The sequence below is a fragment of the Lactonifactor sp. BIOML-A5 genome (assembly GCF_009677585.1).
Classification (GTDB): domain Bacteria; phylum Bacillota; class Clostridia; order Lachnospirales; family Lachnospiraceae; genus Lactonifactor.
In genome coordinates this window covers 62672-120342 of record NZ_WKYV01000001.1, presented here as the reverse complement: position 1 = coordinate 120342, position 57671 = coordinate 62672, and the positions used below count along the sequence as shown (strand labels likewise).

The following is a 57671-nucleotide window of genomic DNA, read 5'->3' as shown; positions in this document are numbered from 1 at the left end:
GGTTTTGCCTAAGACTCTCTAGTCACTCCTGCGGAATCGTCCCCGGAACTTAAGCCTCCCTCCCGCCCGAACCAGCCAGCCCACCGCCGCAGAATTCCTCTCACCTGGGTATGGAGAAGTTCCAGGGGGAGCTATTTATCCAAAACATCAAGCGGACAATAGTGAGAAATAAGAGGAAAAGTGTACAACTCTCGACCTTTCCCCCCGTTTTCCGTGAATGTGAAGTGAGTCTCTGCCAGGTCGAGGGAGGAGGTCTTGGGGCCAGGGGTACTGTGTGGAACTGCGCAGACTACGGAGTGCGTCCGAAGATCCACTGCCGGCGGTCACTTAGGAGCGAAGGCTTTCCTGAGCTTCTTAGTGAACGGCCAGGCAGTTAGCTGAGGAGAAACGCAGCAGCAAGCAGATCCACACAGTACCCCTGGCCCCAAGACCTCCTCCCTTGACCGTCCGTCTGCGACACTCCGCTCGCCGACTATTTCACCTCGAGCTTCATATACACAAAACTATAATTTAATGAAACTCCCCATACGCCTTCCCATTCTCTAAAGGAATCCCCTTTGCTGCCGCTAATTCGCTTACTGTTACAAGCTGATATCCCATTTCCCTGAGGGCAGGTATCAAAGTTTCTGCAGCTTTTGCGGAAGGTTCATGGATATCGTGCATGAGAACAATGTCGCCGTCTTTGACATTGTTGAGCACCGTGTCTATGGTGGTCTGGGTATCCCTGGTTTTCCAGTCCAGGGTGTCGATGGACCAGAGGATTAAAGGTGCTCCTGCCGCGCTGCGGACAGTGGGATTGAAGGCGCCGTAGGGCGGGCGTACGCAGGAAGCGCCTTCTCCCACCAGATCTACAAGTGCCTGGTTTGTAGTATTGATCTGGGAGGATACCCCGGCGGCATCCATTTTACTCAGATCGGAGTGATCGTAGGAATGATTGCCCAGTTCACAGCCCAGAGCTTTCATCCGCTTTACTGTCTCAGGGTATTTTGGGATCAGTTTGCCAAGCATAAAAAAGGTGGCTTTGGCGTTGTTTTGCTGCAGAACAGTAAGAATACCGTCTGTATATTTGCCTGGACCATCGTCAAAAGTAAGGGCGACCATAGGGCCGCCTCCAGCAGATGGTGTCTCTTTTTTAGCATTAGGGTCCCAGACACCGTTATCTTTCATAAAGTAAGCTTTGCCGTTCTCATCTGTGATCCATCCGGTAGCCATAGAACCGTCATTTTTCAGATAGTACCATTGCTTTCCAAGCTGAAGCCATCCTGTGGCCGCAGAACCGTCCTCCTGTATGTAATACCATGTGTTATTAGTTTCCAGCCAACCGGAGGGTTTCAGAGAACCATTTTCGTCAAAGTAATACCGCTTGCCTTCACTTTCAATCCAGGTGCTGACTGCCTTGGATCCATCGGCATTCATAAAATACTTCTGATCTCCTTCTGTGATCCAGCCGATGGTCATGACACCGTCGTCTCTTAGAAAGTAGGTTTTATCATCAACGGTAATCCATCCGGTAGCCATAGCACCGCTGTCATCAAAGTAATAGTTGTTCCCATTCAGCTCCAGCCATCCGGTGGCCATGGCTCCGTTTTCTGAGAGGTAATAGTGTTTTCCGTTGTCTTCGATCCACCCGGTAGCCATAGTGCCATCATCTTTTAGGAAGTAATAGGTATCCTGATCCAGAATCCATCCAGAGGCCATTGTTCCATCCCCGTTAAAATAGTACCAGGAGTTCTGGTCATTCAGCCAGCCTGTCTGTATGGTGCCGTCGGGCTTCAAATAATACCGGGTTCCCTTATCCTGAAGCCATCCGGTATCCATATAACCATCCGAATTAAAGTGATAATTCACTTGATCCACTGCAAGCCATTTATTTCTGGGGGAAGTTCCGTCGGCGTACACGTAACGCCTTCCCTTTTCACTGTATACCCAATGGTCTTCTTTTAACGCAGCTTCCTGAAGTTTCATGGTTTTCTGATATGATTTTACAGCGGCTGTTACGTATCTCGGTACGATCAAAATCGCGAGAACAATTGCTATGATGAGAAATACCGAGAAGACGACTTCCACCTGCCGCCGTCTTTTAGATTTGCGTTTTACACTCATATTTATAATCCCCTTCTTTACGTTCATCCTTATTATACACTCTGGACGGGAAAAAACAAGAAAGAAGGGGCTTTTTGGGGCAAAAGAAGAATTAAGAATTTATGAAGAGGGCCCGTAATCTCCTCAGGTTATTCCTTGAATTGTCAACCTGAAACAGTTATAATAAAGGATATGCTATAGCGGATAGGAGCGGAATGACAGATGAAACAGGAGAAAAAGATATCTACAAAGGATAAGATTGTGGAAGCTGCCTGGGAATTGTTTTATCAGAGTGGGTATGATAATACTACGGTAGATGACATCATTGCCAGCTCGGGAACCTCCAAAGGGACGTTTTACCATTATTTTAGTGGAAAGGACGCTCTGCTGACCACATTATCGGATTTGTTTGATAATAAGTATGAGCATCTGGAGCAGGAGATGGATCCTGAGATGAACAGCTTCGATAAATTGTTATATTTAAACCGGGAGTTATTTAAAATGATTGACGAACATGTAAACCGGGAGATCCTTGCGTCCATGTATTCTTCCCAGCTGGTTACCAAGGGTGACAGGCACCTTATGGATCAGAACAGAATATATTTCCGCATGTTGAACCGGATCGTGGACGAGGGTCAAAAAAGAGGCCAGATCAGTACCATGATGTCAGCCTATGAAATAACGAATGTTTATGCCCTGTGCGAGAGAGCATTTATCTATGACTGGTGCATATCCCAGGGAAGACTCTCTCTTTCGGATTATAGTAAAACCCTTATGCCAATGTTCCTGGATAAGTTCCGGGTGTCAGAAGAGGATGTGAATAATGCAGGAACCCATACGTCTGAATAAGTATTTGAGCGAGGCGGGTGTATGCTCCAGAAGAGAGGCAGATCGTCTGGCGGAGGAAGGAAAGATTACTGTGGACGGCAGGCGGGCCGCTGTGGGGATGAAGATCCTGCCCTCTCAGAAGATACTCGTGGAAGGAAAGCCCGTAAAACGGGAGGAAGAAAAGGTGCTTTTGGCTGTACATAAGCCCAGAGGAATTGAGTGTACCTCCCAGGAAAAGGTAAAGAATAATATTGTCCGCTTTGTCAATTATCATACCCGTATCTATCCTGTAGGAAGGCTGGATAAGGATTCGGAAGGCCTGATTCTTATGACGAATCAGGGGGAGCTTGTGAACAAGATGATGCGGGCCGGCAATTACCATGAAAAAGAATATATTGTGACTGTAGATAAGCCTGTAACAAAAGAATTTGTGAGACAGATGGCCGGTGGTATTCCAATCCTGGACACTGTTACAAGAAAGTGCCGGGTAGAGAGAATCGACGCCAGGCGCTTTCGTATTGTCCTGACACAGGGACTGAACCGTCAGATTCGAAGGATGTGCGAATATTTAGGCTATAGGGTGATAAGACTAAAGAGAGTCAGGATTATGAATATTGAATTGGGAGATCTGCCGGCAGGCCAATACCGTCCGGTGACCCAAAAAGAATGGCGGGAGCTTATGAAGCAGATTAAAGACTCCTCCAATACAACAGTAGTCAGAAAGGATGATATGTGACGCAATGGATGCGATGGCAAGAATGAAAGAACTGGTGGGTCTCTTAACCAGGGCCGGCAAGGCTTATTACCAGGAAGACAGGGAAATAATGAGTAACTTGGAGTATGATAAATTGTACGACGAGCTTCAGAAGCTGGAGAAGGAGACAGGAGTTACTCTGGCCGGAAGTCCAACGGTATCTGTGGGATATGAGTCCCTGGATGAGCTGCCCAAAGAGGCGCATGGGAGCCCTATGCTTTCTCTGGATAAGACAAAGGATGTAGAAGCGCTCAGAGACTTTGTGGGAGAGCACAGAACCCTTCTCTCCTGGAAGCTGGACGGTCTTACCATTGTACTGACTTATGAGGGAGGGACACTCATAAAGGCGGTTACCCGGGGAAATGGGGTGGTGGGGGAAGTAATTACCAATAATGCAAAGGTATTTAAAAATATTCCCCTTCAGATTGCTCACAAGGGGCAGCTTATTCTTAGGGGGGAAGCTGTGATAACCTATTCTGATTTTAAAAAAATCAACGAAGAAATAGAGGATGTGGATGCCAGATATAAGAATCCGAGAAATCTGTGCAGCGGTTCTGTGCGGCAGCTGAATAACGAGATTACGGCGAAGAGAAATGTCAGATTTTATGCCTTTTCTCTGGTGACTGCACAGGATGTGGAGTTTCACAATTCCAGAAAGGAACAGATGGAATGGCTGCGGGGGCAGGGGTTTGATGTGGTGGAATATCGCATGGTTACGGCGGAAACTTTGGATGAAGCCATGGAATATTTTTCTGAACAGGTAGTGAAAAATGATTTTCCTTCAGATGGTCTGGTGGCCCTGTACGATGACATCGCCTACGGAGAGTCGCTGGGAAGTACTTCCAAATTTCCAAGAAATGCCTATGCATTTAAATGGGCAGATGAGATCCGGGAGACGACATTAAAAGAGATAGAATGGAGTCCTTCCAGAACCGGTTTGATCAATCCAGTGGCCATCTTTGAGCCGGTAGAGCTGGAGGGGACCACAGTGAGCCGTGCCAGTGTACACAACATCAGTATACTAAAAGAACTGGAACTGGGAATCGGTGATCGTATCCAGGTATATAAGGCCAATATGATCATTCCTCAGATTGCAGAAAACTTAACAAGAAGCAACCATCTTACGATCCCGGATACCTGCCCGGTATGCGGACAGGAAGCAAAGGTGATCAAGACCAATGAAGTAGAATCTCTGTATTGTATGAACCGGGAGTGTCAGGCAAAACGGATCAAATCCTTTACGCTGTTTGTGAGCAGAGATGCCATGAATATTGACGGGCTGTCAGAAGCCACCCTGGAGAAATTCGTGGCAAGAGGCTTTATCCGGGATTTTGGGGATATCTATGAGCTGGCGCAGTATGAGGACGAGATTGTTGAGATGGAGGGGTTTGGAAGGAAGTCTTATGATAATCTGATAACCAGCATTGAAAAGTCCAAAAACACCACTTTGCCAAGGGTGATCTATAGTCTGGGAATTGCAAACATAGGACTAGCTAATGCCAAAGTGATTTGCAGAGAATTCGGCTACGATCTGGAGAAAATGACAGAGGCTGACGAGGAAGCTATCAGCAGCATTGAAGGGATTGGTCCGGTAATCGCAAGGACGTTCCGGGAGTATTTTGACAAAGAGGAGAACCGAAGAGCTCTGGACCACCTGATGTCTCATCTGCAGCTGGAGGAGGTTGCAAGGGATGAAGAGCAGACATTCAAGGGGTTGAATTTTGTAATAACGGGAAGTGTGGAGCGCTTTGCCAACCGGGGAGAGATAAAGGAGCTGATCGAGTCCAAAGGCGGTAAAGTGACCGGAAGCGTTACCTCAAAGACGAATTACCTGATCAACAACGATTCAGCTTCTGCTTCCTCAAAGAATAAAAAGGCAAAAGAGCTGGGCGTTCCCATCATTACAGAAGAAGAGTTTTTAAATATGTTAGGATAGAGGCCTGTTAAGCAATGGAAGAGAGCAAAAAAGGAATTAAAGGAATTATATTTGGGAGAACGATCGTAGTCATACTTGCCATTCTCCTGCAGCTTTTCGCGCTGTTTGCCGCCTTTTTGTGGCTGAGAGATGACGTGTTCTATGTCTATGGGGGATTTACTGTCATAGGCTTTGCCGTGCTGCTGCACATTGTAAATAAACGGGGAAATCCCGATTTTAAGCTGGTATGGATGATACCTGTTCTTATAGTTCCCGTCTTCGGGGCACTGTTTTATATTTATATGGAGCTGCAGCCAGGCACAAAGCTGATGTACAGGAGACTTCGATTACTTTCCGCAAGTACCAGAGAATACGTTGTCCAGGACAGGGACGTACAGGAGGAACTGGAGGGGATTAGCCCGGAGATGGGCCACCTTGCCTCCTATCTGTATCAGTATGATAATTGTCCGGTTTATAAAAATACAGATGTTACTTATTTTCCTCTGGGTGAAGATAAATACGAGGCTATGCTCCGGGAACTTAAAAGGGCAGAGAAATTTATATTTATGGAATATTTTATTGTAGAAGAGGGCATAATGTGGAATTCGATTCTGGAGATCCTGAAAGAGAAGGTTCGGGAGGGGGTGGAGGTTCGCTTTCTGTATGACGGAATGTGCAGCCTGGCACTGATGCCTTATCATTACCCGGACCATTTGAAGGCAATGGGTATCCAATGTAAAATGTTCGCGCCTATTAAAGCCTTTTTCTCCTCCCACTATAACAATAGGGACCACAGAAAGATTCTTGTAATTGACGGAAAAACAGCCTTTACCGGCGGTGTAAATCTGGCGGATGAATATATTAATCAGAAAGTGCGGTTCGGACACTGGAAGGACACTGCGGTTATGCTTCGGGGGGATGCAGCAAAGAGTTTTACCTTCATGTTCCTGGAAATGTGGAATGTGGATACGCTTCGTGAAGAAAATTATAAGGCATACATAGTGCCTGCTCATAAGGGGCCTGCTAATGACGGCTTTGTAATTCCCTACGGGGTGGTGCCATTTGGCAGTGAGAGGGTAGGCAAAAGAGTATATCTGGATATTTTGAATACAGCCAAAACGTATGTGCATATCATGACACCTTATCTCATCCTGGATCAGGAAATGATTATGGCCCTTACATACGCCGCCAAAAGGGGAATTGAGGTGAAAATTATAATGCCCCACATTCCGGATAAAAAGACAGCGTTTGCCCTGGCTAAGACCTACTACAATGAATTGATTGAGGCGGGGGTAGAGATTTATGAGTATACACCGGGTTTTGTACACGCTAAAGTCTTTACATCAGACAATGAAAAAGCTGTGGTGGGAACTATAAATATGGATTACAGAAGTCTGTATCTTCATTTTGAATGTGCAGCCTTCCTGTACCGCCATAAAGAGATCTGCCAGGTAGAGCAGGACTTTCAGGATACTCTAAAGAAATGCAGACAGATAGCGCTTGAAGACTATAAAAAGCTGGGCGTTTTCGTGCGGCTGGAAGGCAAAATTCTGCGGCTTTTTGCTCCGTTAATGTAAAACAGGCCATGTGTGGTTCCTGTCATATGCCACAGACTAGCAAATTGTGTTACTGTGTGCGGAGCAGACCGTGATAGTGTCCGTGTAGAAACAACAAATGTACAGAAAATAATTCTTTTCCACATTTCCTGTTCTATGCTATAATGAGTTATTAAATAAAAAAGGTAGGTGGAATACGGTATGCCGATTAAAGTACAGGGAGATTTGCCTGCAAAGGAGATACTGGAGAAAGAGAATATATTTGTGATGGACGAAAACCGTGCCATCCATCAGGACATACGTCCCATTCAGATATTAATTCTGAACCTTATGCCTTTAAAAGAGGAGACGGAACTGCAGCTGCTGCGTTCCCTTTCTAATACGCCCCTTCAGGTAGATGTCTCATTTATGACCATGAGCAGTCACGAGTCTAAAAACACATCTACCAGCCATCTGAACAAATTCTATCTTCACTTTGAGGACCTGAAAAATAATAAGTTTGACGGTATGATCATAACAGGTGCACCTGTGGAATTAATAGAGTTTGAAGAAGTGGATTACTGGGAAGAGCTGACAGAAATTATGGACTGGACAGAAAAGCATGTAACGTCTACCATTTATCTCTGCTGGGCGGCGCAGGCTGGTTTGTACTATCACTATGGGCTGAAGAAAAAGGTACTCTCTGAGAAGATGTTCGGACTCTTCTGGCATAAGGTGATGAACCGGAAAATCCCTCTGGTGAGAGGCTTTGACGATGCTTTTTTAGCTCCCCATTCCCGTCATACAGAGGTACCGTTAGAGGATATCAAGGCTTGTAAGGATATTACTATACTGGCAGAATCCGAGGAGGCCGGCTTTTTCCTGGGAATGGCTAAAGAAGGAAGACAGATATACGTAATGGGACACCCGGAATATGACAGGGTGACCCTGGATGGTGAGTATAAAAGAGATCTGAATAAAGGACTGGATATTCAGATTCCTAAGAATTACTACAGCAATGACAATTCGGAGGATCGGCCCCTTCTTATGTGGAGGGCGCATGCCAATAATCTTTATACGAACTGGTTGAATTATTACGTGTATCAGACGACGCCGTATGACTTGGATGGGACGCCGTTTTAGGGTGCAAAAGGGGACGTGTTCTTTCTAAAAAGAACACGTCCCCTTTTGAGATCGGGGTGTCCCAAAATGGTTCTGCCCTGTCCCCAATGAATAAAACTTAATTATCTTCTTCCGTCATGGTATATACCTGACGTTTTCTGGCCATTTCATCACTGGCAAGATATTCATCGTAGGTTGTAATCTTATCAATTAAGGCGCCGCCGGGAACGATTTCCATAATACGGTTTGCAGTTGTTTCTACAAACTGATGATCGTGGGACGCGAAGAGGAGTACTCCGGGGAATTTGATCAGGCCATTGTTTAATGCCGTGATAGATTCCATGTCTAAATGATTGGTGGGCTCATCCAGAAGTAATACGTTAGCACCTGAGATCATCATTTTAGATAGGAGGCATCGTACTTTCTCCCCTCCGGAAAGTACTTTTACCTTTTTTATGCCGTCTTCCCCTGGAAATAGCATACGCCCCAGGAAGCCGCGGACATAGGTCGCATCTTTGATTTCTGAATACTGGGTCAGCCAGTCTGTTATGGTTAAATCGTTATCAAATTCTAAAGTACTGTCTTTTGGAAAATATGCCTGGGATGTGGTAACACCCCATTTATAGGTTCCCTCGTCGGGCTCCGTCTCACCCATAAGAATCTGAAACAGGGTGGTCTTCGCCAGTTCATTACTGCCTACAAAGGCAACCTTATCATTATGTCCAAGGGTGAAGGTCAGATTATCCAGCACCTTTACTCCGTCTATGGTCTTGCTCAATCCTTCAACCATAAGCACTTCATTGCCAATTTCGCGGTTGGGGCGGAAGTCGATATACGGATATTTCCTGCTGGACGGCCGTATATCGTCCAACTGGATCTTTTCCAGTGCTCTTTTTCTGGAGGTTGCCTGCTTGGATTTTGAAGCGTTGGCGCTGAACCGGGAGATAAACTCCTGGAGTTCCTTGATCTTTTCCTCTTTCTTTTTGTTCGCCTCTTTCATCTGCTTCACCAGCAGCTGGCTGGATTCATACCAGAAGTCATAGTTGCCTGCGTAGAGCTGAATCTTACCATAGTCGATATCCGCAGTGTGAGTGCAAACTTTGTTCAGAAAATAACGGTCATGGGATACCACAATTACAGTATTCTCAAAGTTAATCAAAAATTCTTCCAGCCAGCTGATAGCATCCAAATCCAGATGGTTGGTAGGCTCGTCCAGAAGAAGAATATCCGGATTCCCGAATAATGCCTGGGCTAACAGTACTTTTACCTTTTCACTTCCGTTCAGATCTTTCATTATAGAATAGTGGAGTGAAGTATCAATGCCAAGACCATTCAGCAGCATAGCGGCATCTGACTCAGCCTCCCATCCGTTCATCTCTGCAAATTCACCCTCAAGTTCACTGGCACGGATTCCGTCTTCGTCTGTAAACTCCTCTTTTGCGTAAATGGCTTCTTTTTCCTTCATAATCTGGTACAGACGGGCATTACCCATAATAACCGTGTCCAGAACAGGATACGCATCATATTTGAAGTGATCCTGCTGCAAAAAGGAAAGACGCTGACCGGGTGTGATATTGATTTCACCCTTTGTTGTTTCCAACTGTCCGGACAAAATTTTCAAAAATGTTGACTTTCCGGCACCGTTGGCTCCGATTAAGCCATAACAGTTACCCTCAGTAAATTTAATATTTACGTCCTCAAACAGGGCTTTTTTGCCGATACGCAATGTGACATTGTTTGCTGCAATCATGTTAAAACCTCGCTTTTATTAATATATGGATATATTTGGTTACACTCCTATTTTTATACATAGTCTTTATCTATTGTACAGTAAAATTATGATTTTGCAAGACCTATTGGAAAATTTGTTTACTTGGGATTTAATGTACTAAGTTTGAGTCTTTCCAGTCGAAAGGTATAAGGTGGCGGAGGGACGGTGAGATAAATCCCGCGTCGTCGGCCTGGCCCTGTCTCCCCGGTGCTCCCTCCTATATCCGTCCGTCTGCGACACTCCGCTCGCCGACTATTTCACCCGAACTTCACATACACAAAACCATAATTTATACTTCAATCCAGCTAATTTTCAAAATGTTATTGATTAATTCCAGTAACATGTCTATAATAGATACGTTACAAATGCTTAAAAAATAAGAAAGTGTAAAAACCATGGAAAACTTTATATTCAGTCTGAATGCCACGGTTCCGGTCTTTTTGGTGATGGTTCTGGGGTACCTATTATATAGGAAGAAAATGCTGACAGCAGAATTTGTAAAGGTCTGTAACAGTCTGAACTTTAAAGTAACTCTCCCGGTATTGCTTTTTAAAGATATCTCCAGAGCTTCTATTCAGGAGGAATGGGATACCAAAATGGTCTTATTCTGTGCTGGGGTCACTGTAGTAAGTATTGTCCTGATATGGGTTTTGGCAAAGAAACTGGTTAAGGACAGAACAATTACAGGTGCACTGGTACAGGCTTCGTTCAGGAGCAGTGCTGCGGTCTTGGGAGTGGCCTTTATTCAAAATATTTATGGTGATGCAGGGATGGCTCCCATAATGATTATTGGCTGCGTCCCTCTGTATAATATTTTTTCGGTTATTATTCTCACATTTGAGGGCAATGGTGACTCCTCCAGTCAAAACAGCAAAATAAAAGATTCCTTAACAGAAATCCTGAAAAATCCCATTATACTGGCAATTGTCATTGGGCTGATAGTTTCACTGACTAAGCTGAAGTTCCCGGCCATAGTGGATAAAACGGTGGACAGCGTTGCAGCTATTGCCACGCCTCTTGCGCTCCTGGCCATGGGGGCAGGATTTGAGGGAAAGAAGGCTATGGCAAAAATTAAGCCAACCATAGCAGGAGCCTTTATAAAGCTCATTGCTCTGCCTATGGTATTTGTACCCCTGGCGGCTGCTATGGGATTCCGATACGAGAAAATGATGGCTATATTGATTATGTTGGCAGGCCCTACCACAGTGAGCAGTTACATAATGGCTCAGAATATGGATAATGACGGAGTGCTGACATCCAGCATAGTGGCTGCTACAACGCTGCTAAGTTCGGTTACGCTGACAGGATGGATTTTCCTGAGCAAAAGCCTGGGATGGATATAGGAGGCAATAAATTGGAAAAACTGGAAATACTACAGGAAGACGGTTCAAAAACCGGAGTTGTAATGGAACGGTATGAGGCGCATATGGCGGGGGCTCTTCACGGAGTGATAAGAGTTTATGTGACACGTATCAGAGAGGGGCATCTGGAATTTCTGATTCAGAAGAGAAGCAGGTCAAAAGCGTCTTACCCGGGATATTACGATACTGCTTGTGCAGGGCATATTGATGCGGGGGACTGCGCCGTGCAGACAGCTGTGAGAGAAATGAAAGAGGAGCTGGGAATTACAGCACAGCCGGGTGATCTGACATATTTGTTCTGCCAGAGTAATGACTGGCTGGAAACCTCGGGAGAGAAAGCTTTTACAGACTATGAAAGAGATACTATTTTCTGGTATCAGAAACCGGTGATTACAGAGAAATTAGTGCTGCAGAAAGAAGAGGTAGAATCGGTAGCCTGGTATGACGCCGGGGAACTTGAGATATGGGCAAAAAGAAAAGACAGCCATATCAGTTTTACCTCAAGGGAGTTTGCCAGGGTATTAAGCAAAATTAATAATCTGCTGAGACAGGCAGAGAAAAAGGAAAGTTGAGAAAAATCCTATATGGAAAATATTTTATTTAATGATTTAGAGATATCAAAAGAATTGAAACGGGCAATCAGACACATGGGCTTCGAGGAGGCAACCCCCATTCAGAGTCAGAGTATTGTGCCAATTCTGGAAGGAAAAGATGTCATCGCCCAAGCACCTACAGGTACGGGAAAGACCTGCGCCTTCGGGATTCCTCTCATTGAGACCATCGATATGGAGGCGAAAGAGGTACGGGGGCTTATCCTCTGCCCTACCAGAGAGTTGGTGATTCAGACAACAGAAGAACTGTATAAGCTTACGAAATATAAAAATTCCATCAGAATTGTACCTATTTACGGAGGACAGAATATAGAGCGGCAGATTACCGCACTGAAAAAGAAACCCCAGATTATAGTTGCAACGCCAGGAAGGCTGATGGATCATATGCGGCGGCATACCATAAAACTGGAGCACCTGACGAACCTGGTTCTGGATGAGGCCGACGAGATGCTGAACATGGGATTCAGGGAAGATATTGATGAGATCCTAAAGAAAGTCCCCAAAGAACGTCAGACCGTACTCTTTTCAGCAACCCTGTCCCCGGCAATATTGAGTATTGCGAAGACATATTTAAACCATCCGGAAAAAATACAGGTGACCAAAAAGGAAATAACCGTTCCTTCCATACAGCAATATTATCTGGAAGTGAGCAAAGAAAACAAGATTGAGGTACTGGCCCGTTTGATTGATCTCAATAATTATAAACTGTCTATTATTTTCTGCAATACAAAGCGGATGGTAGATCAGTTGAGCGAAGAATTAGTGGCCAGAGGCTACGGCGCAGAAGGTCTTCACGGGGATATGCGCCAGGCCCAGCGTGACAGAGTTATGAAAAAGTTTAAGAGCCAGGAAGCCGAGATACTCATCGCCACAGATGTTGCTGCCAGAGGAATTGATGTGGATAATGTAGAAGCTGTGTTTAATTATGATATACCAGAGGATCTGGAGTACTATGTCCACAGAATCGGTCGGACCGGCCGGGCGAACAAGACGGGAACTTCCTATACGTTTGTGGGACCGAGAGATATGTATAAGCTAAGGGAAATTATGCGTTATACAAAAGCTAAGATCAAATACATGAAGATTCCAAAACTTTCAGAGATTGAAGATGTTAAGACAGATCGGGTATTTAGGGAGATCAATAAGATATTAAAAAGTGAACAACATTTGAAATATACAGATACTATTGAAAAATATCTCTCTGAACTGCAGACAGAAGATATTACTTCACTTGATATTGCGGCAGCTTTTCTCTCCAGAGAGGTCAGGGAAGAAAAGGGCAGAGAACTGAAAGAGGCGGTTCCTGACAAGAGAAAGAATAAATTCCGTAAAACAGGATTCGGTCGCATGGCGGGGAATTCCAGGCAGAGGAAGCCATATGATCGGAAAGTAGGCATAAAAGTACAATAAATATACCATTTTTTACCATATACTACGAATTTTCCTATATTTTAGTTGTCTTTTTTGAAAAAATTAGTGGTATATTTTCTCCAGAATTGTTATGATATCTGTAGAGCGAATGATGATAAATCAGTAAAATAGAAATAATATGCAAAAGAAAGGAATGGTGGGAAAATAATGTTAATAACCAGAGAATGCGATTATGCAGTTCGCATTGTACGGGCGTTATCTTCTGGAGGGCGTTCCTGCGTGAACGATATTTGCGGAAAGGAGGAGCTGACCCCTGCCTTTGTATATAAGATACTTAAGAAACTGGAAAAGGCGGGGATCGTACAAAGCTTCAGAGGCAGCAACGGAGGCTACGCCCTGTCTAAATCTCCGGCAGAAATTACACTTCTGGATCTCTATTTGGCTGTAGATGACGCATTCTATATGATTGAATGCCTGGATCCCAATAAACCCTGTCCCCGTGACACCGTGCATGCGCATTGCCAGGTCCACAAAGAATTATGCAGGATTCAGCAGCTGATGATGGACGAACTTAGCTCCAAATCTATGGCCGAAATCCTGGAAAGCTAGATTGTTTTTTTCAAAAAACATTGATGTTTCCAGTATTGAGGGGTTGGACATTCCTATGGGAACGTGCTATAATGTGGATTAGACTTCGGGTAGAAGTATGCAAACGGGAAACCTGCATCTGCAGGTCCAAAAGAACATTGTTCAGAACAATTTTCAAGGAGGAAAAGAACAAATGGCAAGAAAGATGAAAACTATGGATGGTAACCATGCTGCTGCACATGCATCCTATGCATTTACAGACGTGGCCGCTATCTATCCTATCACACCATCATCTGTGATGGCAGAAGCTACAGATGAATGGGCTACACAGGGAAGAAAGAACATTTTCGGACAGGAAGTACAGGTAACAGAGATGCAGTCTGAAGCAGGTGCGGCAGGTACTGTACACGGCTCTCTGGCAGCAGGTGCTCTCACAACTACTTATACAGCATCTCAGGGTCTGCTACTTATGATTCCTAACTTATATAAAATCGCCGGCGAGCAGCTTCCGGGTGTATTCAACGTATCTGCCCGTGCTTTAGCAAGCCATGCGTTATCCATCTTCGGAGATCATTCCGACGTATATGCGTGCCGTCAGACGGGCTGCGCGATGCTTTGTGAATCCAGCGTACAGGAAGTTATGGACTTGACGCCGGTTGCGCACTGTGCTGCAATCAAAGGAAAAGTTCCGTTCATCAACTTCTTCGACGGATTCCGTACTTCTCATGAGATCCAGAAGATCGAGACATGGGATTACGAAGATTTAAAAGAATTGGTAGATATGGATGCAGTAGACGCGTTCAGAACTCATGCGCTGAATCCAAATCACCCATGCCAGAGAGGTTCCGCTCAGAACCCAGATATCTTCTTCCAGGCAAGGGAAGCATGTAACCCATATTACAATGCATTACCTGCAATTGTACAGGAATACATGGACAAAGTGAATGCCAAAATCGGCACAGACTATAAATTATTTAACTATTACGGTGCAGAGGACGCAGAGCACGTAATCATTGCTATGGGTTCCGCCTGTGATGCAATCGAAGAAACTATTGACTACTTAACAGCGGCAGGCGAAAAAGTTGGTGTTGTAAAAGTTCGTCTTTACAGACCATTCTGTGCAGAGGCATTAATCAATGCAATTCCTGACACTGTAAAACAGATTTCCGTATTAGACAGAACAAAAGAGCCAGGTTCTCTTGGCGAGCCATTGTACTTAGATGTAGTTGCAGCTTTAAAGAATACCAAATTCGATGCAGTGCCTATTTTCTCAGGACGTTACGGCTTAGGATCCAAAGACACAACACCTGCTCAGATCGTAGCTGTATATAAAAATACAGAAAAGAAGAAATTTACTATCGGTATCGTTGATGATGTTACGAATCTGTCTCTTGAGACAGGCGCTCCCCTTGTTACAACTCCGGAAGGAACCATTAACTGTAAGTTCTGGGGTCTGGGCGCAGATGGTACGGTAGGTGCCAACAAGAACTCCATCAAGATTATCGGTGATAACACAGATATGTATGCACAGGCATACTTTGATTACGATTCCAAAAAATCCGGCGGTGTGACAATGTCTCACTTACGTTTTGGTAAAAAAGCAATCAAATCTACTTATTTGATCCACAAAGCAAACTTTGTTGCCTGCCACAATCCTTCTTATGTGAATAAATACAACATGGTTCAGGAATTAGTAGACGGTGGTACCTTCTTATTAAACTGCCCATGGGATATGGAAGGCCTTGAGAAACATCTGCCAGGACAGGTAAAGAGCTTTATCGCAAATCACGGAATTAAGTTCTATATCATCGATGGTATTAAGATTGGTAAAGAAATCGGACTTGGCGGACGTATCAATACGGTTCTTCAGTCTGCATTCTTCAAATTGGCCAATATCATTCCTGAGGATCAGGCTATTGATCTGATGAAAGCAGCCGCTAAGGCTACTTACGGAAGAAAAGGCGATAAGATTGTTCAGATGAACTATGACGCCATTGACGCCGGTGCAAAACAGGTCGTAGAGATTCAGGTGCCGGAATCCTGGAAGAGCGCTGCTGACGAAGGTCTGGCAATGACACATGCAGAAGGCGGCAGAAAAGACGTTGTAGATTTCGTTAATAATATTCAGAGCAAGGTTAACGCTCAGGAAGGTAACTCCCTGCCGGTATCTGCATTTACCGATTATGTAGACGGCAGTACACCATCCGGCTCATCTGCTTACGAGAAACGTGGTATCGCAGTAGATATTCCTGTATGGAACCCAGACAACTGTATTCAGTGTAACCGCTGTGCTTATGTATGTCCTCACGCTGTTATCCGTCCAATCGCTTTAACAGAAGAAGAGGCTGCTAACGCACCGGAGGGAATGAAGACATTGCCAATGACAGGTATGGCTGATTACAAATTCGCCATCTCAATTTCAGCCTATGACTGTACCGGATGTGGATCCTGTGCAAATGTTTGCCCGGGCAAGAAGGGTGCAAAAGCGCTTGCTATGGAAAACATGGAAGCCAACGCAGGAGAGCAGGTATACTTCGATTACACCAGAACACTTCCTGTAAAAGAAGATGTTGTCGCTAAATTTAAAGAAAATACAGTAAAGGGAAGTCAGTTCAAACAGCCATTGCTTGAGTTCTCAGGCGCCTGTGCAGGCTGTGGGGAGACTCCTTATGCCAAACTGATCACACAATTATTCGGTGACAGAATGTATATTGCGAATGCAACCGGATGCTCCTCCATCTGGGGTAACTCTTCACCATCCACACCATATACTGTAAATGCTAAGGGCCAGGGTCCTGCATGGTGCAACTCTTTGTTTGAAGACAACGCAGAGTTTGGATACGGTATGTTATTGGCTCAGAAGGCTGTGAGAAACGGTCTGAAAGCAAAAGTGGAAGATGTGGTTGCCAACGGAACAAACGAAGAAGTAAAAGCAGCAGGACAGGCTTGGTTAGACAGCTACAATTGCGGTGCTACCAACGGAACTGCTACGGACAAACTGATTGCCGCACTGGAAGCATGCGGATGCGAAAAAGGCCAGGAGATCTTAAAACAGAAAGATTTCTTAGCTAAAAAATCCCAGTGGATTTTCGGTGGAGACGGATGGGCTTATGACATTGGATTTGGCGGTGTTGACCATGTACTGGCAAGCGGACAGGATATCAACATTATGGTATTCGACACAGAAGTTTACTCCAATACCGGTGGACAGTCTTCAAAATCCACACCGACAGGAGCTGTGGCACAGTTTGCAGCAGGCGGTAAAGAGGTGAAGAAGAAAGATCTCGCTAGTATTGCCATGAGTTACGGCTATGTATATGTTGCTCAGATTGCTATGGGTGCTGATTATAATCAGACAGTAAAAGCGATTGCAGAGGCTGAGGCATATCCCGGACCATCTTTGATCATTGCTTATGCTCCATGTATCAACCATGGTATTAAGAAGGGCATGAGCAAAGCTCAGACAGAAGAAGAACTGGCTGTTAAGTCAGGATACTGGCATTGCTTCCGCTTCAATCCTGAATTAAAGGCAGAAGGAAAACCTGCATTCTCCTTAGACAGTAAAGCACCTACAGAAAGCTATCAGGAATTCCTGGATGGTGAGGTTCGCTACAATTCTCTGAAGCGTTCTAATCCTGAAAAGGCTGCAGTACTGTTTGAACAGTCTGAGAAGTTCGCGAAAGAAAGATATGAATACCTGAATAAGTTAATCACATTGTACGGTGGGGAGAACTAATTATCAGGAATAGATAACAAAAGCGTCGCTCTTGGGAGTGGCGCTTTTTTCTTTTTGTCGGGTGATATTTCAGATGACATTTGACGTCAGTTGTGTTACGCTTGTAAAATGAAAAAGACAGAAATGGAGAAGGAAAGCAGGAGATGTTACATAATATAAGTGCAGATGCCAGCTTGATAAGATACAGGATTTATTGCAGAAGTATAGAGCATACTAAGATAGCTGTGGGCCTCAGTGCAATAATTTTTATTTTCATACTTTTACTGTCAATGACTATATCCAAAACTGCAACTTTGGACTATGTGGACAACAAAACTGCACAGGAGGACAACACGATAGGGGATGAAGTTCACGATCCGGAAATCCCCGCATTGTCCGTCTGCGGATATGCAGGACTTGGAATGCTCGGCCTACTGTCCACTGAAAAACCTGGAGGGGTAACTGAACCAGCCTCTTATTTGGAGACAGATAAGAATAATTTTATTAGTAAATCAGAAACAATTACAGAAGAGAGTATCTCTGTCTCTATATCCGAAATATCTGCGGGTACACCGGCATTTCCAGATTTATCAGGTTCGGAGGCTGAAACTGAAAATTCAGAGATTCTGCCTGCTGATACGAATGAGTCCAATACAAAGACGGATCCTTCAAGTTCCTTTATCTTCGATACGAGTATTCGAGATGGTATTTCTGTATATGATACCAAATATTCATTTCAGATTTCTTATCCCAAAGGTATCGTGGTTACAGAATGTAAGGTTTACGTAAACGGAAGAGAGACAGGTGTGTGCGAAGATTCTCTGTGGACAGTTGATCTTCTGCCTAACCAGTCAAATGATATATTGATAAAGGTGAGTTATAAATCCTCGGACGGAGAGATACTATCTGTAAGTAAAACCTACAATGTTCCCACAATTATCTCTCCTATGGAGCTGGTGACAAATCTGGCAGAACCGGAGGACGGGCTTTATACCAGAGAAAAGTATGAATTCTATGCATACGGTGTAAGAAATGACAGAGAATACACAGTAGAAGTATATCTCAGGGACAAACTTTTGGCGCCTGAAGCAGATGGGAAGACCTACATAGCTAAGATGACGGATGGTGATAATATAATCAGAATTCGTATGCTCTGGGACGGCGAAGTGATTGAGGAGAGGGAAGTTTTGATTTTGTGTTGGATTATGCCGGAAGCCGAGGCTGTATTCTATTCTCCTATGGGAGAAGGAACGGTAACGGATCCCGAATATGTTTTCACTGATATCGTGAGGAATGTGGATACATTTGAACCTGTTCCATCTGTAGTGTATCTAAACAACGAATTACTATCATGCAGCGAGGACGGAAGTTATCACGTACTTCTGAAACCAGGGGATAATGTGATAAGAATTAATTGGTACAGCAGTGACGGGGAATCTTTTTCAGAGGCAAAGGGAGTTACCTATATTCCTGAGTAGGATATAGAGGTGAGTGGTTTACAATGTTATGATTGCGAAAATAATGTTTTTATGATATATTTTATATGAACAAGGATAATACTGATATGGTCTGATGGCAGTTAGTTTAGCTGTAATCAGCAAAAGGGAATCCGGTGAAATTCCGGAACAGTCACCACTACTGTAATGCGGACAAGAGGGCCAATACCACTGGAAGAATTCCGGGAAGGGGTCTTTGAGGAGGAAGCGGAGTCAGGATACCTGCCATATTCAGGAAGAGAGCAATAGTTCCGGGTGAAGGAAGTATGCTTTTTTTCGTGCACAAAATCAGAGAGAATAAAGGGTTCTTCTGCTTACAAGGCGGAAGGCCCTTTTCTAGTTTGGCGAAAAAAAGAACCGGGAAATATGTGGGAGGTGGTTGACAAAAAGAAAGAAATCAAAAAGAAAGAAATGCCAGATTAAATAAAACAAGGAGGGAAGTCAAAATGAAAAAAATGAGAAGAGTTTTGGGGATGTTGACTGCTGTTATACTATGTATCACCTCCATCCCTGTACCGGCAGCTGCAGACAGCAGCGTGCCAATTGGAGAAGTTTATGTAAGTATTGAGGACACAGTGCCTACACCGGCAGGAGAAACCTATCCGGATCCCAGAGGTGTTATGGCAGAAGGATGGGTAGACCTCTATCAGACAGACAGCACTATGGATGTGATTGTAAGATTGGCCGAGGCCAACGGTATGGAAGTAGTGGGGGCAGAGAGCAATTACATATCATCCATAGGGGGTCTGGCCGCTTTTGACCGGGGAAGCGGAAGCGGCTGGATGGGAACCATCAACGACTGGTTTACTAATGCCGGGTTTGGAGACTTTACAGTGGAAAGCGGAGGACTGGGGGACGGGGATACCGTATCTATCCTTTATACACTGAATTACGGCGAGGACGTTGGAAGTTCCTGGAGCAATAACAATAAAACACTGAGCGCGTTAGAATGCAGTGAGGGAGAACTGGAACCGGCATTTTCGGGGGACGTGAAAGAGTATACTCTTACGGTCCCTGAGGGAACGAAAAGTGTTACAGTGACTCCTACGGCTGTCAATAAGAATTTTCAGGTTAGATCCAGTGTAGATGGGACAGAGTACAAAAGAACTCAGGATATACCGGTAGAAAATGGAACAGTGATAACTGTCAAATGCGGAGATCCTGCCTGGCCGTCTATGAATAACCAGGCCGGAGGAGACGGGGCTCAAACCCCGGCAGAGGTGTATAGCATCACAGTACAGACCGGGGAAGTGAATCATCCGCCTAAGCTTCAAGAGGGAGTAGCCCCCAAAGCAGAAGCTAATCTGGATCTGGGACAGGCCTATACTGCGGAGCTTTCTACTATTTTTACTGACGAGGATCAGGATGAATTAAACTATAAAGTGAGTATAAACGGCAATGCCCCCGTGGAAGCAGAGGCATCTTATAGTTATCAGCCTGACAAGGCAGGAACTTCCACTCTGACTTTTACAGCTAATGACGGTTCTGTTGATTCTTCCCAGACCTATACGGTGACGCTTCATATAAAGGATACGTCAGTCACAGATGCGGATCTGTTAGAGCAGATTGAATCCAAATTATATAACCTCCGTCCTACGTATGGAACGGACAGTAATATGGTTACAATGATGGAAGAGAAGATAAAATCTATGAATATAGAAGGAACAGAAAATGTTCAGGTATCCATTTTATCTTCTTCAGATTCTCATGTTGCGGCAGATGGTGCGATTACCTATTATAATTTTGATGACTATGCAAACGCCGGATTTTCTTCTGTTTATCAGGTAAATGTGGATGTTGTCTATCACCTGGTCTTAAATGACACAGAAAAGGATATTACTAACAGAGCTTTGATCGGCTGGGATGGACAGGCTGTTAAAGACAAGCTTGAACAGGAAGAACTGCCTAAAGTAACAGAGGATTCTATAAAGGGCGAAAACGTTAATCTGCAGGAAGTGACATCCGATCTTGATTTGCCCCAGATACTGGGAGGTAGTTACCGAAACAGTCTGACACAGATCACCTGGACTTCCTCTAATCCAGAAATTATTGAGATTGTAAAGAATGGATACGACTGGGATTATAATAATTATACAGGGAAAGTTACCATTCCGTCTTCGGATACCCAGGTGACGCTGACCGCTGCGTTTACATTTACGAAGACCAACAGTACCTATGAAGAGGATATCATCCTGACGAAAGAATTTCAGGTTGCTGTAAAGAAAACCGGAGGGGATGAGGAAGAACAGCGGGCGCAGATGCAGCAAAAGCTGGATACATCTTATACAGCAGAACAGTTAAAAGATTTTATTACGAAAGAACCTTTGGACTGTGACGCTGTCACCGGGGATATGAAGCTGCCGGTTCCAAGCCAAATCGGTTTTGACAGTAATAAAGAAATAAAAGTAACCAGCAGCAACACCGATGTAATGACCATCAACGGATACCGCACATATGTCTATCAGCCGCTGCCGGGCAGTCCTGCCTCAGAGGTAAATCTGGTGATTACTTATACGAAAGATGGAATTAGTGTCTATAAGGAAATTCCACTGAAAATACAGCCCTTATCCCAGGAAGATATAGACAGTGAAATCACTCTTATGGAAAAGGCAAAAGCATCCTACTTTGAAGGAATTAATGACGGGAGGAATCTTTCCAAAGATAAGGTAACTGAGAGCCTTCATGGATTCCGTGAGGTTAGCTGGAACGAGGATCAAACAGCATTGCAGTGGTCCTATCATATTAACGATGATACGGGGAAGGGCATTCAGCCGGTGGACATTAATCCGGATGATCAGATGGGAACCAGTGGCTACCGGACCTTTAAGTCCAGCAATACATCTGTGATCACCCATGAGAATCTACTGGTGACAAGACCGGAAAATAACACTTCCGTAACAATTTCCTCTGTTTTATCCAGCATAAAATATGAAAAATATGCGGAGAAGTATCCGGAATCTGAAGATCTGCAGAAGTTATACAGACAGCCAGTATCTGTTGATGTAACCGTAAAAGGGACAAAAATGACTCCAGCCTCTGTAAGCGATGGCAGTGCAAAGAGAATCAGCAGCACAGAAGCCGAGATAAGCTTTACCTCTGATACGGAAGGAACCTATTATTATCAGGTAACCGAGGAAGGCAGCCCGGCGCCGGAGATTGATACCAGCGGCGATGGGACGGCAGCGGTGGAAGGGGTAAATTCTTTTACTGTGAAAGAACTCGCAGAAGGGGCGGCAGAGCTGTTTCTGACTGTGAAAAATGAGGCTGGAATCAGTGAAGTACTTAAAGTAAGAATTCCTGATTATGTTGATTTGACCGCAAAATTAATCAAAGATCCCAAACTGAGTACAGGAATCTTCTGGACTCCTCTGTTTGAGAGACGTATGAACGACAATAAGGGGGCAAGATTTGCGTATGTTCATCTGCCTTTAGGTACGGATACATTTGAATTTACTTTCCGGGTATCGGAGGAAGATGTGGAGGTCTATGACAGCGAAGGAAATAAAATGGTTCCGGACAGTGAAGGAATCTATAAGATGAGCATAGATGTGACCTCAGCAGCTGACGGCGATATTTACCTTCCTCAATGGCTTATGGGCTTAGGCGGACAGTCGGTAAACTTTCAGATGAAAGCAGGGGATCAGACCGCCAGCTACAGACTGAATGTTGTTAGGAAAAATCTTCGCACAGATCTGGAAGTGGTAGACTATTTCTGCATAGGCTCTCAGTATACGAATATGGGCAATTATGGTCTATTCCCGGAGCGTTCGCTGATGGGAGGGGCCAGCTGGAATACCCCTATCTCTCTGGGAGGATTCGGAGGATATATAACATATAAATTTGCAAATCCTGTGAAAAACGATCCGGCGAATCCCTACGGAATAGATTTTATTGTCTATGGCAACTCCAATGGGGGAGGAGGCTTTTCAGAGCCGGGTAATGTGATGGTTTCGGAGGATGGAGAAAACTGGTTCATGCTGGCCGGCTCGGATTATTTTGATGACAATACAGTATGGAATTATCAGCTCACATACAGCAAAGGTGAATCCAACGGTAAAAACAATAGAATCGATTGGACGGATATGTATGGAAATACAGGGACAATGAGTTTGGGAATGCATCCTCCCAAAAATGAATACTATCCCAATGCGGAATTTGACTCTGACCAGCCTGTAACAGTTACGGGCGCACTTCTGAAAAGCGATGCCAAAGACGATTATGGAACAGCGGCTGCAGCATTTCCTGATTTCGGATATGCGGATGTACATACGAACTCTAAATCCGTTGGGGGAACAGGTGAAGATGTTACGGTTACGGGTGAGGCAGGAAACCCCTACGGCACAGACAGAGAAGGCTACGGTGATGGCTTTGATCTGGACTGGGCAGTAGATGCAGAGGGAAATCCAGTTTATCTGGACAGTATCCAGTATGTCAAAATTCAGACAGCATCCCATGTGGACGGAGGGGCAATCGGTGAAAAATCTACAGAAGTTAACTCAATAGTAACCGCTGCACAAGAAGACAAAGAAGTAGGAAAGACGAATGCACCTGCCAGTATCACGGTAAACGGAGAGGCTTTAGCAATGCAGGAGGGAGTCAACTCCTATAAGGTAAAAGTAGAGGAGCAGAAGGTAACTGTAGCTGTGGACGCTCCGGTAGATGCCAATGTCTACATCAATAATCAGAGGGGAACAAGCAGAACTTTTGAATCCATGCCCCGGGAAGGAATTATTCGGGTGATTGTGCAGGAAGCAGAGAAAGAACCGGTTATCTATTATATTAATTCTCTGAAACCAGAAGAGCTTGTAAGTGAAGTAGCATTGAATCATACAAACCTTTCCTTAGGTAAGGGAGGAAGTACCCGGCTGAAAGCAGTAATAACTCCGGATACAGCTTTGGATAAAGTGGTAAGCTGGAGTTCTTCTAACCCTGCGGTGGCTTCCGTAGATCAAACTGGTATGGTTACTTCCGGCAAAGAGGGAACTGCTGTGATTTCGGTTACTTCCAATGACGGTGGAAAAACGGCAGAATGTAAAGTGACAGTTGACTTTGGCGGAACCTGGAAAAAGGATGGAAAAGGCTGGTGGTATGGGTATAATGACGGCTCATGGCTCTCGAACTGCCGGATGAAGATAGGAAGAGGATATTATGCCTTTGATGGGGCTGGATATATGAAAACCGGCTGGGTATCTCTGGGTGGAAGATGGTCTTACCATACAACAGAGGGTTCGGCTCTTATTGGCTGGCAGAAGATTGACGGTGTGTGGTATTATCTGAAAAATGACAGCCTGATGTCTACCGGATGGCTGAAGCAGGGAAATACCTGGTACTACCTGAATGGAAGCGGTCGGATGCTGACCGGCTGGTATAAGGTGGGTAATACCTGGTATTACAGCAATGGAAGCGGAGCAATGCTGACCGGCTGGCAGAAAATAGGAGGAACCTGGTACTATCTGAGAGAGAGCGGGGCAATGGCCACTGGCTGGATCCAGCTTTCGGGTAAATGGTACTATCTGAATGGAAGCGGAGCGATGCAGACTGGCTGGTATAAGGTTGGAAGTACCTGGTATTACAGCAATGGAAGCGGAGCGATGCTAACCGGCTGGCAGAAAATAGGGGGAACCTGGTACTATCTGAGAGAGAGCGGGGCAATGGCCATCGGCTGGCTCCAACTGTCCGGTAAGTGGTATTATCTTCAGAAAAGCGGGAAAATGGCTTCTGATTCGTGGGTAGGCAGGTACTATGTAAACAAGTCAGGAGTATGGACGAAGACAAGATAGACAGACAGCTAACATGAAAAAGAGAGGGCGACCTCTCTTTTTCTTAAATAGATATACGGATAAGAACAAAAAAAGTCATACAAAAAATAAAAATATATGTGTAAATAATCTAAGACATTTTAGCCAGCCTTATGGTAGAATTATAGAAAAAGGGTTTCGCAAAGGATTTTACCATAAAGAGAAAGGACATCCTGTACCATTTGAGCCCAATGAAGACATATGGTATTGCCGGATTCCCCAAAAGTGGCTGGCAGAAGGTGATACTATCTGAAAATAGATGGAAAGGAAAATGTTTTGCTTTTGGGCAGAAACAAGTATTTAAGGACATGAAGGTGAAAGAAAAAAAGGGCACAATAACAGCATTTATTATATATGTGATAACAGTACTACTTTTGTTTTATATCACTAATTTTAGGTTCGGAGGAGCTGTTGAAACCGGTCTGGTGTGGATTGCAGCCATACCTCCTGTATATGGCTTCTTCTATACAAAAGAAAAAAGAGCGCAGGAAAAGCTTACGGCAGAAGGAGCGGAGATACCAGAACTTAAAATATTTTCCATTATTAGCGCTATAGTGATTATGTTATGGACGGTGAGCTGGGCGAGGAATATGATTACAAATCCTCATGATATGAAAGGATACTTTGCCATACCGTTTGTATGTTCTGTTGGTATATATGCAGCAGGGAAAAAGTATCTGCGTTACTTCATGGCTGTTAAGCTCTCATTTCTGGTAAGCTTGTGTTATGCGGGAATTATACTTACGGCAGGGATTTATTTGATACTCACAGACGTATCTACAGTAGAAGAAACAAAGTCGGATCTTCAGAATCAGGGCTATTATAAAGTAATATATACAGGAGCAATGGGAGCGGGCAATCTGGAGAAAATAGGGATATATCCCAGTACTTCCTCTGAAGAGAAGGATGCGTGCAAATATTATCTGTTTACGGGGGAGAAGGAGGGCGGGACGTATGGGCTTGTAACTGATATATGGGATGGAACCATTGAAGCACAGTTAGATTTAAGCCTGGGATGTTCCCCAGAACAAGCTCTGGCTTTTTATGAGGCTTATCCATTTCAGAAATATTAAAAGGGGATAAGATTTTTTAAAAGAAGTACAATGAAATGTGGAATGTTTTTAACCAATTGGTATAATTAGGCAGTAAAGTAAAAAGAATAAACGGTATGGTCTGTGCTCAGCAATGAGTCAGTTTACAGGGAATCCGGTGAGAATCCGGAACAGCCTTTCTCTACTGTGTGAGGGACGAAAGCAGCGTAAAACCACTGGAACTATCCGGGAAGGTGCTGCTGGTAGGAAGAACTCAAGTCAGGATATCTGGCATACTGCGTGAAAAAAGCATCTGTTAGTAAAGACAGAGCTTTTCTTTTTATGCATAAAAGAAAAGGAGGACGAGAAAAAGAACGAAGAATCAAAGACATGGAAGACGTTTTTGCGCCTGGATATTAGTAGTTATGCTTTAATTCGGCAGCTTTCCGGCCAACGTATCTGCTGAGGCGTGGGATTCCAAAGGAGATGCGCCCAAAGAGATGGATATTCGGTTTTGGGAAGATGAATCCCCGGACATAGGATTCTATTTGAATGCTGCAGCCCGGTATATTCTTGAGACAGTGCCGGAACCCACGTTTGGAACTTCCGGAGGAGAATGGTCTGTTATGGATCTGCTTGAGGGATGTACACAGGAAGCGATTATATGAATTACATACCAGAGGGGTATTTCGATCAGTATATTGAGAAAGTGGAGACATATACTGTTGATTGTGAAGGAATCCTGCATGATAAAAAAAGTACGGAATACAGTCGTGTATTTCTTTCCTTGACTGCACTTGGCTATAACGTGTCCAATGTGGCCGGGTATGATTTTATCGATAAGCTTTCCCAGTCTTATAAGTATGCGGTTCGGCAGGGACTAAACGGTCCCGTGTGGGAGCTCATTGCTCTGAATACCGGTGACTATTCTTTATATGATTCTCCTTCAGAGGGTACCCCTGAGGATTATAATACGAAGGGGAAGATGATTGATGAAATACTGAGACAGGAAATCACCACCAATGCAGGAGTAAAGGGAGGCTGGGCGCTGAGTGGCAAGACTCCGGATCCTGATATGACAGGTATGTCGTTACAGGCTTTAGCTATGCATCTGGAAAAGCGTTTGCAAGTTGGAATACAAGTCCGGATGGAGACGGTACATCTTATAAGGCAGGAGAAGTGTTATCCATGCCTGAACATAATATAACGCTTTATGCGCAGTATACGGAAAGCTATACCATTGATCTGCAAACCAACGGGGGAAGCCTGGTGGGATATGATGTACCGGAATCTTATACCTCTGGTGACAGCGATATCCTGCTTCCTGACAGCAGTCAGATCATCCGCAAAGTGTATATATTTGACGGCTGGTTTGACAACGAGAATCTGGAGGGACAGAAAGTAACGCAGATTACCACCGGAAGTACAGAGAATAAAAAATATTATGCCAAGTGGAATCTGGATGAAACTCCGGTTGCGCAATTATCAGATACAGTTCGCGGGTGGGTAATAGAAGAACTTACCCTGGAAGATAAAGAGACAGTAAGTGCTGCCAGAACATTATATATCTCCATGATTCAGGAACAGCAGAATCGTGTAGATAATACAATCCTTCAGAAGCTGGCAAGTGCGGAAGAAAAGATAAAAAGGCTGGAAGAGAAACTCACATTAGACACAGTCAAAAAAGAGGCAAAACAATCATTAAGCAGTTACAAAGCTCCAGAAGATTATCGTACTGCCCAGCAGAAGGAGCTAAAAGAGGCCATTAGAGGCAGGAGAAGCTGCTATAGATGCGGCTGAGGACGCATTGGGGGGTGATACAGCTCTGAAAAATGCTATGAAGGTGATAGACCAGATAGAGACAGATCAGCAGATGAATGACAGGGAGTTGGCTGAGGCTAAGTCCAGTGCCAAAACTCAGCTGGAAAATTATAAAAATCCGGCCGACTACAGGGATGCTCAGAGAGAAGAATTGGCAAAAGCAATTGAGGCGGGTAACCAGGCTATTGATAAAGCATCGGAGATAACCGGTGTGCATGCTGCTGTAAAAGCGGCCAAAGAAGTAATAGATGCCATCAAGACGGATGAGCAAATGAGTCAGGAAGAAACTATACAGAAGATTGTTCTGGATCGGACGAGTGTTGTTCTGAATAAGAAGGGGTCTGTGACATTAAAGGCTGAGATTTTTCCTGAGACTGCATTCAACAAAAATGAGGTTTGGAGTTCCTCTAATCCCAAAGTGGCATCTGTAGATAAAAATGGAAAGGTCACGGCAGGAGAAGAAGGTACGGCTAACATTACGGTAATAGCAGAAAACGGTAATATAACGGCTGTGTGCAAAGTGACAGTTACTTATCAAGGAGCCTGGAAAAGCAACAGCAGAGGCTGGTGGTACCGTTACAGTGACGGAACCTGGCCCGCGTTAAGTCATGGGGTGTTTTCTGAAAGAAGAAAACACCCTGTTTTAATGTTTATAATAGGTAATGAAATAGTATACAAATTTTATGAGGATGAAAATTGAAAAATAAATGACATTCATTTGGGCCATAGCTATTGACAATTTGTTATAAATTTATTATTCTAATCTTAACAATTATTATTGAAATAACTAAAAATAAAAGTAAATAAAAGTTGCGGTCTGTCATATACGGATATGACAGTTTGAAAGTAAGTCAGTGAGATTCTGACGCGTTCTGAGGACTCTGTATGGATAATACTATCTAAGCCAGAAGCAATAACGCAGCTTGTGATTGTTGTGTAGCGAAAAGAAAAAGGTATTGTCTATAATCTTCTCAGTTTATTTGCTGGGGAGATTTTTTATATTTTAGAAAACATCTTTTAAAAATGAACAACCAGATGCGGTCTGCCGAAGATTTATCGGCGTTTATCAGGAATTCGGTGAGAATCCGAAACAGTCTATCTCTACTGTAAAAGGGACGAACGCAGCATTGGCCACTGAAATGATAATTTGGGAAGGCGCTGTCAGTAGGAGGAACTTGAGTCAGGATATTGGACGCATTGTGTGGAGGAAAGGGTTCGTAGGCAAGGCGAAGCTCTTATTTTTGTGCGGAAAATGCGTATAGGAGGTTTGTCCATATGAAAAAATAGATAGATAAAGGTGGAGGATTATGAAAAAGAAACTGGATGAGGCTGCATGGAGAGACCTGCAATATGATGAACGTACTTATACGAAGTATCAGGCAAAAAGGAATATGGATAAAGACATTGTGATACCAGATACTTATCGTTTTATCGGAAATGAAGCGTTTATGGGAAACGAGAGAATTAATTCAGTTACGCTTCCCAGGGGGTGCATTGTAATTGGAAAAAGTGCTTTTGAGGGCTGCTGCTTTCAAAAGGAAGTGAAATATCCGAATACCCTTTTGTGGATTAGACAAAGGGCATTTTCCAGGAATAACCGGCTGCGACGGGTACATATACCGCCTTCGGTGGCAAAGATTGATAAAAATGTTTATAAGGAATGTAAAAAACTCTACCGGGCTGAATTCGCCCGGGGCTCAAAGTGCAGAGCAATACCAGAGGGAATGTTTGACTGCTGCGGGCGTCTGTCTCAGGTTGTGCTGCCGGACGAAATACAGTTAATCGGCAGAAGAGCCTTTTACCGATGCAAAGAGCTTCAGGAACTTCATTTTCCCCAAAGCCTTAAAATAATAGACTCAGAGGCTTTCTACTTTACAGGGATTCAGAAACTAATACTGCCGAATCAGCTGAGAGAACTGGGAGAGGCAGCATTTTTTAAATGTAATAATCTCACAGAAGTTTCTATACCGTCCAGTGTAAAAAAAATAGGAAAGTGGGTTTTCCACGGCTGCAACCGCCTGAAAGTTGTTGAGATACTTCACGATCCCATTTTCATTGGTGAATGGATCATTAACAGGAGTGCAACCATAAGGTGCAGAAAAGGATCTGTGGTTGAAGAATACGGTAAGGAATATGGATTTAAAATGGAGTTTATTGATGATTCGCAGAATGACACTGCTGTATGAAAAATGAAAGGAGAAGAGTATGAGGGAGAAAAAGAGAGGAGTATATAAGCGTATCATATCAATCGTGCTTGCAGTTGTAATGATTGTAAGTTCCTGTGTGATAAACCCAAGAACAATATCTGCGGCAGCCTGGGATCCACGGGAGGATTATAAGGATCTGAAACTTCGGTTCTGGGAGGACGAAGAGCCGGGAATCAGATTCTATATGAATGCTGGACTGAGATATATTTTGGAGACAGTAACAGAACCATCTGTAGGCAGTACCTATGGGGAATGGTCTGTTATGGATTTGCTTCGGGCAAAATATACAGGAATGGATTATCTGAATTATGTTGATGCCAACTACTTTACTGATTACATCTATCGTATGGAGCAATATGTGGATGAGAAAATATCATCAATAGGAAGATTAGATCGGTCTAAATGTACAGAGTACAGCCGATTAATTCTTGCTATGTCTGCCATGGGGTATGATATCACAAGCGTGGGCTATGTTAGCGAGCGAGAAAATAAATACGATTTTATAGATGAATTATCAAAATCCTATGCTTATTCACATAAACAGGGCATCAATGGTCCTATTTGGGAAATTATTGCATTAAATACAGGTACGGCACAGACTGGCAAATATTATTTATATTCGAAGCCATCAGGGGGAGATCCTAAAGATTATAATACGACAGGAAAAATGATTGATTACATATTAAATGATGAAATAATTCAGAGTAACGGCACAAGAGGAGGATGGGCTTTATATAATAATTATCCGGATGTTGATATAACAGGCATGGCGCTTCAGGCGTTAGCTCCCTATTATAACAATAAAGATTTATACGATGAAACAGGTGCTGAAAAAAATTATGAACAGATGAGAGAGGCCGTTGAAAGAGGAGTCTATATACTCTCTCAATTACAGGAAGAAAATGGCGGATTTGACAGCTGGGGAAGTATTAATGCAGAGAGTATTGCTCAGGTTATAGTTGCGTTGACCTCCTTGAATATCGATCCTAAGGCTGAAAACGTAAACTTAACTTCCATAGGAAAGAACTGCAGTTTTATAACCAAGGGGGCTGCAGTAGATGGCGTGTACAGTAATAATATGATTGATGCACTGCTGGCCTTTTGGGCGGCCGGAACCGGATCCTCTCCGGAAGTTGGGGGATTTAAGCATGTGACATTTGGATATGATGGAGGAGGCGGCTCTGGAACAAAGGTTAATGCTATGGCTACCGATCAGGCAGTTTATGCTTTGACGGCTTATGACAGATATCTTGCGGGGGAAACATCATTGTATGACATGGGAGATTCAACTGAGAATAATTACCTGTGGAATGATGCAAAGAATTACAAGGTTACTTTTGACGGCAATTCATATACAGATACTTTTAACAAGGAACAATCGCCATATTCTGTTATTGAACTGCCAACCACCCCTGTAAATGGTGAAATGGAACTTGTGGGATGGAATACAGAACCAGATGGAACAGGCACTAGTTATATGCCAAATGAACTTCTTTCCATGCCAGAAAAAGATATTACCCTTTATGCTCAGTACGGCAAACCAGAATATATGATTCAATGGGAACTAAATGGAGGTATATTGGATGATAGTATTGAACTGCCGTCAGTTTATCGTCCAAGCACGGATAGTTTCACTCTTCCCACAGCAGAGGATATATCCAGAAGGGGATATACATTTGAGGGCTGGTATGACAATAAAGCGCTAAAGGGCAGTCCTGTTGTGCAGATAGAGAAAGGAAGCTACGGAGATAAGAATTTTTATGCAAAATGGCTGACTGACTGGACACCTATAACTAAATTTTACGGATTAGTTAATAAATGGGATGTAATAACTCTGGCTGACAAGAAGAGCATCGAAGATGCCCGGGGCCTATATGAGGGTATGGAGCAGAATCAGAAGGATGAGGTAGGCAATATTGCATATAATAAGTTACTTAATGCGGAAGCTGAACTTGCACGTTTAGAAGAACTGCAGCAAGGTGTGGATATTGTCATAGAACTTATTCGGGAAATAGAAAGCCCTATTACTCTGGATATGGAGTCCACTATCATAAACGCAAGAAATGAATATATCAAATTGCCGAAAGAGGCAAGAGATTTGGTGAATAATTATCAGGTATTGGTGCAGGCAGAAAGAGAATTAGCAGCATTAAAAGATGCGCATCAGGCAGCTGATGAAGTTATTGGGTTGATTCAGGCAATCGGCGGGGTTGACTTAGAGAGTAAAGCTGCTATAGAGACAGCAAGGGCCGCTTACAATGCGCTGAGTACAGAGCAAAGAAATCTTATTAACAGTGAAACCTACCAGATACTTGTAGACGCAGAAGAGGAATTATCTGCGTTAGAGACAGCACAGGAAAATGTAGACAATATTGTAAGTGCAATTAATGCACTAGGGGAAATTACCGAAGACAGTAAAGAGGCAGTTGTTGAAGTAAGGGAGGCATATGAGGCCTTATCCTATCTTCAGAAGAAGGAAATTTCTAATTATGACATTCTGTTAGAGGCAGAGGCACAGTTGAGAGAACTGGAGGCGGGCCGGCAAAAGGTTCAGAATGTAAAAGATATGATAGCATCCTTAGAAAATGTAGGGGTGGACAGTTGGGAACAAGCCGGGCAGGCAAAAGCATCCTATCTTCTTCTGGATGAAACCCAGACGGAAAAGATAACTCAAGAGGAGATTGATTATCTGAATGAAGTATTAAATAGGATCAAAGATCAGGCTGAAGAACAGCAGGGGGACAATGACTGGGCCGCTGCAAATGAGATTATGGGTATGATCACTGCCATAGGTCCGGTGTCATTAGACAGGGAGGCTTTGATTATCCAGACCCGCTCTGCACTGTTATCGGAAGATTTAACAGTAACTGCTAAAGCGATGGTGGAAAACTATTATTCTTTAGTTATGGCGGAAACTCAGCTGAATGAAATTAAGAAATCTAAGGAAGCTGCAGAAACTGTATCTGCATTGATTTTAGCCATTGGAACAGTGACGGCTGACAGTCAGGAAGCAATCGAAAAAGCCAGATATGCATATGATGCATTATCAGCGGAAGAAAAAGCATTTGTACCAGCGGAAGATGTGACATTGCTTTCAGACAGTGAAGCTTTATATTTTGAGATTCTTAATCAGATTGAAAATGAAGGAGATTTGAAAGCAGCCCAGTCAGTGATTGATGCCATAGAGGCAATAGGAGAAGTTGAATTATCTAAGGCAAGCCAGATAGAAGCCGTAAGACAACAGTATCTGTCTTTGAGCGGCAAACAGAAAAAAATGGTAACAAATTATAGTAAGCTGATGGAGGCAGAACAACAGATCGCCGATTTAAAGGCTTCACAGAGTAAAGTAGAAAATGTAATCAAAATGATACAAAATATTGGCGAAGTGACTCAGGACAGCAAAGATGCAGTTTACGAAGCCAGAGCTGAATATGATAGATTAACAGATCAAGAAAAAGTGCTGGTAGGACAGGAAAATTCAGAGCTGCTGTTTCAAAAAGAAAAAGAGTTGGAAGAGATTCTCAGCCAATATGTGGCTATAACAAATACCATTACACTGATTGACAATATTGGCACAGTAGATTTGGATAAGGTTATTTACATTAATTCGGCCAGAAAAGCCTATGACGCATTAACAGAGGAACAGAAAAAGGAAGTTACCAATTATGATGTGCTTTTAAAGGCAGAAGCAGAACTGACCAGAATATATGAGGCCAAAAGACCTGTGGATTCACTTGTATCTCAGATTAACGAGTTATGGTCTTATATTGGGCAGAATGCCGAAAATATTACTTTGTCAAATCGTTCTCAGATTGAATCCATTATGACTTCTATCAATGGACTGTCGGAAGAGCAAAAACGATGGATGAATAATGAGACTGTGGCTATGACGCGCTTCTCAGAAATGCAGAAAAAACTAGAGGAATTAAAGGCAGCGCTGCTTCCTTCAAAAGTATCTTTAGATCGCACGCAGATTACCCTGAATAAAAATTCATCCACCAGTTTAAAAGCTACAGTTCTTCCCTCTACGGCAGAAAATAAAAATGTTAAATGGAAATCATCCAATTCTTTGGTAGCAAGCGTTGACGGAAACGGAAGAGTAACTGCAGTGTCTCAGGGAACTGCAGTAATTACTGTCACAACAGCAGCAGAAGGAAAGACTGCGACTTGTAAGGTTACGGTATCTTATAGCGGTAAATGGATAAAAGACGGCAAAGGCTGGTGGTATCGATACAGCGATGGCAATTATCCAAAAAGTGGATGGTCACTGGTCTCAGGGCAATATTACTATTTTGACGTTAATGGATATATGAAAACAGGCTGGCTTTACACCAGCGGAAAGTGGTATTACCTGGGCAGCGACGGCGCGATGAAGACAGGATGGCAGAAAGTAGGAGCAAGCTGGTACTATATGTCTGACAGCGGAGCAATGGTTACCGGGTGGCTAAAATTAGGAAATACCTGGTATTATCTAAACGGAAGCGGGGCCATGCTGACGAACTGGCAGAAAATCGGAGGAAAGTGGTACTACTTTAACGGAAGCGGGGCCATGCTGACGAATTGGCAGAAAATCGGAGGAAAGTGGTATTACCTTAACGGAAGCGGAGCGATGCTGACAGGCTGGCAGTTACTAGGAGGAAAGTGGTACTACCTTAACGGAAGCGGAGCGATGCTGACAAACTGGCAGAAAATTGGCGGCAGCTGGTACTACATGGATGGAAGTGGAGTAATGCTGACAAATTGGCAGCGGCTTGGGGGAACCTGGTATTATTTTAATGGAAGCGGGGCGATGCTGACAGGCTGGCAGTTTATAGGGGGGAAATGGTATTACATGAATGGAAGCGGGGCGATGCTGACAGGCTGGCAGAAGATCGGCGGAAGTTGGTATTACTTTAACGGCAGCGGCGCTATGGCCAGCAATACCTGGGTCGGAAACTCATATGTTAATGGCTCTGGAGTATGGGCCAAATCACGATAGGAAAAGGAGAATGGCTGATCAATTTTTGATCAGCCAAAATCCATTAGAGGTAGAGTATGGAAAGATTGCGGAGATTTTTAGAAAATAGTAAGAGCAAAAAGTGGATTTCCAGAGGGATAGCTGTATTTGCTATTATTTGTTTAATTATACCTTCGGTGGCGGCACTTGGTATGCAGCCGGAAGCATTACCGGATAACCCTATGGGTGAGGCAGAGACAGAGCATTCGGCAGTACCTTTGAATTCCACAAATGAAGTAATTCCTCAGTACCCTGAAGGTCTGGCAGACGGACAGGACAAAGAAAATGATGACGCGACACCGCAGGGGGGAGAGGAAGGGGATGACATTAAAAATGGAAATAACGGAGGATCAAGTGGTACTGATGACGGTGATGGGGAAAATCCTAATGGAGATAATAGAACAAAAGATGATACAGGGAAGGAAGGAGCACTATTTGAGACATCTATTGATCCGCATAATACGCTGTCAATAAACAGAGTCGATTTTACGATTAAACATTTTAAGGAAGATTATAAAGTTAGAAAAATAGAATTCACTGTCAATGGTAAAGAAAAAGATGCAAAACACAATAAAGAGACGGGTATATATGAACTGGAGTTAGAATGGAATAAAGTAAATACTATTTTAACTAAGGTTTACTATACAAAGCCCGACGGGACGTCATGCTCCGGGGAGGAATCCAAAGAAGTAGAGGTTACAAACCGATTAATTCTAAAAGAAACTCTGGGAACGCAATTCTCTGGGGAAAACGAGAAGGTTGTAACAGAACCTCATCTTACATTTATTGCAGTTTTGGAAAAAGAGGGCAGACAATATCAGGCGAAAGTAACTTTAAATGGAAAGGAAGTTAAACCGTCATCCACAGAGAATTATGAATACTCAGTTACTCTTTCAGAGGGAGAAAATGAAATTATATTGGGCGGCTCTTTCAATGGAGAAACTGTGGATAATGTAAAATATTCCGTAAGATATCAAAAAGCTAAGAATATGGAAATTGAAATAGAATCTGATTTTAATGATACCGTCACAGAGGAGGAATATATTACTTTTTATGCTCGTGCATCAATTGATGGGGATGAAAGTAAAGTAAATCTCGAAATACTACAATCAAACATAGATGAAGTGATTGAGCCAAATGAAGATGGAAGTTATACTGCAAAATTAGAAATAGGCGAAAACACCTTTCGGATCAAGGCCTGGGATTCCGAGCATGATCCGGTGACAATATGGCCGGCCTCGGGAAAAGAGGTTGTGACAGTTACATATGAAAGAGAGCGGGAGCCCGGTGATGAAGGAGATCCCAAGGGGCCTGATATATTATTAAGCGGCCTTGATCTCATCTACCATACCAAACAGCCCACATTATCTTTTAGTGTAATTGCAAAAGACATTAATGGTAAGTATATTCCTGATAATATAGAAGTTTATCTTAACGGCAGAACAGATGGTGTAAGTTATAAATGGAAAGATGGCAAGGAGGTGGGGTTTGCTGTTCAGCTCCATACGGATGGTACGGATAATATTATTTTGATATCGGCGACAGATGATGAAGGCAGAACAACAAAAAAACGCTGTACTGTTTACTATGAAGGGACGAATGACCCTGTTCTGGGAATGGCACATATAACAATGGATGCAAAGACTGTGGGTATTAATACACCTTTGATTGATGAGGATATAGAGTTAAAAGAAGGTATGACAGTCGCGGAGGCAGTGATGGCGTTGCTGGATAAGTATGGATATGAGGCTGAAGATACAGGAAAAGACGGTTTTTATCTGGCAAGAATTTCGGGAGGTGCATTGTCAGGGTTGTCGCCTGATCGCATACCGGCTGATTTGGCTGCTTTAGTGATTGAAAGAGTAGGAGAAGAAAACTGGCCGGGAGATTACTATTCGGATAGTCTTGGAGAGTTTGACTTCTCTCAGGGTTCAGGCTGGATGTATCATGTAAACGGACATTATCCTAATTTGTCTATGAGCGACTGGGTACTGCAGGATGGCGATGAAGTAGGGGTACGCTTTACACTATATTACGGCAAAGATATTGGTGCCGGAGATGCTATGGGCAAAGATCCGGGTGGTGACACCAGCAACTGGTCTCCGGGCTGGTAAGGGAAGGAGATTAAGAGCGGCAATGAAGAACAGAAGAATAAAACGCTGGACACAGCTTTTGGCGTGTCTCCTTACAGCTGTCATACTCATGACCGGAGGAGCAGCTCCGGTCATGGCCCAGGGTACCCATAAGAGCTATACAGGTGAGGAATTCCTAGAAATCATGGAAGGTATTATAGACTGGAAGAAGTCAGCTATGGGTTATTCAAAGGATGAGAATCTTTTTCAAACTGCTTTTGCAGAAGGTGCCGGAACCACGGCGGCTGATTGGTTTCCAGTAGGGATTGGAAGAAGCGGATATCCCGATGATTATTCAGCATACTTGGCGGTGCTGGGTGATCAGATTACAAAAAAATATACGAAACACGGTACACTAGACCGTTCAAAGGCAACGGAATGGCACAGAATCAGCCTAGCGGTACTTTCCTTGGGAGGAGATCCTACAGATATAGGTACGGACGGAGATGGAAACCACGTAAATCTTATAGCAGATGGTTCTTATTATAGAGGAAAGACAACTTGGCTGGGAAATCAAGGGATTAACGGAATGATTTGGGGACTTATCCAGATGGATAGTCTGAGATATGTGATACCGGAGGATGCCACAGATACCAGAGACGGAATTGTAAAATATTTGCTGTCTCAACAAAAAGAAAATGGAGGATTTTCTCTGATACCTGACGCCGTTGAAGCTGATGTGGATATTACAGGAATGGCAGTCCAGGCTCTGGCACCCTATTATAACAGTGAACAAACTTATACATATACACGAAATGTAACCAAAGAAGAAGAGACCAGAACCGTCCGCCAGGCCGTGGACGACAGTCTGGCGCTGCTGTCCCAGGAGCAGTCAGATGAGGGGGACTATAGCAGCTGGGGTTCCCCAAACTCTGAAAGTGTCTCACAGGTAATCGTGGCCCTCTGCAGTCTGGGCATTAACCCGGCGGAGGATGAACGTTTTATTAAAAACGGCAATACCCTTGTAGACGGACTGATGAAATATCGTTTGGAGGACGGAGGATTTATTCACTCAAAAGAGGCAGATCCCAATAATCCGACAGCAGATCCTACGAAGTCTAACGATATGGCAAGTCAGCAGGCCCTCTATGCCCTGACTGCCCTCTGCAGATACTACGGGGGAATGCGGTCACTCTACGACTTCCGGCCGGAGCAGAGCAGCGAAGTGAAGAGTCAGATCGCTCAGGTACAGAAAGAGACAGCAGAACTTCCTGTGGAACCGGGAGCCGGGGACAGAGAAAAGATCCAGGGGATTTTTGATAAATATCTGCAGATTCCCCCAGAAGAGAGATGCTATGTCTATTCCTACCATAAGCTGGCAGATGCTATGGAGGCACAGGGGATACAAAATACCTCAGAATCTTTGAGTGCAGCCATGAATCTGAATACCAGCGGCAGCGGAACTGTGGGGACACTGTTTGGAGAGGCTATGGAGTTTTCTGTTAATGTGCCATTTTCTTCCGAAGACGCAAAAAAAGTGACGGAACTGCCTGATTCCATAACCACAGAGTCCTATACTCTTGTGGTGTCTCTTCTGGATAAATGGAATAAGTCAGAAAATAAAGATGCCTACGCAGAAGAAAAAGAGATCCTGGAAAAGAAAAAGGCGGAGATAGAAGCCATACAGGAAGAAATTGATGCAATTAATCAAGAGGTAATCGATAAACTTTATCCGGTGGACAGAATCTCTTTAAAAGAGAAAGAGACGGTAAAGAGTATTGTGGCCCGCTGCAAAAAGCTGAGTGAATACGATCAGAAGCAGATACAGCAGTATGAGGATATTCAAAGAGCGGAAACCATGATCAGGAATAGGACAACAGCGGTATGGCTTGGGGCTGTACTGGGGATTCTGGCAGTTATTTTAATTATATTTGTTGTATTACATATGAAAAAACGGAAGCGTCAGAAGCTGGCTGAAAAAATGATGCCGGCAGAGGACGATGAGGAGGATTGGGAGGATTAAGCATTGAAGAAAGACTTGCTTGTATTGGGCTTTGTGATAGTAATTGTGGCAGTCCTTCTATCCGGCACGAAGTTCCAGTCTGTAGAGGACTATTACCAGACACACATCGACGACATCAAAGAGGATTCCGAGACAGTGACACTCAGTATTCGGTGTGATACTGTCCTGGAGCATTGGGAACAATTGTCACCTCAGCTTCAGAGTGACAAATATATTCCGGAGGACGGTGTGATCTTGCCGCCTACAGAATATGTGCTCCGCCCGAAGGATACCGTGTTTGATATCCTGAATCGGGCGGTGCGGCACAGCAAGATTCAGATGGAATTTCAGGGAGCAGATGACAATGTTTACAACAGCGTATATATTAAGGGAATTCACCATCTCTATGAATATTCCTGCGGACCCCTGTCGGGCTGGATGTATAAGGTGAATGGAGAATTCCCTGATTATGGCTGCAGCAGATATAAGCCGGAAGACAAAGATGTGATTGAATTTGTCTATACCTGCGATTTGGGCAGGGATGTAGGCGGAGAATTTGAGCAATAGAAAGGAGTGGGCATATGGATCATTTTTCATCTTATCACCCGTCGGTTTTGCTGGTATATTATGTGATCGTACTTCTGCTGACGATGTTTACAGTACATCCGGTATTGCTTGTTTGTTCACTGCTGGGCGGTATTCTGTTTTTTGCGGCAATGAATCCCTTGAAAGCGCTGGGGAAAAATCTTATCTTTTATCTCTTTTTATTTTTCCTCCTTGCCCTGACAAACCCTATCTTCAATCACAGAGGGGAGACGCCTCTCTTTTTTATGAATGACAATCCTGTGACCCTGGAGGCTATCCTGTATGGTGCCGGGGTCTCTGTAATGCTGATAGGAATTATGTTCTGGTGCAAATGCTACAATCAGGTGATGACCTCTGATAAATTTGTCTATTTATTCGGAAAGGCCATTCCTAAGCTGTCTCTGGTTCTGTCCATGGCCCTTAGATTTATTCCTGTGTTTAAATCCCAGATGAAGAAAATCAGTCAGGTACAAAAAACCATGGGTCTTTATACCAGCGACAGTCTGACAGATCGTGTGATCAGCAGTATCCGTACCTTAAGTGCCCTGCTTACCTGGTGTCTGGAGAATTCCATAGAGACGGCAGACTCTATGAAAGCCAGAGGGTATGGGCTGAAAGGAAGGACTAATTTTTCTATTTTTTGTTTTCGAATGGATGATGGGATTCTTCTGGCAGCCCTGGGTGCATTTTTGTGTATGTTAGGCGTGGGATATCAGCAGAATGTATTTGAATTCTACTATTATCCAAGCGTATCTCCCATTCCAACAGGGGCCGGAGCATATCTGCAGTACAGCATAATACTTGTGATGATGCTGTTTCCATCAATACTAGAGATAAAGGGGCGTATACAGTGGAAATTATTAAGAGCGAAGATTTGAGTTTTACATACCCCGGACAGGAGAAGAGGGCAGTGGACTCTGTGTCTTTCAAGATCCTTCCGGGGGAGTTTGTAGTAATATGCGGTGAGTCCGGGTGCGGAAAGACCACCCTGTTAAAATTGCTGAAAAGAGAGCTGTCTCCAAATGGAACCTTGGAAGGGGAGATCTATTACATGGGAACCCGGCTTGGTGAGCTGGATGACAGAACCGCTGCCTGCGAGATAGGGTATGTCATGCAGAATCCTGAGAATCAGGCAGTAACGGATAAAGTGTGGCACGAATTAGCTTTTGGGCTGGAAAATATGGGGGTTCCCACTCCTGAGATTAGAAGAAGGGTAGGAGAGATGGCCAGCTTTTTTGGAATCCATGAGTGGTTTCAGAAAGAAACCAGCCAGCTTTCAGGCGGGCAAAAACAGCTTTTGAATCTTGCCTCCATTATGGTGATGCAGCCAAGGATTCTGATCCTTGACGAACCCACCTCCCAGCTGGATCCCATTGCGGCGGCAGATTTTATCAATACGCTGCATAAGCTGAACCGGGAGCTTGGGCTTACCATCCTGCTTGTGGAGCACAGGCTGGAAGAAGTTTTTCCAATTGCAGATAAAGTAGCTGTTATGGATAGGGGCCGTCTGCTGCTGTACGATACACCCAGGATAATCGGTAGTGAATTAAAGGAGAAGTATCAGAACCATCCTATGCTTCTTGGACTGCCCAGTCCTATGCGGATCTATCAGCAGCTGGACGCCCGGGATGACTGTCCTCTGACCATCCGTGAGGGAAGAGATTTTCTCACAAGAAATTATCAGGAGGAGAGCAGCATCCAGAGCCCGGAGCGTGAGAAAGCTGTGGGAAACCGGGAAAAAGAAGGGGAGCTGGCAGTGCACCTGAAGAATATCTGGTTTCGATACGAGAGGGCCTTGCCTGATATTCTGGCAGGAGTGGATCTGAAAGTGAGAAAAGGTGAGATATTCAGTATCCTGGGAGGAAACGGTTCAGGTAAAACAACACTGCTAAGCGTAATATCCGGACAGAATAAAGCTTACCGGGGAGGAATCAAGATCTTTGGTAAAAAAATAAAGGAATACAAGAGCGGAGAGTTATACCGGCATAATCTGGCACTGCTTCCCCAGAACCCTCAGACAGTATTTCTAAAAACATCTGTGGCAGAGGACTATAAAGAGATTGGTAAAGTAATGGGATATGGCAAAGAGGAATTAGAGGAAGATATCGCCCGGATCGCAGGGCAGTTAAATATACAGGAGCTGCTTCCTAAGCACCCCTATGACCTCAGCGGCGGGGAACAGCAGAAGGCAGCCCTTGGGAAGATGCTGCTGCTGAAACCCAGATGTCTGCTTTTAGATGAGCCCACAAAGGGAATAGACGCATATTCCAAGGCAGTACTAAGAGGTATCCTGGATAATCTGAGAAAAGAAGGGATCACCATACTTTTGGTAACCCATGATGTGGAATTTGCAGCCCAGATCTCTGACCGGTGCTCTCTGTTCTTTGACAGAGAGGTGATTTCCCAGGATACGCCGGTCAGCTTCTTTTCCAATAACAATTTTTATACAACAGCGGCAAACCGGATGGCCAGGCATATGTATCCCTACGCCATTACCTGTGAGGATGTGGTGGCACTGTGCAGGAAATACGGGAGGAAATCAATATGAATTGGAAAAAAATAGGAAGCTTTGCCATCGTAATTATTCTCATTCCAATTACACTGGCCATAGGCGTTGTTCTTTTTAAGGGACGCAAATATAACATAATATCCATTGCAGTTGCCCTGCTGGCCTGCGTTCCTAATCTTTTATTTTTTGAAAAAGGAAAAGCAGATACCCGCCGTATGGTTGTAATCGCGGTGATGGTGGCAATCGCTTCGGTAGGAAGGGTTTTATTCTCTCCCGTTCCCAGTTTTAAGCCTGTCACAGCAATCGTGGTCGTTACGGGAATCTACCTGGGATCAGAAGCCGGATTTTTTACAGGAGCACTTACAGCCGTGATCTCAAATATGTTTTTCGGACAGGGCCCATGGACTCCCTTCCAGATGTTTTCCTGGGGGATTTTGGGCTTTATTGCAGGGCTGCCCGTCCTGCAGAAGATTCTTAAATCTTCTGTGCAGGGGGAAACATTGGCAAGCCGTCTGCCCATTGTTGTCTACGGAGCAGCAGCCGGTGTGCTGTATTCTATGCTTATGGATGTTTGGTCCACATTAAATCTGGACGGTACGTTTAACCTTCTCAGATATCTGGTACTGCTGGGGACGGGGATTCCCACAACAGTGATATACATAGTTTCTAATATAGTCTTTCTGCTCATTGCAGCAAAGCCTATCGGCACCCGCATAGAGAGAATAAAAATTAAATACGGTATATAACAGAAGGAGACAGACATGGAAGAAAAGATTACAAGAATGATTGACGAAGTGAAAAAAGTTATTGTAGGTAAGGATGACATTATTCAGAAAGTCCTGATGACAGTACTTGCAAAAGGGCATATTCTTCTGGAAGATATTCCTGGGGTGGGGAAGACCACTTTGGCCCTGGCATTCTCCCGGGCTCTGGGACTGGATTATAAGAGAATTCAGTTTACTCCTGATGTGATTCCCTCGGATGTTGTAGGATTCAGCGTATATGACAAAGCAACCGGGCAGCTGGCCTATAAACCGGGAGCCGTTATGTGCAACCTGCTGTTAGCAGACGAAATCAACCGGACTTCCAGCAAAACCCAGGCCGCGCTCCTGGAGGTAATGGAAGAGGGAAATGTGACAGTGGACGGCAATACCTATCAGGTACCACAGCCATTTATTGTTTTATCCACACAGAACCCTATAGGTTCGGCCGGCACCCAGCTGCTGCCCCAGTCCCAGCTGGACCGTTTTATGGTGAGAATGCAGATGGGGTATCCTGATTTTAAAAGCCAGGTAAATATTCTACGGGATCGCCAGACAGAACAGCCTCTGGACGCAGTACAGCAGGCAGTAACTAAAGAGGAGATTATGGAAATGCAGGCAGAGGTGCAGCAGGTACATGTTGACGATGCGTTGCTGGAGTATATCACTTGTCTCGCCGAGGCGACAAGGGAACATGAACTGGTACAGATAGGGGTGAGCCCCCGGGGCGCTCTGGCTGTAAACCGTATGGCAAAGGCGTCTGCCTATATGGAAGGCCGTGACTATATGATTCCCGAAGATATTATCCGTGTATTTCCGGACGTATGCGCACACAGGGTGGTGTTATTTCCTAAGGCTAAGATTACAAATACGACTGCAGAAAGCATAATGAAGCAGATTACAGAGGAGATCGAGACACCGAAGATAGGAGAATAGACAGATTATGATAAAAGCTAAGATTTACAGTATCCTCTGGCTCCTGGGCTGTATCTATTTTTTCCTTTTCTCAGACTCCTTCCTTGCTCTCTGCCTGCTGATTACGTCCCTGGCGGTGTTTGCTGTCTGTAAGATACTGACAGTCCTGACGAAAAAAAAGCTGTCCTTTGAACTAAAAGTCCAGCATACCGCAGCAAAAGGAAAACCGGCAAAAGGAGTATTGGCTGTCAAAAATACTTCTCTATTTCCTGCCGCCAGAGTTCGATGCGTTCTTACTTTTTATAACTGTATGACCAGGGAAGAACAGGAAGCAGAGCTTTATTTCTCTATTATGGGGGGAAAAACAGAAGAGATAGACTGGGAGGCAGACAGTGCTTACTGTGGATGTATCAGGATCCGCATAAAAGATGCCAGGGTTTTTGACTGGTTTGGGATCTTTTCCGCTCCTGTTTCTACAGAGGTCCAAGAGCAGGTGGCCGTTCTTCCGGATATGTTTCAGTCGGATATCAGGGTCATGGACAGTCAGATCGAGGATATGGAGAGTGTTACATACTCTGACACAAAACGGGGCTATGATCCCAGCGAGATATTCGATGTAAGGGAATATGTTCCGGGGGACAGCCTGAAAAATATACACTGGAAGCTTTCAGGTAAAATGGATGAACTGTATGTAAAAGAATTAAGTATGCCTGTAGAGAATTCCATTCTCATATTTATGGAGAACTGTATGGAGGAGGGGAAACGCCCCAGACCTTCCGTAGTGGATGGTATGATAGAAGCTTTTGTATCCGTCTCACAGTCCCTTATAGAAGAAGGACATATGCACACCCTGGGGTGGTATGACCACATAAGAGGAGGATTTTTCTGCGAAGAAGTAAATAGTGTGGATGATCTCGCCGGTCTTTTGGGAGGACTTCTCGGAGTGGGAGTGGAGGACAATGGGTATTCCGGTCTTCACTATTATACTCAGGTAAGCCAGGAATATCCTTTTTCCCATATAGTCTATGTTACATTCAGAGATACTGCGGAGATAGAGGAAGTGGGAAGTTTCTGTATCGCAACAGAACTGCGGGCAGTGGCAAAGACAGAAGATGCAGTTTCCATGCCGGAGAAACAAAGAATTCTTTTTACTCCTGAGCATGCAGAGGAAAGCCTGTGTCAGCTGTTTATATAAGGAAAAGACAGGACTTGAAAGGAATTATCATGAAAAACCGAAAAGAAAACGCGAAAAAGAGAAAAACAAAGATAAACGTAGTATTTCTCCCGGATAAATTGAAAAAAAAGGATCTTTGGACAGAATATGCCGGGGACATAAGCGTCTGTGTTTTCCTGTTTGCAGGAATAATTATCAGTCTTTTTTCTATGTTTCAGATTCCGGCCGGTGCAATGGTATCCGCACTGGCCGGTCTGGTACTTTTGCTGCTGCTTTTTTCCTTTGGAAATAAGAGAAAGTATGCCCTGTTTGTCTCAGGGATTATGTTGGCGGTTGGGTTTCTCCTGCTGATTTTGAGGCAGAAGACACTGATCAACGGGCTGTTTTTAACTATGAATCAAGTTGCAGAAGCATTTGGAACCCATACCCATCTGGAGATGAAGCTTTATGAGATATCTGTGGAAAAATCTCAATATCTTTTATGCTATATCCTGTGCTGGGGGCTGATTTCCATCGTTGCCGCATATATCAGTTATGCAGCAGTCAGAGTAAGAAGCTGGCTGCTTATGCTGCTGGTCTGTGCACCCCTTCTGGTCTTAAACCTTGTGGTGGGGATATCTCCTCAGGCGCCGGCTACGGTTCTGCTTTTATTGTCTGTGGCACTGGTATTTGCCAGAATCCATGTAAACGGGCGCAGAGCAGAAGCGACAAGGGGAGGCCACAGATACGGGATGGTACTTCAGATGATACCAATTTTACTGGGAATCACGCTGATTTTTTTGGGTATTCTGGGCGCGGCAGCTTCCTCGGGGGGATATAGCAGAAGTGACAGAGTGCGTCATGCAGCGGGGTGGATAACAGGAAAAATAGAGGATATCCGATACGAAAAATCGAAGACAAATAATCTGCCCAAAGGTAACTTCAGAAAACTTCAGCCGCTGGAACTGAAAGACACCCCGGCGTTGGAGGTTGTGCAGAGTAAACCTATGTCCCTGTATTTGAGGGGGTATGTGGGAAGTGAATACACAGAGGAAAAATGGGAGGACCTAGAGCCGGATACGTATTATAAAGAAAGGGATTTATTTTACTGGCTGAATAAAGACGGATTTCAGGCGATGAACCAGCTGAGTCAGGTGTATGGGCTGGAAACCGGGGAAGTGGAGTCCATCAGTATGAAAGTGCTGAATAAAAACGCCAGCAGCAAGTATCTTTATGTTCCCTATGAATTGCAGACAAAACCGTCACAGCTTGAGGATGCACAAGTCTGGGGCGATGTAAACATAAGAGGGGAGAACGCCGGGGGAAACCGGTACTATGAATATCAGACATCGGTAAATCTGGTGCGTATTTATCCTCAGCTGGTGCAGGATATTTATAAGCTGACAGATGAGATGGGACAGCAGATCACTACCTATAAAAAAGATGAAAGTTATTACAATCAGTTCGTGTATGATACCTATACGAAGGTGCCGGATAAAGAAAAGGATGTTTTAAAAGCCTGCCTTGGAGTAGAAAAATATACCGGAGACAGCGAAGACGGCATCAGTCATACTCCCTATGAGGAGGCAAATGAACTGATTATGGGATATCTAAATGAGAAGATTACCTATGATGAAACCGTATCAGCGCCTCCTGCGGGAAGAGACTTTTTGAGCTATTTTCTAAGGGATACCCAAAAGGGATACTCGGTTCACTATGCTACGGCAGCAGCTATGATGTACCGTTATCTGGGAATACCGGCCAGATATGTGGAAGGCTACCTTCTCACACCGGACCTGGTGGAGGAGGCAGAAGAATCTGTACCGATTACAATTACGGGAAAAGAAGCCCATGCGTGGGTGGAAATTTATCAGGATGGGATAGGATGGATACCCATGGAGGTTACTCCGGACTATCTCACGAAAATGGAACGACCTAATTTTGCACTTTCTTCTGGCTCCCAGGAGGGTGACAAAGGAATGGAAGGGGAAGGAAACACCGGTGACACCAAGGATGCCGATGAGAAAGAGGACCCCCCTGAGGATGAAAAGCAGAAGGAAGCTCAGCAGCAATCTCCATGGGCGATAGCTCTCAGTATACTGATTGGAGTTGTGATAGCTCTTCTTATATTAATGCTTGCCTGTTTGATGTACCGGAGATGGCTGCTGGCAAAGCGAAAGGCAAAATTCCTAAGCACCCATAACAGGGCAGCTGTCTGCAGCATGTATAGTTATATCTTATATCTGCTGCAGCATACGGATATCCCTAAAAGGGGAGGCTCTCATTACCGGTATCTGCCGGAACTGGAAACTGTCTATTCCAAAGAGTATGCCGCCGGTTTTCCGGAAGTAATAAGAATCAGCCAGAAGGCTGCCTACAGTGAAAAGGAGATTGCTTTGGAGGAGAGACAGACCGTAGAACAATACCTCGATCAGACTCTGACAACAATAAAAAAAGACAAAAATATATGGAAAAGATTCCAGATGTACTGGATAAAATCCCTTTATTAACGCCGCAGATGCGTTTTATATAGATGGAAATACAATATACTACCCAACAGAAAAGGAGGATACAATGAAAAAGGCGAAAAGAACAATAAAGACAAGAATATTTGCCTGGATGTTGACGGTTCTTATGGTACTGAGCCTTGTACCTGAGTCTGCAGTAATGGCTGCAGAGGCAGACAGTACAGTTTACGGCGGGGGATCCCAAACAGAACCCGGAACGGATCCTGATGCAGAAAATGAGAGTGGAGAAGATGATATGACTCAAAGCACCATCATCCTTTCGGCACAGGGGGGAAATCAGTACATATTTTTGAGAAACAGTGTTACTATCCCAGAGGGTATTGCAAAAGAGTATGGCTATGCCAATGCCGATACGGTGGAAAAGGGACAGATTACTGCACTGGATGCATTGGTTTATCTTCATACCCAGCTGTACGGAGACGAATTTACCAAAGAGACTGCAGAGAACTATCTTCAGATCAATGCAGAAGGATGGATTACCAGGATGTATGCAAAAGATACAAAATATGCAGGATTTCTCGTAAACGGTTATCCGGCCCACAATGGGGAACTGGGAGAGGACGGTTCGTATGCAGGGCTTGTAATCAATGAAGCCGTGCTGTCAGAAAATGATGTGGTAGAATTTGTGATTTTCCAGGATGAAGTGACTTCCGGCGATTATTATGGCTGGTTTGCTGCTGACGGTGAAAAAACGGAAGAGATAACCGCAGAAGCAGCCGGGCCGGTGTCCCTGACATTAGAGGGATATATGCTGGCGTATACAGGATTGTACGAAGCGGGAAGTGAACAGCAGCAGATTCTGCCGATTCAAGGGGCACAGATTCAGCTGATAGATGAGAATGGTGTGAGCACAGATATAGAGAATGCCGTTACAGACGAGAATGGTCAGGTTACCTTTACAGCGCCTGAGGCAGGTAAATACACAGTATCTGCAAGGACTACGGATGAAATGACTTATCCGGTATTTTCTCCATGGTGTACCCTGACTGTCACGGAGGCAGAGGAAGAGCCTGTACCGGAGGAAGAAGAAAGCACACAGGTACAGCCGCAGAATCGGGCAGCCGCCTACGGCCTGGATGCCCAGAGCAGCAGTGCCCGGGAAATCCTCAGAACCAACCTGACGGACGGCACAGTATACAGGGGCAGCCGGACAACATTTGATGTATGGGCTTATGATGAGGACGGTAAAAAAGTAGAGCCTCAAGTAACCCTTAACGGTGCCACAGTAAACAAAACATGGTCAGATACAGAAAAAACAAGTTTTACGCTTCGCTTTACCAAGGAGGGTGAAAATGTAATTGTTGTATCTGTACGTGACGAACTGACCTGGCAGCTTTTAGAACAGAAAACGTATCACGTCACCTATAAAAAGGTAGAGGAAGGCGGCCTGATCGGTTATATTAACTTTAGCTTTGAGGCAGGTTCCATAGGTATGGGTTACCTTGTAGAGCCCAGAAAGGTTCCTGTCTATGAAGGGGAAAACGGAGCACAGCTTCTCGCCAGAGTACTGGAAGAGGAAGGCTATTGTTTTGAGCATACAGGAAAATTAGAAAGCGGATTTTATCTCTCTGACTTGAGGGACGGGTGCTCACAAAAGGCAAACGGAACGCCTCATTTGGGCTGTCAGGACCCGGATAAAGCGAAAACCATGAATATCCCGGGGGATGTGACAGAGCTGGTACCTGAGTATTTGAAGTCAGCTATGGAAGCGGAAGGATGCTCTACCTGGTTTGACGATCACGATGATCCCGGTAAACTTTCAGAATTTGATTTCGCTCAGGGATCCGGTTATATGTATCAGCTGAACAATATCTTTCCCAATGTAGGATTCTCTGATGCTTATCCTCAGGATGGAGATACCATCCGGGTATACTTCCAGCTCTGGTACGGGGCGGATGTAGGCGGAAACGGAAGTATGGGCGGCGGCGGCTTTGGTAACGGCGATTTCTATCCAACAGCAGACAAAGACGAGCTCACAGGCACCATGGCGGCTTTGAATAGTTCTGTAAATAAAGAGCAGCTGCTGGCCAACCCAGCAATCAGTGCTGCCTATGACAAAGCAGTAGAAACTGCAATGACGCTGAATGCATCAAAAGAAGAGGTCAGCCAGGCAAATGACACACTTAAAAAAGTGATGGAGACAAGCCCAGCCACAACACTTACATTAGATCAGACCTCTATGACAGTGCCTTATCCGCAGTCAAAACAGCTGAAAATAACTGTGGGACCGGAGGGAACCACGACTCCTGGAATTATTCAATGGAGCAGCAGTGATGAATCAGTAGCTACAGTAGAAGGGGGAAAGGTAACGGCAAAAGGAGCAGGGACGGCCACTATCACAGCTGTTCTGGGAGAACTTACAGCTTCCTGTGAGGTTACTGTTCCGGCAGAGGCCATGACGGGCATCAGCCTGGATAAGACTGAGCTCATCATGATTAAACATGAAAAACAGGAGCTGAAAGTCAGCTACGAACCGGCAGGAACCACAGAATCCCGAGACGTACTGTGGAGCAGTAAGAATGAAGAGATTGCAGCCGTGGACGAAAGCGGGAAAGTCACAGCTATAGGAGAGGGAACCACAACAATCACTGCAAAGGTAGGAGCGTTTACTGCCGAATGCCAGGTGACAGTTTCAGAGATTCCTCTTACCGGGATTTCACTGAATAAGAGAGAACTGGAGGTCCTGAAAGGGAGCGGTGAGACACTTACCGTGAAAGCAGAGCCCGAAAATACTACAGACGATGCCACAGTAACCTGGAGCACGGATGATGCAAAGGTGGCTACGGTCAACAGATATGGCAGGGTAACAGGAATCGCACAGGGAAGTACGACCATTACGGCGAAAGTAGGAGACTTTACTGAAACCTGTAAAGTGACGGTGAAGGAAATACCGCTGACGGGGATTACGTTTGGGTCTTACACCAGTTATTCTTGTGTAAAGGATTATCAATTTCCAAAAGTAGCAAAAATACCGGCAAACTCCACAGATTCTGTAAAATATACCTATTCGTCCAGTGATGAGAATATCGCAACCGTAGATTCAAGAGGAAGGGTATACTGCAAGACTTATGGACAGGTAACCATTACAGCGACAGAGACAAATTCCGGCTATACGGCGCAGTCTGTAATGAATATTGTGGAGAAAGTAAATAAGACAACAGAAATCACCTTAAACAAATCAAAATTAACCCTCGGCGTAGGAAAAGAGGGCAGCTTAACTGCCGAGCTTTCACCCACCAATGCTACAGACCCTATAGTCTGGACCAGCAGCGACGATTCGGTTGCTGCGGTAACGGATGGAAAGGTCACTGCCGTGGCGGAGGGAACCGCAGAGATAACTGCTATATCCGGAACCCAACAGGCAGTCTGCCAGGTGAAAGTAACTCAGGAACAGCCATTGCTGGAGAAGGTGCAGTTCTGGAGCGATTCCAGGAACACCAATGAACTCATCCCCGATACGGCATTTGATCCGCAGATTACTACCTACCATGTACCGGCTGGGGATATTACAAGTACATTTGTCATCAATGCAGAACTTCCGGAAGGTGTGGATGCCACAATGACAGCGAAATGGAAAGCAGCCTCGAACCAGGCGGATAAAACCCAGGTCCTGAAGTCAGGAGAAAATAAAGCACTGACTAATTTTATAAAATCCGGCCTTGTTTCTCCTACGCTGACGTTAGAAGTTGCCACTCAGGAGGAGACGATAACATATACCTTTATCATAGACAGAGTTGCTACCTTATCCTCCCTGACAGGGGAAACAGATCATAATTCTCTGATTCTGAGTCCGGAATTTGAGGCATTAACCAAAGCGTATGACGCGGACGTCCTCGACTCTGACGAGAAAGCAACCCTCCACTTGAAGGGATATGGAAGCGATTATCAGATTACGGTCAACGAATTCCCTGTGGATGAGCAGGGGAATGCCGTGGTGACTCTGTCAGGAGACACGACAACGGCCCTGATTAAAGTAAGCGCAGAGGGGGCTGTAAACAGCACTTATAAACTGAATCTCAATAAAAAGAATTCTGTCAGGATGACATTAAATCTGTCGCCGGAGGATGCTGTCTTTACACTGAAGGACAGCGCAGGCAGCAGAGTGGCTGGTGAGGATAGCCTTTATACACTGATGCAGGGGGCAGAATATACCTATACGGCTGTAAAGACGGGATATATCTCACAGACGGGAACGATTACAGCAGATCAGGATGAGACCAGAGATATTGTTCTGGAAAAAGCACCGGAGAGCACACTTACCATCCTGCCCTCTGAATGGGCAAATTTCCGCAGAGGGCAAGACAATATGGGAATTACCCCGGCCCTTACTCCTCATGACAGCCAGGAGACAGAACTGAAATGGGCGAAGGCCCTGGGAAGCGGATGGTCGGCAGCGCCCAGTGTACAAATCATTGTAGACGATTCGCTGATTGTAATGTCCAATTCTAAGATTTATAAACTGGACTTAAAAACAGGTGAGGAGCAGGCTTCCGCTTCCATGGCGGCAGCGATAAACTGGGGCTATACACCGCCTACATATGCAGATGGAATGCTCTTTGCTCCTTTGGCAAACGGAACCGTTCAGGCGTTTAACGCCGAGACACTGGAGTCACTTTGGATCTACCGGGATCCTTATGGCGGACAGGCACTCAGCCCTATTACATACTCTGACGGCTATGTATATACGGGATTCTGGAATCCTAATAAAGCCTCCAATTATGTATGCCTGCCCATCACCGATGAGGATCCGGAAGCTTCTGATGAAGCAAAAGTCCCGGCATGGACGTATACTTGCGATAAGGGATTCTATTGGGCAGGGGCAGTTGCCGTTGAGGATACTCTTATCTTCGGAAGTGATATTCTCGCAGACGGTAAATCGAAACTCTATGCCGTGGACAAATATACAGGAGCTGTGAAAGAAACGGCGGAGTTAGAGGGCGATCAGCGCTCAACGGTTTCCTATGACAGTGCAAACGGAAAAATATACTTTACGACCAAGGCAGGTTATCTCTATGGGATGGATGTAGCAGCAGACGGCGTCTTTGATCCTGAATCGCTGGTTTCCTGCAAAATAGGCAGTATGAGCACCAGTACACCGGTGGTCTATAAAGGAAGAATCTATGCCGGATTTAGTACGGGCGGAAATTTTAGCGGGGAATTCGGTGTGGCGGTAGTAGATGCAGCGACTATGGAAACCGTATATACAGTTCCCATGAAAGGGTATCCACAGGGCTCCGTATTACTATCCACCGCATACGAAGGCATTGACGGATATTCCTATCTCTATATGACATACAATGAAATGAGCGGCGGAATCACACTGATTAAAGATAAACCAGGCCAGACAGAACCTATCAAAGAGGAACTGTTTATCCCGGCATCCCAGTATCAGCAATATTGTATTACCAGTATCATTTCAGGTGCAGACGGGACCCTGTACTATAAAACGGATTCCGGCAATGTTCTGGCGGTGGGAATGACAGAAATAGGAGCTTCCAGAAATGCAGCCAAAAAAGAGCTGAGCAGTTATAAAAATCCTGATGAATATTTAGAAGGGCAAAAAACCGAATTATCAGAGATTCTGGAAAAAGGGTTAGAAGCCATTGATGCCGCTCAGACGCCGGAAGAGATCGAATCAGCACTGAATGATGGGAAATCTCTGATGGATGCAATTATGACCAAGGCAGAACTCTTAGTAGCAGATGTAACCCTGGACAAGACGCAGATCACTCTGGACAAAAATGGAACGACAGTTTTGCAGGCAGTTGTTTCCCCGGCTACCGCATTAAATAAGAAGGTATCCTGGAAATCTTCCAATTCTTCCGTAGCAGCTGTGGATGCAAATGGAAAAGTTACGGCAAAAGGGGAAGGAAAAGCAGACATCACAGTTACCACAGAAGACGGCGGGAAAACCGCGGTCTGCAGAGTGAATGTGGTATACAGCGGAGCCTGGATCAAAAATAATCATGGCTGGTGGTACCGATACATCGACGGTACATGGCCGGCCGGAAAGTGGGCACAGATCCATGGAAAATGGTATGTCTTTGACAAAGACGGCTATATGCGCACCGGTTGGATACAGACTACAGGCGGCTGGTATTATTGTGACAACAGCGGGGCGATGTGTACTGGCTGGGTAAGAGTTGGATCTACCTGGTACTATATGAGCACTCAGGGAAAAATGCAGACCGGCTGGATATTCCTTGGCAGTAAGTGGTATTATCTGAACGGAAGCGGAGCCATGCAGACCGGCTGGTACAAGGTAGGAAATACCTGGTATTACAGCAGCAGCAGCGGAGCGATGCAGACTGGGTGGCAGAAGATCGGAGGCATATGGTATTACCTGAGAGAAAGCGGTGCCATGGAAACCGGCTGGCTGTTAGACGGAAAAACCTGGTATTATCTGAACAGAAGCGGAGCGATGCAGACCGGGTGGCAGAAGATCGGAGGCATATGGTATTACTTGAAGGAAAGCGGTGCCATGGAAACCGGCTGGCTGTTAGACGGAAAAACCTGGTATTATCTGAACGGAAGCGGAGCGATGCAGACCGGCTGGCAGAAGATCGGAAGTAAGTGGTACTATCTATACAGCAGCGGAGCTATGGCAGCTGACACCTGGGTTGGGAATTACTACGTAAACAGCTCAGGAGTATGGGTAAAATAGCTGCCTTTGGCGTACATTTTTTAACCTTTCGTGCGCACACACTGGTATTTTCAATGGTGCAGTGATATAATAATCAAAATAATGGAGCGTTAGAGATAACGCTCCATTCATAAAGGAGATAAAGACAGCTTGATTACGACGATAAATATGACAAATAATCAGGATGAGCTTGAAAGGTTCCGGGATATGGAGGACCTCAGACAGTTCTGTACGCAGTACGGCTGCGACGGCATTGAATATATGAGAATCCCGGGAGAAGCAGACATTCCAAAGGATATGATCCAGGGGGTGCATCTGTCATCCTTCCAGAACTGGATGGACCTTTGGCTGGGGAATAAAAAGCGCCTGCTGGAAGAGTTCGGCAGCATGGAGATTGTAGAGCAGTTCTACGGAGGGACAAGTCCGGGAAGTCTGATTGAAAAGTTTACGAAGGAATTGGATTACGCCCAGGAGATTGGGGCGAAATATGTGGTATTTCATGTATGTGAGGTGAAAATAAAGGAAGCATTTACATACAAGTTTGACTATTCGGATCAACAAGTTATAATAGAAGCAGCAAGAATTATAAATCATTTATTAGATGGAAAAAAATACACCTTTGATTTTCTTATGGAAAACCTGTGGTGGCCCGGACTTAATTTTCTGGATCCGGCTATGCCGAGGCTTTTGCTGGACAGCGTCAACTATAAGAACAAAGGCTTTATGTTAGATACAGGGCACCTGCTGAATACAAATCTTAATCTGAAAAATCAGGATGAGGCGGTTGCTTATATAAACGAAATTCTCGACAGGAATGAAGGAATTTCTACCTATATAAAGGGAATCCACCTTCATCAGTCCATTACAGGAGAATTTGTAAAGTCTTCCAGGAACCATATACCGAAGTTAAAGGAGGATTACTGGGAGCGCTGGTGCCAGATATTTGAGTATATTTTTCAGGTGGACAGACACCAGCCGTTTACAGGAAAGGGACTGTCCAGGCTTATCGAAAGAATTTCACCTCAGTACCTAACCCATGAACTGATAACAAGAAACCGTCAGGAACAGGAAGCGTTTCTGAGACTGCAGACAGATGCTTTAAGGGATTCGCATTAAAATAAATTGTGAAGAAATGTGAAAAATCTGTTAACTCTCTGGATTTCCAATCCACAAAATGGTATATTATACGTATTAAGTATAATTAAAAGCCGGGACTACCCCCTTTTAATGTACGAACAGGGGGAGCAGTAAAAAACCAAAGGAAAGGACTTAAGGATGTTTAAAAGGAAAGTATGGCTTAACAGAATCTTTGCTGCCAGCCTGGCTGGCGTTTTGATGACACCGGCGACGGCCGTATATGCAGCGCCAGACAATAATGTAAATAACGAATCTAATATAGACCCTGAGGGTGAGAGTGGACAATCAACGCCAGGTTCCGATACAGGAGGATCAACTATTACACCTCCGGCCGGAGATGACGACCAGACACAGAATCCCGGTTCAGGGGAGACAACAACACCGCCTGCTGAGGATCCTGAGGCACCGGACCCGCCCGTGCCGGAAGAACCTGATGTACCTACGCCGGAGGAACCGGAGCCGGATGAGCCCCTTCCGGAACAGCCGGAGGAGAATCCTGAGACACCGGAAGAGGAAGAACCGGAGGAAACTCCCGGGGAAGACGAGACACCGGAAGAGGAGGAGACTCCTGAGACGGATTCTGAGACCATTACCAATCCTCAGGCCGGCACTAATCAGGGTTTGATTTCCCAGCAGCAGATCATTATTCCTCCTATGATTGAGGATACTTTCCGCTTTGTTACGGTGGAAAAGGATTACGCAGTTGCAAGGGAAGCTCTTGACATCTATTCTGCCAAAATCGGAGAAGAGATGGAGACTGAGGACGGGGAAAACGCAGAAGTAGAGCCCCAGGAAGATCCCATTGTGGTGGGCGAGATTGAAAAAGACGGCCTTTGCTATGTGCTGAAACAGGAAGAGGGCAGCGAATGGGTTTACATAGAGTCAGGAGTTGTCAGAGGGTTTGTAAAAGCGGAAGATCTGCTTATGGATGAAGAGGCAGATAATTTTGTGACAGAAAAAGGGGAAACAAATCTGCATGTGGCACAGGCACTTGTGGATCCTATCGACAATCCGGCATTAACCTATACAAGAACTACCATTCGCCAGACTGTAATAGATAAAGTATACGCTATCTCTACAGCCAGTGAGCTGAATATAAGGGAAGGCAAGAACACAGACTCCCGCATCGTGGGAACGTTGGCAAAGGATGCACTCTGCTATATCCTTGCGGACAGTGATCAGGATTGGGTCTATGTGGAATCCGAAGATGTCAGGGGATTTGTCAAGAAAGAATATCTCCTTCAGGGAGAAGAAGCCTCCAAGAAGGTAGAGGAGACTGGGGAAGAACAGTTTGCACTGGCGACTCAGCTCATTGAACCGGAGGAGAATGCAGCCTGCTATTATACAATAACCTCTGTAAAGGAAGGCATGATTGCAAGTGCAATCCGTACGTCCATGTTAGAGTTTGCCCAGCAGTTTTTAGGAAACCCCTATGTATGGGGGGGAACCAGCCTTACAAACGGCGCAGACTGTTCCGGATTTGTACAGAGTATCTATGCACAGTTTGGCTACTCTCTGCCGAGAACCTCCAGAGAACAGGCTCTGTACGGAACACAGATTCCTGTGGAGGATGCAGCGCCCGGAGACCTTATCTTCTATGCTAAGAACGGAACGGTATATCATGTAGTAATGTATATGGGTGACGGGCAGATTATACAGGCGGGTTCCAGAAAGACTGGAATCAATATTTCTACGGTAGATACAGAGCATGCAGTGTGGGCAACACGGGTGATATCAGATGCGGATTCTGAGAATATTAAGCTCGTGAATGCCAAAGCGGATCAGACCACATCGGAATATACCACAGCAACAGCGGATCAGATAGGAGATTTGCTGGGTAACTTTAAGCTGACCGCATACTGTAATTGTTCCCTTTGCAGCGGACAATGGGCTGGCGGACCTACAGCAAGCGGCACTATGCCGGTGCAGGGCCGGACTGTGGCTATGGGAGGTATTCCATTCGGCACCAAGCTGGTGATTAATGGACAGCTCTTTACGGTTGAGGACAGAGGAACTCCGTACGGACATGTGGATATCTTTATGAATGATCACAACGAGTGCAACGAATTTGGAGTTGGATACGCCAACGTTTTTCTTGCTAAATAAATGAACTTAAAAAGGCGCAGCGCCTGAATCAGCAGGCTGCTGTGCTTTTTTATTTATTTGTCCGCACATAATTCTGTTGCTGGACTTCTTGTTGTATCAATGGTATAATAAAAGCATAATTATTTGAATAGTTCGTGCAATTTTCAACTGGAAAGGGAGGGTTTCTATGGAAGAAAGATTACGAAAAATTTATGCCAGAAGCAACAGTGCAATTGCTCTAAAGGTGATACAGGGACATTTTGCCACATCTCAGTCACA

34 protein-coding genes and 3 riboswitches (1 of these 37 cut by a window edge) are annotated in these 57671 nt (G+C 44.6%); of the genes, 32 read left to right on the top strand and 2 right to left on the bottom strand.

Going from position 1 to position 57671, the window contains the following annotated elements:
- Positions 1-510: 510 nt before the first annotated feature.
- Positions 511-2103 (bottom strand): polysaccharide deacetylase family protein, encoded by a 1593-nt coding sequence (locus tag GKG41_RS00485; protein WP_072848154.1) that lies wholly within the window; start codon positions 2101-2103, stop codon positions 511-513.
- Between the two features lie 201 nt (positions 2104-2304).
- On the opposite strand from GKG41_RS00485, the gene GKG41_RS00480 reads away from it, so the two are divergent.
- From GKG41_RS00480 to metA, 5 genes are all read left to right on the top strand, one after another.
- On the top strand, positions 2305-2931 hold the full coding sequence (locus tag GKG41_RS00480; RefSeq protein ID WP_072848152.1) for a TetR/AcrR family transcriptional regulator: 627 nt from the start codon (positions 2305-2307) through the stop codon (positions 2929-2931).
- A complete protein-coding gene (gene rluF, locus GKG41_RS00475) occupies positions 2906-3646 on the top strand; it encodes a 23S rRNA pseudouridine(2604) synthase RluF (protein ID WP_072848150.1) in 741 nt (246 codons plus the stop codon). The genes GKG41_RS00480 and rluF overlap by 26 nt, the downstream gene beginning before the upstream one ends.
- Before the next feature lie 4 nt (positions 3647-3650).
- Positions 3651-5600: an NAD-dependent DNA ligase LigA gene (gene ligA / locus GKG41_RS00470; protein ID WP_154256337.1), complete on the top strand. Its 1950-nt coding sequence runs from the start codon at positions 3651-3653 to the stop codon at positions 5598-5600.
- 14 nt (positions 5601-5614) lie between these two features.
- On the top strand, positions 5615-7156 hold the full coding sequence (gene cls / locus GKG41_RS00465; protein ID WP_072848146.1) for a cardiolipin synthase: 1542 nt from the start codon (positions 5615-5617) through the stop codon (positions 7154-7156).
- Between the two features lie 180 nt (positions 7157-7336).
- Positions 7337-8257, top strand: a complete 921-nt coding sequence (gene metA / locus GKG41_RS00460) for a homoserine O-succinyltransferase (RefSeq protein WP_072848145.1) — start codon at positions 7337-7339, stop codon at positions 8255-8257.
- 97 nt (positions 8258-8354) lie between these two features.
- Here metA and GKG41_RS00455 read toward each other — a convergent pair whose 3' ends face one another.
- Positions 8355-9986 (bottom strand): ATP-binding cassette domain-containing protein, encoded by a 1632-nt coding sequence (locus GKG41_RS00455; RefSeq protein WP_072848143.1) that lies wholly within the window; start codon positions 9984-9986, stop codon positions 8355-8357.
- Positions 9987-10402: 416 nt separating this feature from the next.
- Between GKG41_RS00455 and GKG41_RS00450 the strand changes: the two genes are divergently transcribed.
- From GKG41_RS00450 to GKG41_RS00320, 27 genes are all read left to right on the top strand, one after another.
- Positions 10403-11350: an AEC family transporter gene (locus GKG41_RS00450; RefSeq protein WP_072848141.1), complete on the top strand. Its 948-nt coding sequence runs from the start codon at positions 10403-10405 to the stop codon at positions 11348-11350.
- Positions 11351-11361: 11 nt separating this feature from the next.
- Positions 11362-11940, top strand: a complete 579-nt coding sequence (locus GKG41_RS00445) for an NUDIX domain-containing protein (RefSeq protein WP_173015480.1) — start codon at positions 11362-11364, stop codon at positions 11938-11940.
- Positions 11941-11952: 12 nt separating this feature from the next.
- Positions 11953-13389, top strand: a complete 1437-nt coding sequence (locus GKG41_RS00440) for a DEAD/DEAH box helicase (RefSeq protein ID WP_154256333.1) — start codon at positions 11953-11955, stop codon at positions 13387-13389.
- A 168-nt stretch (positions 13390-13557) separates the two neighbouring features.
- The gene (locus GKG41_RS00435; RefSeq protein ID WP_072848135.1) at positions 13558-13959 is read left to right on the top strand and encodes an Rrf2 family transcriptional regulator; all 402 of its coding nucleotides are present in this window, start codon (positions 13558-13560) and stop codon (positions 13957-13959) included.
- A 172-nt stretch (positions 13960-14131) separates the two neighbouring features.
- On the top strand, positions 14132-17674 hold the full coding sequence (gene nifJ, locus GKG41_RS00430) for a pyruvate:ferredoxin (flavodoxin) oxidoreductase (RefSeq protein WP_072848133.1): 3543 nt from the start codon (positions 14132-14134) through the stop codon (positions 17672-17674).
- Between the two features lie 143 nt (positions 17675-17817).
- Positions 17818-19131, top strand: coding sequence for a hypothetical protein (locus GKG41_RS00425; RefSeq protein ID WP_154256331.1), 1314 nt, complete (start codon positions 17818-17820; stop codon positions 19129-19131).
- A gap of 70 nt (positions 19132-19201) precedes the next feature.
- Positions 19202-19394: riboswitch (cobalamin riboswitch) on the top strand.
- 201 nt (positions 19395-19595) lie between these two features.
- Positions 19596-24929 (top strand): Ig-like domain-containing protein, encoded by a 5334-nt coding sequence (locus GKG41_RS00420; RefSeq protein ID WP_154256329.1) that lies wholly within the window; start codon positions 19596-19598, stop codon positions 24927-24929.
- A gap of 332 nt (positions 24930-25261) precedes the next feature.
- Positions 25262-26020, top strand: coding sequence for a hypothetical protein (locus GKG41_RS00415; RefSeq protein WP_154256327.1), 759 nt, complete (start codon positions 25262-25264; stop codon positions 26018-26020).
- 79 nt (positions 26021-26099) lie between these two features.
- Positions 26100-26289: riboswitch (cobalamin riboswitch) on the top strand.
- A 189-nt stretch (positions 26290-26478) separates the two neighbouring features.
- Complete coding sequence (locus GKG41_RS00410) at positions 26479-26646, top strand: hypothetical protein (RefSeq protein ID WP_154256325.1); 168 nt, start codon at positions 26479-26481, stop codon at positions 26644-26646.
- The gene (locus GKG41_RS00405; RefSeq protein ID WP_154256323.1) at positions 26643-27185 is read left to right on the top strand and encodes a hypothetical protein; all 543 of its coding nucleotides are present in this window, start codon (positions 26643-26645) and stop codon (positions 27183-27185) included. Before GKG41_RS00410 ends, GKG41_RS00405 begins: the two co-directional genes overlap by 4 nt.
- The gene (locus GKG41_RS00400) at positions 27167-27778 is read left to right on the top strand and encodes an InlB B-repeat-containing protein (RefSeq protein ID WP_154256321.1); all 612 of its coding nucleotides are present in this window, start codon (positions 27167-27169) and stop codon (positions 27776-27778) included. Before GKG41_RS00405 ends, GKG41_RS00400 begins: the two co-directional genes overlap by 19 nt.
- Before the next feature lie 7 nt (positions 27779-27785).
- A complete protein-coding gene (locus GKG41_RS00395; RefSeq protein ID WP_154256319.1) occupies positions 27786-28499 on the top strand; it encodes an Ig-like domain-containing protein in 714 nt (237 codons plus the stop codon).
- A gap of 321 nt (positions 28500-28820) precedes the next feature.
- Positions 28821-29011: riboswitch (cobalamin riboswitch) on the top strand.
- Between the two features lie 95 nt (positions 29012-29106).
- On the top strand, positions 29107-29985 hold the full coding sequence (locus tag GKG41_RS00390) for a leucine-rich repeat domain-containing protein (RefSeq protein WP_154256318.1): 879 nt from the start codon (positions 29107-29109) through the stop codon (positions 29983-29985).
- Positions 29986-30004: 19 nt separating this feature from the next.
- Complete coding sequence (locus GKG41_RS00385) at positions 30005-34984, top strand: InlB B-repeat-containing protein (RefSeq protein WP_154256316.1); 4980 nt, start codon at positions 30005-30007, stop codon at positions 34982-34984.
- A gap of 170 nt (positions 34985-35154) precedes the next feature.
- Positions 35155-37116: a DUF4430 domain-containing protein gene (locus GKG41_RS00380; protein ID WP_173015479.1), complete on the top strand. Its 1962-nt coding sequence runs from the start codon at positions 35155-35157 to the stop codon at positions 37114-37116.
- Positions 37117-37138: 22 nt separating this feature from the next.
- Positions 37139-39097 carry a prenyltransferase/squalene oxidase repeat-containing protein gene (locus GKG41_RS00375; protein WP_154256312.1) on the top strand — a complete coding sequence of 653 codons (1959 nt, stop codon included), beginning with the start codon at positions 37139-37141 and terminating at the stop codon, positions 39095-39097.
- A gap of 3 nt (positions 39098-39100) precedes the next feature.
- The gene (locus GKG41_RS00370) at positions 39101-39643 is read left to right on the top strand and encodes a DUF4430 domain-containing protein (RefSeq protein ID WP_154256310.1); all 543 of its coding nucleotides are present in this window, start codon (positions 39101-39103) and stop codon (positions 39641-39643) included.
- A gap of 14 nt (positions 39644-39657) precedes the next feature.
- Positions 39658-40539, top strand: coding sequence for an energy-coupling factor transporter transmembrane component T (locus tag GKG41_RS00365; protein ID WP_154256308.1), 882 nt, complete (start codon positions 39658-39660; stop codon positions 40537-40539).
- Complete coding sequence (locus GKG41_RS00360; RefSeq protein WP_347563304.1) at positions 40512-42209, top strand: ATP-binding cassette domain-containing protein; 1698 nt, start codon at positions 40512-40514, stop codon at positions 42207-42209. The genes GKG41_RS00365 and GKG41_RS00360 overlap by 28 nt, the downstream gene beginning before the upstream one ends.
- Positions 42206-42916: an ECF transporter S component gene (locus tag GKG41_RS00355; protein WP_154256307.1), complete on the top strand. Its 711-nt coding sequence runs from the start codon at positions 42206-42208 to the stop codon at positions 42914-42916. Before GKG41_RS00360 ends, GKG41_RS00355 begins: the two co-directional genes overlap by 4 nt.
- 15 nt (positions 42917-42931) lie before the next feature.
- Positions 42932-43867 (top strand): MoxR family ATPase, encoded by a 936-nt coding sequence (locus tag GKG41_RS00350; protein ID WP_154256305.1) that lies wholly within the window; start codon positions 42932-42934, stop codon positions 43865-43867.
- 7 nt (positions 43868-43874) lie between these two features.
- Positions 43875-45041 (top strand): DUF58 domain-containing protein, encoded by a 1167-nt coding sequence (locus tag GKG41_RS00345; protein WP_154256303.1) that lies wholly within the window; start codon positions 43875-43877, stop codon positions 45039-45041.
- A 14-nt stretch (positions 45042-45055) separates the two neighbouring features.
- The gene (locus GKG41_RS00340; RefSeq protein ID WP_154256301.1) at positions 45056-47509 is read left to right on the top strand and encodes a transglutaminase-like domain-containing protein; all 2454 of its coding nucleotides are present in this window, start codon (positions 45056-45058) and stop codon (positions 47507-47509) included.
- Between the two features lie 64 nt (positions 47510-47573).
- Positions 47574-54191 (top strand): Ig-like domain-containing protein, encoded by a 6618-nt coding sequence (locus GKG41_RS00335; protein WP_154256298.1) that lies wholly within the window; start codon positions 47574-47576, stop codon positions 54189-54191.
- Between the two features lie 129 nt (positions 54192-54320).
- A complete protein-coding gene (locus GKG41_RS00330) occupies positions 54321-55286 on the top strand; it encodes a TIM barrel protein (RefSeq protein WP_139249513.1) in 966 nt (321 codons plus the stop codon).
- 159 nt (positions 55287-55445) lie between these two features.
- The gene (locus GKG41_RS00325) at positions 55446-57413 is read left to right on the top strand and encodes an NlpC/P60 family protein (protein ID WP_154256296.1); all 1968 of its coding nucleotides are present in this window, start codon (positions 55446-55448) and stop codon (positions 57411-57413) included.
- Between the two features lie 166 nt (positions 57414-57579).
- Positions 57580-57671 carry the start of an orotate phosphoribosyltransferase gene (locus tag GKG41_RS00320; protein ID WP_072854207.1) on the top strand. It continues 550 nt past the right edge of the window, so 92 of the gene's 642 nt are visible here — the first part of the coding sequence; its start codon is at positions 57580-57582; the stop codon falls past the right edge of the window.

Bases quoted from the DNA above. Each gene is read 5' to 3' on its own strand.
- GKG41_RS00485 (WP_072848154.1), bottom strand. From the start codon at position 2,103: ATGAGTGTAAAACGCAAATCTAAAAGACGGCGGCAGGTGGAAGTCGTC.
- GKG41_RS00480 (WP_072848152.1), top strand. From the start codon at position 2,305: ATGAAACAGGAGAAAAAGATATCTACAAAGGATAAGATTGTGGAAGCT.
- rluF (WP_072848150.1), top strand. From the start codon at position 2,906: ATGCAGGAACCCATACGTCTGAATAAGTATTTGAGCGAGGCGGGTGTA.
- ligA (WP_154256337.1), top strand. From the start codon at position 3,651: ATGGATGCGATGGCAAGAATGAAAGAACTGGTGGGTCTCTTAACCAGG.
- cls (WP_072848146.1), top strand. From the start codon at position 5,615: ATGGAAGAGAGCAAAAAAGGAATTAAAGGAATTATATTTGGGAGAACG.
- metA (WP_072848145.1), top strand. From the start codon at position 7,337: ATGCCGATTAAAGTACAGGGAGATTTGCCTGCAAAGGAGATACTGGAG.
- GKG41_RS00455 (WP_072848143.1), bottom strand. From the start codon at position 9,986: ATGATTGCAGCAAACAATGTCACATTGCGTATCGGCAAAAAAGCCCTG.
- GKG41_RS00450 (WP_072848141.1), top strand. From the start codon at position 10,403: ATGGAAAACTTTATATTCAGTCTGAATGCCACGGTTCCGGTCTTTTTG.
- GKG41_RS00440 (WP_154256333.1), top strand. From the start codon at position 11,953: ATGGAAAATATTTTATTTAATGATTTAGAGATATCAAAAGAATTGAAA.
- GKG41_RS00435 (WP_072848135.1), top strand. From the start codon at position 13,558: ATGTTAATAACCAGAGAATGCGATTATGCAGTTCGCATTGTACGGGCG.
- nifJ (WP_072848133.1), top strand. From the start codon at position 14,132: ATGGCAAGAAAGATGAAAACTATGGATGGTAACCATGCTGCTGCACAT.
- GKG41_RS00425 (WP_154256331.1), top strand. From the start codon at position 17,818: ATGTTACATAATATAAGTGCAGATGCCAGCTTGATAAGATACAGGATT.
- GKG41_RS00420 (WP_154256329.1), top strand. From the start codon at position 19,596: ATGAAAAAAATGAGAAGAGTTTTGGGGATGTTGACTGCTGTTATACTA.
- GKG41_RS00410 (WP_154256325.1), top strand. From the start codon at position 26,479: ATGGATATTCGGTTTTGGGAAGATGAATCCCCGGACATAGGATTCTAT.
- GKG41_RS00405 (WP_154256323.1), top strand. From the start codon at position 26,643: ATGAATTACATACCAGAGGGGTATTTCGATCAGTATATTGAGAAAGTG.
- GKG41_RS00400 (WP_154256321.1), top strand. From the start codon at position 27,167: ATGCCTGAACATAATATAACGCTTTATGCGCAGTATACGGAAAGCTAT.
- GKG41_RS00390 (WP_154256318.1), top strand. From the start codon at position 29,107: ATGAAAAAGAAACTGGATGAGGCTGCATGGAGAGACCTGCAATATGAT.
- GKG41_RS00385 (WP_154256316.1), top strand. From the start codon at position 30,005: ATGAGGGAGAAAAAGAGAGGAGTATATAAGCGTATCATATCAATCGTG.
- GKG41_RS00380 (WP_173015479.1), top strand. From the start codon at position 35,155: ATGCAGCCGGAAGCATTACCGGATAACCCTATGGGTGAGGCAGAGACA.
- GKG41_RS00375 (WP_154256312.1), top strand. From the start codon at position 37,139: ATGAAGAACAGAAGAATAAAACGCTGGACACAGCTTTTGGCGTGTCTC.
- GKG41_RS00365 (WP_154256308.1), top strand. From the start codon at position 39,658: ATGGATCATTTTTCATCTTATCACCCGTCGGTTTTGCTGGTATATTAT.
- GKG41_RS00355 (WP_154256307.1), top strand. From the start codon at position 42,206: ATGAATTGGAAAAAAATAGGAAGCTTTGCCATCGTAATTATTCTCATT.
- GKG41_RS00350 (WP_154256305.1), top strand. From the start codon at position 42,932: ATGGAAGAAAAGATTACAAGAATGATTGACGAAGTGAAAAAAGTTATT.
- GKG41_RS00345 (WP_154256303.1), top strand. From the start codon at position 43,875: ATGATAAAAGCTAAGATTTACAGTATCCTCTGGCTCCTGGGCTGTATC.
- GKG41_RS00335 (WP_154256298.1), top strand. From the start codon at position 47,574: ATGAAAAAGGCGAAAAGAACAATAAAGACAAGAATATTTGCCTGGATG.
- GKG41_RS00325 (WP_154256296.1), top strand. From the start codon at position 55,446: ATGTTTAAAAGGAAAGTATGGCTTAACAGAATCTTTGCTGCCAGCCTG.